This window comes from Roseofilum sp. Guam, assembly GCF_017746735.1.
Classification (GTDB): domain Bacteria; phylum Cyanobacteriota; class Cyanobacteriia; order Cyanobacteriales; family Desertifilaceae; genus Roseofilum; species Roseofilum reptotaenium.
Genome location: NZ_JAGHZN010000034.1, coordinates 1 through 54,909, shown reverse-complemented (window position 1 = coordinate 54,909; position 54,909 = coordinate 1). Strand labels below are relative to the sequence as shown.

Annotated in this window: 35 protein-coding genes and 1 pseudogene; 13 read left to right on the top strand and 23 right to left on the bottom strand. The window is 44.1% G+C overall.

All coding sequences use genetic code 11. From position 1 onward, the window contains the following. Window positions 1-445 precede the first annotated feature (445 nt). A complete protein-coding gene (gene acsF, locus J7529_RS14760; RefSeq protein WP_318729603.1) occupies window positions 446-1,522 on the bottom strand; it encodes a magnesium-protoporphyrin IX monomethyl ester (oxidative) cyclase in 1,077 nt (358 codons plus the stop codon). Between the two features lie 397 nt (window positions 1,523-1,919). Between acsF and hemF the strand changes: the two genes are divergently transcribed. Next, window positions 1,920-2,951 (top strand): oxygen-dependent coproporphyrinogen oxidase, encoded by a 1,032-nt coding sequence (gene hemF, locus J7529_RS14755; protein WP_318729602.1) that lies wholly within the window; start codon window positions 1,920-1,922, stop codon window positions 2,949-2,951. Window positions 2,952-3,216: 265 nt separating this feature from the next. Next, a pseudogene (locus J7529_RS14750) lies at window positions 3,217-3,774 on the top strand (Uma2 family endonuclease). An 88-nt stretch (window positions 3,775-3,862) separates the two neighbouring features. Here the strand turns inward: J7529_RS14750 and J7529_RS14745 are convergent. Further along, window positions 3,863-4,690, bottom strand: a complete 828-nt coding sequence (locus tag J7529_RS14745) for a photosystem II manganese-stabilizing polypeptide (RefSeq protein ID WP_318698213.1) — start codon at window positions 4,688-4,690, stop codon at window positions 3,863-3,865. 152 nt (window positions 4,691-4,842) lie between these two features. Beyond that, window positions 4,843-6,174 (bottom strand): four-carbon acid sugar kinase family protein, encoded by a 1,332-nt coding sequence (locus J7529_RS14740; RefSeq protein WP_318729600.1) that lies wholly within the window; start codon window positions 6,172-6,174, stop codon window positions 4,843-4,845. Window positions 6,175-6,278: 104 nt separating this feature from the next. On the opposite strand from J7529_RS14740, the gene J7529_RS14735 reads away from it, so the two are divergent. Continuing rightward, window positions 6,279-6,560, top strand: a complete 282-nt coding sequence (locus J7529_RS14735) for an AAA family ATPase (protein WP_318729599.1) — start codon at window positions 6,279-6,281, stop codon at window positions 6,558-6,560. 139 nt (window positions 6,561-6,699) lie between these two features. After that, window positions 6,700-7,128 (top strand): DUF3226 domain-containing protein, encoded by a 429-nt coding sequence (locus J7529_RS14730; RefSeq protein WP_318729598.1) that lies wholly within the window; start codon window positions 6,700-6,702, stop codon window positions 7,126-7,128. Window positions 7,129-7,175: 47 nt separating this feature from the next. On the opposite strand, the gene J7529_RS14725 is transcribed toward J7529_RS14730, so the two are convergent. Both J7529_RS14725 and J7529_RS14720 read right to left on the bottom strand, forming a co-directional pair. Continuing rightward, window positions 7,176-7,499: a Mo-dependent nitrogenase C-terminal domain-containing protein gene (locus J7529_RS14725; protein ID WP_318729597.1), complete on the bottom strand. Its 324-nt coding sequence runs from the start codon at window positions 7,497-7,499 to the stop codon at window positions 7,176-7,178. 189 nt (window positions 7,500-7,688) lie between these two features. After that, on the bottom strand, window positions 7,689-8,867 hold the full coding sequence (locus J7529_RS14720; RefSeq protein ID WP_318729596.1) for an iron-containing alcohol dehydrogenase: 1,179 nt from the start codon (window positions 8,865-8,867) through the stop codon (window positions 7,689-7,691). 460 nt (window positions 8,868-9,327) lie between these two features. On the opposite strand from J7529_RS14720, the gene J7529_RS14715 reads away from it, so the two are divergent. Further along, window positions 9,328-11,529, top strand: a complete 2,202-nt coding sequence (locus J7529_RS14715) for a phosphoketolase (RefSeq protein ID WP_271938641.1) — start codon at window positions 9,328-9,330, stop codon at window positions 11,527-11,529. 122 nt (window positions 11,530-11,651) lie between these two features. Here the strand turns inward: J7529_RS14715 and J7529_RS14710 are convergent, their stop codons facing one another. The 5 genes from J7529_RS14710 to J7529_RS14690 all read right to left on the bottom strand — a co-directional run bounded on the left by J7529_RS14710 (window position 11,652) and on the right by J7529_RS14690 (window position 16,576). Further along, window positions 11,652-11,981 carry a hypothetical protein gene (locus J7529_RS14710; RefSeq protein WP_318729595.1) on the bottom strand — a complete coding sequence of 110 codons (330 nt, stop codon included), beginning with the start codon at window positions 11,979-11,981 and terminating at the stop codon, window positions 11,652-11,654. Window positions 11,982-12,148: 167 nt separating this feature from the next. Further along, complete coding sequence (locus J7529_RS14705) at window positions 12,149-12,364, bottom strand: hypothetical protein (RefSeq protein ID WP_278003030.1); 216 nt, start codon at window positions 12,362-12,364, stop codon at window positions 12,149-12,151. A gap of 139 nt (window positions 12,365-12,503) precedes the next feature. Further along, window positions 12,504-13,946, bottom strand: coding sequence for a methyl-accepting chemotaxis protein (locus J7529_RS14700; RefSeq protein ID WP_318729594.1), 1,443 nt, complete (start codon window positions 13,944-13,946; stop codon window positions 12,504-12,506). A 24-nt stretch (window positions 13,947-13,970) separates the two neighbouring features. Continuing rightward, on the bottom strand, window positions 13,971-15,050 hold the full coding sequence (locus tag J7529_RS14695; protein WP_318729593.1) for a chemotaxis protein CheW: 1,080 nt from the start codon (window positions 15,048-15,050) through the stop codon (window positions 13,971-13,973). Between the two features lie 17 nt (window positions 15,051-15,067). Next, window positions 15,068-16,576 (bottom strand): CheR family methyltransferase, encoded by a 1,509-nt coding sequence (locus J7529_RS14690; RefSeq protein ID WP_318729592.1) that lies wholly within the window; start codon window positions 16,574-16,576, stop codon window positions 15,068-15,070. 150 nt (window positions 16,577-16,726) lie between these two features. Between J7529_RS14690 and J7529_RS14685 the strand changes: the two genes are divergently transcribed. Beyond that, the gene (locus tag J7529_RS14685; protein WP_271938631.1) at window positions 16,727-17,272 is read left to right on the top strand and encodes a hypothetical protein; all 546 of its coding nucleotides are present in this window, start codon (window positions 16,727-16,729) and stop codon (window positions 17,270-17,272) included. A 109-nt stretch (window positions 17,273-17,381) separates the two neighbouring features. Here J7529_RS14685 and folE read toward each other — a convergent pair whose 3' ends face one another. The 5 genes from folE to J7529_RS14660 all read right to left on the bottom strand — a co-directional run bounded on the left by folE (window position 17,382) and on the right by J7529_RS14660 (window position 22,864). Beyond that, on the bottom strand, window positions 17,382-18,098 hold the full coding sequence (folE, locus tag J7529_RS14680; RefSeq protein WP_271938628.1) for a GTP cyclohydrolase I FolE: 717 nt from the start codon (window positions 18,096-18,098) through the stop codon (window positions 17,382-17,384). Window positions 18,099-18,519: 421 nt separating this feature from the next. After that, the gene (accA, locus tag J7529_RS14675; RefSeq protein WP_271938623.1) at window positions 18,520-19,500 is read right to left on the bottom strand and encodes an acetyl-CoA carboxylase carboxyl transferase subunit alpha; all 981 of its coding nucleotides are present in this window, start codon (window positions 19,498-19,500) and stop codon (window positions 18,520-18,522) included. An 83-nt stretch (window positions 19,501-19,583) separates the two neighbouring features. Beyond that, on the bottom strand, window positions 19,584-20,624 hold the full coding sequence (locus J7529_RS14670) for a long-chain acyl-[acyl-carrier-protein] reductase (RefSeq protein WP_271938621.1): 1,041 nt from the start codon (window positions 20,622-20,624) through the stop codon (window positions 19,584-19,586). A 162-nt stretch (window positions 20,625-20,786) separates the two neighbouring features. Then, on the bottom strand, window positions 20,787-21,482 hold the full coding sequence (locus J7529_RS14665; RefSeq protein ID WP_271938620.1) for an aldehyde oxygenase (deformylating): 696 nt from the start codon (window positions 21,480-21,482) through the stop codon (window positions 20,787-20,789). Between the two features lie 323 nt (window positions 21,483-21,805). Continuing rightward, window positions 21,806-22,864, bottom strand: a complete 1,059-nt coding sequence (locus tag J7529_RS14660) for a hypothetical protein (RefSeq protein WP_271938618.1) — start codon at window positions 22,862-22,864, stop codon at window positions 21,806-21,808. Between the two features lie 63 nt (window positions 22,865-22,927). Here J7529_RS14660 and J7529_RS14655 point away from each other — a divergent pair, with 63 nt between their 5' ends. The 3 genes from J7529_RS14655 to J7529_RS14645 all read left to right on the top strand — a co-directional run bounded on the left by J7529_RS14655 (window position 22,928) and on the right by J7529_RS14645 (window position 36,422). Then, entirely contained in the window at window positions 22,928-28,516 is a 5,589-nt protein-coding gene (locus J7529_RS14655) for a PAS domain-containing protein (RefSeq protein ID WP_318729590.1), read from the top strand. Window positions 28,517-28,937: 421 nt separating this feature from the next. Next, a complete protein-coding gene (locus J7529_RS14650) occupies window positions 28,938-30,020 on the top strand; it encodes a response regulator (RefSeq protein ID WP_413038894.1) in 1,083 nt (360 codons plus the stop codon). Window positions 30,021-30,230: 210 nt separating this feature from the next. Then, window positions 30,231-36,422, top strand: coding sequence for a PAS domain S-box protein (locus J7529_RS14645; RefSeq protein ID WP_318729588.1), 6,192 nt, complete (start codon window positions 30,231-30,233; stop codon window positions 36,420-36,422). Between the two features lie 39 nt (window positions 36,423-36,461). On the opposite strand, the gene J7529_RS14640 is transcribed toward J7529_RS14645, so the two are convergent. From J7529_RS14640 to pilM, 3 genes are read right to left on the bottom strand one after another with little or no spacing between them, the layout of a single operon-like run. After that, window positions 36,462-37,187 carry a hypothetical protein gene (locus J7529_RS14640; RefSeq protein WP_318729586.1) on the bottom strand — a complete coding sequence of 242 codons (726 nt, stop codon included), beginning with the start codon at window positions 37,185-37,187 and terminating at the stop codon, window positions 36,462-36,464. Next, a complete protein-coding gene (locus J7529_RS14635; RefSeq protein ID WP_318729585.1) occupies window positions 37,187-37,981 on the bottom strand; it encodes a PilN domain-containing protein in 795 nt (264 codons plus the stop codon). Before J7529_RS14635 ends, J7529_RS14640 begins: the two co-directional genes overlap by 1 nt. A 12-nt stretch (window positions 37,982-37,993) precedes the next feature. Then, on the bottom strand, window positions 37,994-39,106 hold the full coding sequence (gene pilM, locus J7529_RS14630; RefSeq protein WP_271938611.1) for a type IV pilus assembly protein PilM: 1,113 nt from the start codon (window positions 39,104-39,106) through the stop codon (window positions 37,994-37,996). 252 nt (window positions 39,107-39,358) lie between these two features. On the opposite strand from pilM, the gene J7529_RS14625 reads away from it, so the two are divergent. Beyond that, entirely contained in the window at window positions 39,359-40,645 is a 1,287-nt protein-coding gene (locus J7529_RS14625) for an ABC transporter substrate-binding protein (RefSeq protein WP_413038893.1), read from the top strand. 426 nt (window positions 40,646-41,071) lie between these two features. On the opposite strand, the gene J7529_RS14620 is transcribed toward J7529_RS14625, so the two are convergent. Further along, window positions 41,072-42,052, bottom strand: coding sequence for a LuxR C-terminal-related transcriptional regulator (locus tag J7529_RS14620; RefSeq protein WP_318729582.1), 981 nt, complete (start codon window positions 42,050-42,052; stop codon window positions 41,072-41,074). Window positions 42,053-42,543: 491 nt separating this feature from the next. Between J7529_RS14620 and J7529_RS14615 the strand changes: the two genes are divergently transcribed. Together J7529_RS14615 and J7529_RS14610 are read left to right on the top strand one after the other, a co-directional pair. Then, window positions 42,544-42,690 carry a helix-turn-helix transcriptional regulator gene (locus tag J7529_RS14615; RefSeq protein WP_318729581.1) on the top strand — a complete coding sequence of 49 codons (147 nt, stop codon included), beginning with the start codon at window positions 42,544-42,546 and terminating at the stop codon, window positions 42,688-42,690. A gap of 192 nt (window positions 42,691-42,882) precedes the next feature. Beyond that, window positions 42,883-47,019: an AAA domain-containing protein gene (locus J7529_RS14610; protein WP_318729580.1), complete on the top strand. Its 4,137-nt coding sequence runs from the start codon at window positions 42,883-42,885 to the stop codon at window positions 47,017-47,019. Window positions 47,020-47,140: 121 nt separating this feature from the next. Here J7529_RS14610 and J7529_RS14605 read toward each other — a convergent pair whose 3' ends face one another. After that, the gene (locus J7529_RS14605) at window positions 47,141-49,582 is read right to left on the bottom strand and encodes a VIT domain-containing protein (RefSeq protein ID WP_318729579.1); all 2,442 of its coding nucleotides are present in this window, start codon (window positions 49,580-49,582) and stop codon (window positions 47,141-47,143) included. 303 nt (window positions 49,583-49,885) lie between these two features. Then, a complete protein-coding gene (locus tag J7529_RS14600; RefSeq protein WP_318729578.1) occupies window positions 49,886-50,077 on the bottom strand; it encodes a hypothetical protein in 192 nt (63 codons plus the stop codon). Window positions 50,078-50,399: 322 nt separating this feature from the next. On the opposite strand from J7529_RS14600, the gene J7529_RS14595 reads away from it, so the two are divergent. Further along, complete coding sequence (locus tag J7529_RS14595) at window positions 50,400-51,536, top strand: glycosyltransferase family 4 protein (protein WP_318729577.1); 1,137 nt, start codon at window positions 50,400-50,402, stop codon at window positions 51,534-51,536. Window positions 51,537-51,761: 225 nt separating this feature from the next. On the opposite strand, the gene J7529_RS14590 is transcribed toward J7529_RS14595, so the two are convergent. Both J7529_RS14590 and J7529_RS14585 read right to left on the bottom strand, forming a co-directional pair. Next, complete coding sequence (locus J7529_RS14590) at window positions 51,762-53,090, bottom strand: LamG-like jellyroll fold domain-containing protein (RefSeq protein WP_318729576.1); 1,329 nt, start codon at window positions 53,088-53,090, stop codon at window positions 51,762-51,764. Between the two features lie 84 nt (window positions 53,091-53,174). Beyond that, the coding region (locus J7529_RS14585; protein WP_318729575.1) for a LamG-like jellyroll fold domain-containing protein at window positions 53,175-54,909 on the bottom strand (1,735 nt) is incomplete at its 5' end.

Genomic DNA, 54,909 nt, shown 5'->3' with positions numbered 1-54,909 from the left:
CGGCAGTGAAACACAGCAGCGGCGACGATACTTTGGGGGTCACCCTTGGGCAAAATAGCTCGGTGCCAGGTCCATTTTTTACAAAAGGTCTTTCTAAGATATCAGAAAGACCTTTTGTTGTATTAATACGATATCTCAAGGGGGGATATCAAGTGGGCTAATTAATCAAGGTATAGCCATGATTTCGCTCCACCAATGAAAACGCGTAAGGAACGATGTCAAAGGGTATCGTCATGCGATCATGAGCTTTTGGTTGATGTTTTCAGTAAGATCTTGCTAAAAAAAGTCGCTATAGCGACCTTTGAGACTTGTGGTGTTAATACCTTGTTACTCCTATCCTTAAAGAATTATCTTGTTCTTCTCTAGAGAAAAACAAGATAGGACAGGTTTCTTTTTTCAATCTTGGCTGAGTGTCAAAGATATTGATAGAAACCCGGTTTCTGGCTTAACACACGGTATCCCGGATAGCTTCTGCATCAATGGGTTTAATCAGATATAGACGCAGCATATCCCAGCCAATTCCAGCCATTAAGGGGAGTTTACGGAAGAATTTGACAATTTTAGGGGCATTGCTCTTATCAATTGCTGCCAGCTCCATGTTGCGCTCTGAACAGCGATAAACCCGTGGGAAAAATTCTGGATGATCCACATTTAACATGACTGGGAAAGCCCGACCCGCTGTAACATTGGTATTGCAAACTACAGTTTGGTCATACTTTCTAGCATCTAAACCAATCATTTCATAAAAGTCAGTACGCTCATCTACAGTGAGAGAATGAGTAACAAAGACGGTGAGCAGGAAAAAGCGGGCCCAGAGTCGTCCTGTCCAGCTATCCCACATATGGCGCTGCGATCGCAATAGGGCTGTGAAAATATCCCCATGGCGGTTTTCATCCTGACACCAGCTTTCAAAGAACCGGAAGAGCGGATAAAACTGATATTCTGGGTGTTTCTCTAAATGACGGTAAACGGTGATGTAGCGCCAATAGCCAATTTTTTCCGACAGATAGACCGCATAGATAATCCACTCTGGCTTAAAAAATGTATAAGTGCGGTTTTTCGTCAGATAACCCAAATCCAGAGAGATCTTAAAATCACTCATGGCCTTATTCAGAAATCCAGCATGACGGGCTTCATCCCGCGCCATTAAATTAAAGATTTCTGATAATAGGGGCTTAGTGTCTTTGAGCTTACGGGAGAGTTCCTTAAAGAGCAAAAAGCCGGAGAATTCAGAAGTGCAGGAGCGCTCTAAGAAGTCTACAAATGTAGCGCGGGTTTTTTCATCAAGATGTTCCCAAGACTGGTCAAAGCTCTCATCCCGGACAAAGTGATGGCGGTTATAGTCCGCTTTCATTTCAGCCACCATAGCCCGAAGTTCAGCTTCTTGGCTAGAAATATCCATCGAGGCGATGGCCTCAAAATCAGTCGTATAAAACCGAGGGGTCAGCAGGGTTTCCTTGACTGGAGCTTTTACCCCTGGCTTGAGTTCTTCTATCGTCGGTTGTGAGAGCGTCTTAACCATAATCAGGTGCAAAATCAGTTTATCGATACATCAGTTTATAACGAAGATAAGAATTGATCGTCAATTCTCATAAAATATTTACATTGCTTTACGGTTCTTCTTTGTTGTATGCAAAAGTCCATAAAGAGAACGCTTGTTGATCTAGATTGGGATTGATCGATCGCTGAGAGGATCTGGGGACAAAGCTAACTGTAGGAGAGAGTTTGAGGCAGATGTTCAGGGTGCTTTTTCCCTTGGTTACAGCAAAAGGAGTCGAGGGGTGTAGCGATCGCCTGTACTCCTTACAGTATTAAGTTTTGAAAAAAAATCATCAATTTGAGTTTAATCGCTATAGAGTGATTAGAGTTGAAATTCCAAACAAAACCAACAGAGTCTACAACGTTATTACGAAGTTACTATGAGTCATTCTGAAACCTCCAACCTCCCTCCTAAAGATTCTCGCGAACGGTTTAAAACCTGGGTGATGGGTTTACAAGAGAACATCTGTCAAGGACTAGAAAAGATTGATGGTCAAGCTAAATTTAAACAAGACCAGTGGGAAAGGGCCGAAGGAGGTGGCGGTCGTTCCAGAGTGATCCGAGACGGTCGAGTTTTTGAACAAGGTGGAGTGAACTTTTCCGAAGTTTGGGGAGAAGGACTACCCTCTTCTATCCTTACCCAACGTCCTGAAGCAGCAGGTCATCCCTTCTTTGCTACCGGAACATCAATGGTGTTGCACCCCCGTAACCCTTATGTTCCTACCGTTCACCTGAATTATCGCTACTTTGAAGCCGGCCCGGTTTGGTGGTTTGGCGGTGGTGTTGATTTAACTCCCTACTATCCGTTTACTGAAGATGCGATTCACTTCCATCAAACTATTAAGGATGCTTGCGATAAACACGATCCAGAATATTATCCTGCCTTCAAACGCTGGTGTGATGAATATTTCTACCTCAAGCATCGCCAAGAAGCTAGAGGTATTGGTGGAATTTTCTTTGATTACCAAGATGGTCGGGGGCAACTCTATCGAGGCCCCAAACCTGAAGGAGAAGCCGCACAATATAGTCAAAAAGTTGGCGACACTTCTCATACTTGGGAAGAGATCTTTGCCTTTGTTCAAAGTTGTGGCAACTCCTTCCTTGATGCCTATCTTCCCATTATTGAGCGCAGACAAGATATAGAAGCCGGAGAACACGAGCGCAACTTCCAACTTTATCGCCGTGGACGCTATGTAGAATTTAACCTTGTCTATGACCGAGGAACTATTTTTGGCTTACAAACGAATGGCCGTACTGAATCTATTCTGATGTCCTTACCTCCCCTGGTACGTTGGGAATATTGCTATAGTCCAGAAGCAGGCAGCCGAGAAGAAGAGCTTTATACCACGTTCCTAAAAGCCCAAGATTGGGTTAATTGGGAAAAAGAACCGGAATTAGTAGGTGCAAAATAGATCGGCCTTGATTCTATAGCTTTAATCAGCTTTAGAACCCTTGGATTTAAGGGTTATGACTCTCCTTCTGAACCACCGACGGATCTTTCGGTGGTTTCTTGTTTTTAGGTCATATAGCAGGGATAAGGATACTTATCCCTGTTGTGTCACTCTGGGAAAACTTTTTTCTTGTCTTAACTTAATTCTAGGACTCTTAGAGAATTGGCGATCGCCATGAGCTAGTTCTAACTTGCTAGAATAAAATCCCATCAATCCCCTAATCCAGATGATTCAAGCCCTAACTCCATCCCTAAGCTTAGAGAAATTTCTGGAGCGTCCAGAAACCAAACCAGCTCTAGAATATCTCAACGGAACCATTCAGGAAAAACCGATGCCCCAAGGTGAATATAGTCGCTTACAATACAGGCTCTGTTTAGCGATTAATACAGTGGCAGAAACGGCTAAGGTTGCTTGTGCGTTTCCCGAACTGCGCTGTACCTTTGGGGGACGTTCTATGGTTCCCGATATTGCTGTCTTTCGCTGGGAAAGAATTCCCCGAACTGATAGCGGAAAAATTGCCAATCGTTTTGACCTTCATCCCGATTGGGCTATTGAAATTTTATCGCCTAACCAAAATCACTCTCAGGCCTTAGATAAATTATTGCATTGTTCACAAGCAGGCACCAATCTGGGATGGCTAATTAATCCCGCAGAAGAAAGTACTTGGGTCATTGGAGAACATCAACGCATTGATTGATTTACGACTGACGCACAACTGCCTATTTTAGAAGGGATTGATCTACAGTTGAGTGTCTCAGAAATTCTCGGTTGGCTAATCCTCTAAAATCTATTCCCTATTCTCTAGCATGAAGCATTGGCAAAAAATAGGGACGAACACTCTTCGTCCCTACTTCAATCAAAGTCTGATGAAATTAGCTTAAATCTTCTTCTACACGACCGTAGAAGATACCTTTGATTTTCACATCTACAGGCTCTTTGGCCCCTAAATCAGTATCCGAAGGTTGGACACTGACAAAAATTCCACCAAATTCTCCAGTGCTGGGGTCAACTTTCGTGACTTGTAAAGAAATCTCTCCTTCACCTACTTGAACCCGTTTCACATTAGCCAGGGTCAAATCGTCAGCATCTGCGCTAGAGGGTAAGGCAACGGCATTATCATAACCGGTCGCTACCCCTCTGGCTTTTGGATCGAGGAAGGTGGCTCCCCGATAGGAAGGAACTCGGAATTTACCTTCAAAATCAGTTGAGGTATTGATGCTATCTGCACTCGGTTGACTTTGAGCCAAGAGATTTTTGATAGTAAAGAAGAAGGGAACTTCTTCACCTCCAGGTAGGAGTACGGTAACAATTTGGAAATCAATTCCACCTTTTTCAGCAAAAGTCAGAGCTTTATCTGAATTAAAGGTCAGGTCTCCATAAACTTGAGTAAGGCTGGACGTTTTACGGGTAAGTACTTTACCGGGTACAAACTCAGCTTCTTTACGCTTGCTAGTGGCTTCTTCTTTAACAAAATAGTCGTTAGGTTGCAAGCATAAATCAGTTAAGACGTAGGTCTTGCTGGAATCTAGGGGAATGGAACCTCTAGCGGTTTCTTCCAATTGGGGACAGTTATTCGCTAAACCTGTGTTTTTAATATCATCGTAGGTGTAGTCGCTGCCTACGGCTGGGCCTTCACTACAGGCGGTAATCAGACTCAAACACAAGGCTAAGATGACAGAAATAAAAGCGCGGTATTTCATAGTTGAGTTGTTAGCGTTGACCAAATGTGTTTTCCTCCAACGGAGTCGTGCTGCTCCGCAACTAAGAACGGATGGCTTAGGGTGGGGGAGCAGCAAAACTCTTTTAACCATAATTTCATAAAATGGTACGGCTAAGATCCCGTTAAGTTGCTTCAGTGAGCAGAGGGCTGGTTTAATCGTTGATAGACGGTGGCTAACCCGTGGCGATCGCCAACATTCCCTGGAAAGAGGACGACGGGTAAGTTGGGGAATCGGAGATGATCGATGGGAGTACGCACGAGGGAACATCCGGCTAGAATTTGGCCAAGCAGACGAGCCGATCGCAGAGCTAACCCGTGACTGAGGACATCGTTCGAGGTAATTCCGCCTTTACTAATTAAATAGCCGATGTCTTCCGGTAAGTTCTGAACTACACTCATTAGGACGTGGGATACCTGTTTGCCAAAGTCGAGCCGCGCTTGAATGGTGGGAAAAGTGAGTTCTTGGCGGGAGGTGTAGATAACGGGGGTTGTGCCTTGGCTGTGGATGTCTTGAACTTGGCTTGAAATGCTTTCTATGAGGTCTTCTTGACTGTTTGGGTCATTTTTGAGTAAATGGCTCACATCGACTTCTATACCGCTAATTTCTGGCTCTTCCAGCAGTTGGGAGAGTTGTTCTGTGGTTTTTTGCACATGGGAACCGACTAAAATTATGCCTGGTTTGCCTTCGCGCACATATTGATTCATGTGTTCAGCCATGACGGGTTGGGAAGGCAGTTGAGCAAGGGAGGTAAGAATACTGGCAGCGCTACGGAGGAGGAAACGTTTGCTATGGGAACTGGCTCGCAATAGGTCACCAGCAAACCAGTCTAGATCGACTTGATGTTCTGCGTCTACGACTCCACATTGATTATTACTGAGGGTCATCAAGCGATCAAAGCTGCCTTCGCGAATGTCTTCGAGTAGAAACCGTTGGACGCGATCGCTGCTAATTTGACCTTGGGTTTTCTGGGCAACATAATCGGGAAGATAGGAGTGGGAGTAACCAAAGACGGAATCTTTGGCAAATTCGGTTTCATGGACGGGGGTTGGGGTTCCGTCGATCATCAGATAATGGATACTATCACGGGTGATCCGTCCGCCTTCAAAGAACGCAGGAATGAGAAAATGGGCATCAAAGGGACCGAGTTCGGAGGCGATCGCATCGGTTTCAATGGGATAATGGCCCCGCAGCGTGGAGTCCGAGCGACTGACAACTAAGAAGTTTTCGATCTGTTCTGCGGCGATCGCCTGTTTTAGATTTTGGCACACTTCCAGCGTCACCTGCTGCGCTTCTTCTGGAGTTAGCGCTCTCGTATTCGTCAAAATAAATACGATTGGCGAATCATCCGTTAAACCAAACCGCAGGGTTTCCACATCCCACTGCATCAGCAACAAACAACTATGTACCGTTTGTGAGCCGGTGGGATCGTCGTCAAGAACAATAATTTTCGGTTGGGTACTCATGGGTTTGGATAGAGCAAGAACTCATGAAATTATACCAAATTCTGTTCTCTCCTTATGTTAAACTTCTATTGGTTTTCTTCTCGTTCTTCTAGCGAGTTTGCTCTATGCTCAGAAGCGTAAAAATTGAGAATTTTCGTGGCTTGCAATCTTTAGATCTGCAAGATCTCGGTCGTTTAAATCTGCTCGTAGGAGCCAACAATTGCGGTAAAACCTCTATCCTAGAAGGGATTCAACTCCTTTGTTCCCAAGATGATATTGATAGTTTTCTTATTTCCATGGAAACACGAGGCGAATCTTCTTATAATTACCAAATTAAAGATGTCGAATTTGCCATCCAAAACCTGTTTTATGATTATACAATACAAGTGACTGCTGGCGCAGTTTAGCCACCATCGCTAGTGAAGAGGATGCCGCAGAAGAGGGTATTAGAATCGACCGCATCGAACGGGATAAGCCTCAAAGTATTGTTTTTAGCGAAAAGGAAATCGCGATCGCAGCGACTCAAGATATTGAGGTTCGTTAGCGATGGCACGTCAACAAAAACCTAATCCCAAAAAATTGATAGTTGAGGGAAAAGAAGATCTCAGAGTTATTCCCGAACAACTCCCCACATCAGGACTGATTCATGTCACTCCTGATGGCATTCAATTCGGAGTTTGGATTATGCCAGATAACCAAACGCAAGGGATGTTAGAAACATTCCTAAAATATCTTGTTCGAGATGAAAGTCAACGGCTTTGGGAGTATGCCAAAGAAGTTGCTCAAGAAGCCAAGCAAAAAGGCGCAACCTTTAAATCTTCTCATGGGGATAAAGCGAATATCTATACCTGGTTGGCTTGGCAAGATCCACCGGGACGACAATTGCACGATGCAGTTAAGCAAAAGATCCTCGATCCGAATCATCCGAAAGCACAGGACTTTGTGAAGTGGTTCAAAACATTATACGAGTTGTAAACGATTTTGAGTTACAGCAGGTTTTACCGATTACCAGCGCGGTGTGCTTAACAATAAATGCGAATATCTTGTCCACATTCATCAGCCAAATAACACAGAGCGCGGAATCGCAGTCCAACCACTTCTTCATAGAGTGGATTTAACTTGCATAAGGGGGGAATATGACCGATTTTACGGCCGAATAAATAGAGGTCGCGAGCAAAAGGACACTGAACTGGAATCAGACGACAGAGAAAATGGGCTATGTTTTCATCACGGATTTCTAACCGATTGAGCCATTGACGTAAAGGATGTAAGTAATGGGTAATGGTGCGATCGCTTTCTTGCAGTTCAGGGTTAGTAGGACGTTGGATGAAGAGAAACTTGAACATAATCATTGCTCCGATTGCTTTCATACTTTCAGTGTATACATAAGCTTAGTAGATAGCAAGTCTTCGTTTATATAATTTTTTGTTATCACTAATAAGATTGGCTTACCCTCTAGCCATCGAAGAAGAGCAATTGACCGATGACTGATGATCCATGACCAGCCCGTTTCATGTCCTCGACAGCCCAAAGCGCTACAATCGGTCCTGTAAGATGGAGTAGATCTCATTTCGATGTAGATCTACATTGGGGCAGTAATCGAGGGTTTTTTCGATGACGGGAGGCAGATCCTGGGCACGAATGCCATATTGACCCAAACGAGGAATCGGGAGAATTTGCACCCACGCTTCTACAATATTGACTAAGGCATCACAATAATAATGGGGGCTTTGGTGAGTTCGGCCATCAAAGAGTTCTCCGACCTTAGCAATTTTGAGCAGAATGGGATTTTGAGCATAACGGGTTCGCAGCGCTTTTAAGCTCATCCGCAGAGCAGAACCCGCTAAGGTACTACAAGCGATACGATAGGGAATGGGGCAAAAACTACTGAGGGTGAGAGAGAGTCCTTGCAGCAGTCCGATCGCACTATTCGATTGACTAATACCGGATGCACAGGAGGCATAGGCCATTTTTCCACGCACTGCTTGGCTAGTGGCTCCGACTGCACAAGCAAGCAGCAAATTATCTTTGAGAGCTTCTAAGCCACTCCAGATAATCGCTTCCGTTAAGACTGAGGTATGCAGAGCACACTCAGCTTCTATTAAGTGGGATAAAGTGACTAACCCAGACGTAGCCGTGAGATCGGGAGGGCAGGAAATCAGGAGTTCTGGGTCAATAATGACGGCATCTGGAATGAATTGGGGGTGAGTGAAAAAGGTTTTGGTTCCTCGAGCTTCAATCCGGTCGATCGCCATTTTCGGGGTAACTTCATTTCCCATACCAGAGGTAGTGGGAATGGCAATTAAGGGAATTTTGGGGTGGGTGAAGCATGGTTTGCTTGCCAGGCTTTGGATATGAGCGATCGCCCCAGACTCTGGAGGAATATCAGAGGCGATCGCTTTTCCCACATCAATCACACTACCACCGCCAATACTGACGATCGCATCAATCGAGAAGTCGCGGATCTCCGCACAGATGCCATCAATCAAAGCATCGGTCGGTTCGCGATCGCAAATCCTGTGATATACTACCTGACCCGACCGACTTAAATTAGTCTTAATCTCGTCTAACTTACCCGATGCTTCTAGAGACTTGGCCCCTGTCATCAGCAAGACCCTCTTACCCTCAAATTGGGTAATTAAATTGGATAATTCTTGAACTTGGCCAGCACCAAAATAAATCGGGGGAACCTTGGAAAAACTAAAGGCTTTCATTAACAGGGGTTCTCAGTTCTAGAGGGCAATCAGGTCAATCCGAGGGCGACCCGCCTTATGAAATACAATTCTAGCAAGGGTCTTCACTGTAACTCCATTCCTCAGACCCTGTCATTTTCTCAGTATATAAAGGGTATGACTAAACACTACTCTGGTTTGTTATACCCTAATTTCCATCCCTAGACTGGTCTCAAGCAGTGATTTTTTTGTCTGAGATTATTAATCAACTTACCCCAGTGAACAGATTCCCCATCTCTACTGAATACTCAGTTGAATCTATCACTCTACTCCTTTTCTCCTCTCTTTTTTTCCGTATATTTCGATGGAAAAGTTTTTATCTATAATTTCTTATTTATGGTTTTCTAGGAAATTAACCAATAGACCCTACCCAATGGACTGTCCAGCAACATTGTAAGATTTATTTAACCATCTCCAACCACGCCAGAGGATTTTTTTGCTCATGACCGTGAATACCACTGTTTCCCCCTTTTGTCAAGGTATCCAATATTTTGCTGACAGCCTCCCGGAATTTGCCACCTACGGAACCGAACCTGCCATTGAAGCAGGACAAACAGCTATTACCTCCCCCAGCGACCCGCGTGCCGCCTATCAAACGCTCCTAGCGGCCGATGCCTTGCGGTATCTGACCCTACAAATCACCGCCTCCAAACAATCGGGACATCCTGGTGGATTTGCTAGTATTGCCGAGGCGATCGCCGCCCTCGTCATGCTTGGTCACAAAAATATCCTCACCGAAGTCGGTCACCACGCCCCCGGATTCTACAGCAATATGTTTCTCGACCGCTCCCTCGAAGACATGGGCATCCAAACCGTGCAACAAATGCGCGAACGCTTTCGGGAAATGCACGGACTCCTCGGCCACCTCTCCGGCCAAATCCCCGGACTCCTCAACCCAGCCGGCCCCCTCGGCCAAGGGCAACACTTCGCCATGGCCGGAGCCAAACTCCACCCTGGCATCCTCTTCCCCGTCACCATCGGCGACGGCGGCCTCGGCGAACCCTACATCATGAGCAGCTTCGGCCACTTCCACACCGCCTTTCCCCACATCACCAACTTCCTTCCCATCCTCGTTTGGAACGGTTACTCCCAAGAACACCACAGCATGGTCTCCACCAAAACCAACGAAGCAATGATCCAATACTGGGAAGGTAACGGCTTTGAAGAAGTCATCCTCGTCAATGCCAAAGACTTCGACGACACCAACCAACCCGGAGACTATGTGGACAGCACCCAATTCTCCTTCAAAAACCGGCTTGAATTCGTGCAAGAACTCCTCGCTGCCACCCACCAAGCCGCCCAATCTGCCCTAGGGGGTAAACTTACCGTCCTCATTGTCAAACAACTCAAAGGTGCAGGTGTTCACAAACGTGGCGCAAAATCCCACAACCTCTATCCCGGAGATAACACCGAAAAAGACTACATCGTGAGTGCCCTTCAAGAACGCGCCCTCACCCCTGAAGGCTGGCAACTCGTTCGCACCAACTTTGAGCGCTCTGCTGGAGGCCCTGCTTCTAGCCATGTCGTCACCGAACAAGAACTCCCCGTACCCGAACTCGGCCAACTGCCTCTCACTGAATATCCCGTCAAAGGTGACAAAAAAGTAGCCACCACCGCCATGGGTGAGTTAATCGTTCATGTGGGCAAAACTGACCCCAACTTCCTGCTTACTAACGCCGATGGTAATGCTGCATCGGGGATTAATAACGTCAATATCGGTCTGAAAATCCTCCATCCCACCCCCGATGAAGACTACTTCCAAGGGCCCCAAGGCCAAGTCTATGAACCCTTAAGTGAAGATGCCTGTGCAGGGTTAGCCGCAGGACTCGCCCTCTTTGGAGTGCGTACCCTCTGGTGTTCCTATGAATCCTTCGCCATCAACGGCCTGCCGATTTGGCAAACCGTAACTCAAGCCATGGCAGAATTGCGCCGTCCTACCCCCTCAACTATTACCCTCTTCACTGCTGGAGCATTAGAGCAAGGACGCAACGGTTGGACGCACCAACGGCCAGAAATTGAAAATTATTTTGCTGCCATGATGCGAAATGGTAATATCTTTCCCCTCTTCCCCTGCGATGCCAACAGTATCCAAGTGTGTTATGAATGGGCATTGGGAACCAAGAATAAGGGAATTACGATTACTGCCAGTAAATCCCCCTTACCAGTTCGGACTACCCTCGACCAAACCCGTCAGGCTCTTCAAGATGGGGGAATCATTCTCCATGAAACAGAAGGGAAACAGAAGGTCGTGTTTGCTGTAATTGGCGATATGCCCTTAATTCCCACGTTTGAAGCCGCTCTAGAATTAGAAGATGAGGGCATTGGCGTGCGTATCGTTTCCGTAATTAATCCCCGACGGTTATATCGTCCCACCGATGTCGCTTGGGAAACTTGCACAGAAAAGGATAGCCATTTCTTAGATGATGCTGGGTTTGATCGTTTGTTTGCTGGTGATGCCTTAATTGGCATTACTGGAGGAGCCAGTGCCCTATTAGAACCCGTGATGTTGCGCAGTACTTGTAAGCGCGATACCTTTGCCTGGAAACGGGGAGAAACGGCTTCGAGCGCTGGAGAGATTATGGCCTACAACGGTTTGAGGGCGGAAAACTTGGCCAAGCGGGCAGAAGAATTGTTAGGCCGTTAGAATCGTAGGGGCGAAAAATTTTTCGCCCCTACAACTGTTAATCAAATTCACGATATTTGTTGGGTTTTCCGCTTCGCGGACATGCACATTCCTCAACCCAACCTACCAATCAAGACTTTAAGCTAAGGCACTTCTTTTTCATACAAGTCAAACTCTTGTGGTGTTCCATTTAAGTGGTTGAGTAATTTTTCATATAACTCTTGATTGCCATTTTGTGCTTCCCATACTTCCTCAATCCAGCTGAGTAAAAAAGCTTCACGCTGATCGATTTGACCATCATCTTTTGTAAAAGACCCCTGACGCAATCTTTCTTTGACCTGATTGCTCCTAGATTTCAGATGCTCTAAAATATCTCTAGATACGAAGTCTAACTTATCCTCAATATGTGGGTAAGCTTCCAGGACTTCGTTTATCAGGAGGTCAAATATTTTTTGCTGATTGAGCTGGGCCATGAGCTGGATTATCCTAAATTATTTTTGAATGAATTAAAAAACTGTTCTTATTCCCTATTCCCTGTCACAGGCAATATCTTTTACAAAATTACCCAGGAGGTTCCCCAGTTGAAATTCACTATCATCTCCTTCTAAGAGAAGATGGGCAAAGTAGTTCATGGGACTTTCTAGACGATAGCAGAGATTTCATCGACGGTCTGGATTCGGCCTTTGTAGACAGCGTGCAGGAGGCGATCGATCGCAGCTCGTTCCTCATCAATGAGGGAATCTTCGAGGACAGCAGCTAAGAGTCCGTAACAGTCAGCTTGAGTGAGAGTACGGGTTGTGCTGACTTGGGCAAAGAGTTCAGGTATGGCAAAGGGGAGTAGGCGTAGTTGAATCATAATTTTTCGATTAAAACTCATACTATTTATACGATAAGGAAAGATGAAGCCGATCAGGGTGATGACTATCAGAGAAGAGTGTGATGTATGTCAAGATTGGAGTTGATTTCGATCGCTAAAGTAGGAGTATTAAATCGTCTTAAATAATACTTTTCAAGCTTAAAGAGGCTTCGTTGAGTTTTTGGGTACCGATGCGGGTTTGGGAAATACTAGAGGCGGTTTCTTTGGCTCCTTGGTTAATGCTATTCATGGCTTCTACGACTTGTTGAATGGCGATCGCCTGTTGTTTAATGTTTAAGGAAATTTGCTGGTTATTCAACACTACATCGTTAATGGCTTCAGCGACACCACTAAAGGCTTGGGCGGTTTTCTGAGCAATATCTACCCCAGAACTAACCGTTTTTGTTCCTTCTTCCGTCACCATCACCGTTGAATTAATCGACCCTTGAATATCCATCACTAAAGCATTAATTTTATCGGCTGATTTGCGACTTTGATCCGCTAATTTGCGGATTTCACTGGCCACTACTGCAAAACCTTTACCATGCTCTCCGGCTCGTACTGCTTCGACCGCAGCATTGAGGGCTAACATATTGGTTTGATTGGCTAAATCACTGACTAAGGCAGAAATATTACCAATTTGACCAGTCTGCTCACTGAGTAAAACAATTTGTTGGGCGATCGCACTCACCTTTTCCCGTAAATCTTCCATCCCTTGCAGTGTATTATCTACCGCATCACTACCCCCTTGGGCCAAGACCAAGGCTTGTTGAGCCGCTGATACCGATGCCTCTGCTTGCTCAGAAACCTGACGAGAAGAAGCTCCTAATTCATCCATAGTGGTTGTGGTTTGATTCACCGAAGACGCTTGTTGAGTAACCGTCCGCTCTTGCTGTTCCACCGTGGCTGCAATTTCTGATGAAAACGCAGCGATTTCCTCTGTAGATTGATTAATGATTTTGGCTAATCCTCCAGAAATCCAGAAGGCGAAAGAGACCGTCACCACGATTAAGCATAGCGTTCCTAAAGAAATCACCCAAATTAATGTATGCAGAGCATTAGTTGCTTTTTCCGTTTCTAATTTGAGCAAATCTTCTTCCATCGATGAAAATCGATCAGTGATTCGATCAAAGGCTGTTGCAAACTCTGTTCCTTGCCCAGAATTAAAAAGGGCAATGGCTTCATCTCTTTTTCCTTCATCTGTTAAGATATGTGTCTGGTCTGAAAACTCCTGATATTGATTTTTTAGATCAATAATCTGATTGAGAAGTCTCTCTTGCTCAGGGTTCTTCACTAAAGATTTCAATTCTATCGCAACAGCATCAAACTGACGAGTGTATTCTTGATATTCTTGCAAAAACTTTGGATTTTGAACAGCTAAATAGCCTCGGTTACTCCGAATCATTCCCTGCCCACTTAGACTTAAGTCACCAATATTTATAATCACTTCTTGAACTCGATCTATTGTCTGAAAAACCTCCTGTGCCGTGATATATACCCAGCCAGAAATCAAGGCAGTAAACCCAATGGGTATAGCATAGCTAAACAGAAGTCTTTCTCTGATTCTTAAATTAGAAAACATCTATTTTTCTCCTCAAGGATACAACTAACTGGCTTCATTAACTCGTAATTCTGAGTGATTCAAAACCTTTTTCAAATCGAGAAGTCCCATCATTTTTTCCTGATAAGCTACTGTTCCCCGTAGATATTCTTCATCTACCACATGCACAGCCGTAGGAATAGGTTTGATTTGCGATTTGGACAAGTAGATGACATCAAAAACGTTGTCAACGACCACACCAACCACAAAGTCTTCAGTAGCGACTACAACTGCTCGCAAGGGAACCCGATTATAGTTTAGGTTCAGAATAGACCCAATATTCACTAAAGTAACAATTTCACCTCTGAGATTAATATTGCCCACAATATGAGAGGGACAGCACGGAATAGGTGTAACTCGTTCAATAGGAGTAAATTCGCGCACTAATTCTAAATCTATACCAAAATATTCTTCATTCAAACCAATAACCGCAATAGGCATTAAGCCTTTGATATCTTCATGAGCTAGAGATTGTCTTAGATTTTTCGCCCTGGAGTGAAAAATCTCTCGCTCTTTTTGGCTGGCATGGGGACAAAATAAAGTTCGGTTGTGAGCATGGAATTGTTCATTGTCAGAGGTAAATTCTTCTTCTTCAATTCCTGGATCAATGTCTGCCAACTCCTCAGTTTCTACCGGGCGGAGTAGAGTCTCGATATTTAAAATCATGATAATGTGATTCTCCACTTGTACCAATCCCCTCATACAAGGGGTCATAGATGGCCAATGAAGCGATTTTTGAAGAGCACGTTTTAAACGTCCTTGGGAAAATTGAATCGAGATCTCTGATTCTTCAATTATCTGTACTTCATGGACTTGATTGACAATAATGCCCATGAGTATGTCTTCAGAGTGCAAGACAATGACGCTATCACTGATTTGGTATTCCTGAGTTACATATCCGAGTCTAGATTCGAGATCCATAACTGGAATAATCTTACCCCTTAGATTGAGAACTCCGGCAATATCTCGTGCAACTTCGGTAACGGGGGTTAACTCAGGTAAGAAGAAAATTTCTTCTACATATAGAGCATCTATCCCGTAGCGTGAACCGTTCAGGCTAAAGGTAATAAACGGTTTTTTTTCCATAATCCCTATTTTGAAGTTTATTGAAGTTCTTTTAAGCGGTTCTTGATAAATCTCAATAATTCTTTAGTTGTATATTCTTCTGATGTTCCTATTTTAGCATCTTGAGGATGTTTTTGAAGTAAGTGTAGGGCCGTGTTCCAAAACTTGCGAGCTTGTACTTTATTCCCTTGTTGAGCATACAGAGACCCTAAATCTAAATAAGCAGAGATTGATTTTGGTTCTAAATAAATAATCCGCTTTAGGTAGATCTTTGCTTGCTCTAGTTCTCCTTTTTCTTCTGCAATTTGTGAGAGTAAATAATAGGGATCAATAGCAAATAATCTAACAGATAAACACTCATGAGCATATTGGATAGCTAGGTCTAGTTCTCCCAGATTGGCATGGGATTTTGCCATCGATAGTAAGTCTGTGAAATCCTTTGGATTTTCTTCTAAATAGTCTAGAGATTTTTTAATCAGATTAGGATACTTTTCTGGCTTAGATATTTTTTGATTCTGATTCTTGTGAGGTGAATTTTGAGGTTTGGAAAGGGTTAAATTATCAGTATTAACAGAAACATGAGCGGCAATCTGATTATCAGAAAAAGGCAACTTTAAATCCGACTTATGGGGTAAGGGATGGAAGAAAGAAGTGCTTTTTTTCTGCTCGGAAGATGTCTTTACATTCATCAAAGCACATTTTTTTTGGTACACGATAGATTCCGGAAGGGCCTTGATTTGCAGACACTGTAAGTTATGACCATATAACTCCGTATGGCTAGTAATAAAATATCCTTGATTGTGAAGGGCATTACAAAATTTCTGTAAACAAATATCAATGGCTTCTTTGGTTAAGTAAATGAAGACATTGCGACAAATGACTAAATCAAATGGTATGAACTGACCCTGGTCTTGAGGAATGGAGTCTAGGATGAGATTGCTGGTTTGAAAGTGAACTAATTGTTGGACATCAGGGTTGATTTTCCAGAGTTCTTGATGAGGTTTGAAGTAGGAGGCTTTTAATCTGGGTTCAACGAGTCTAAAAGACCAGTCATTGTACAATCCGGTCTTTGCTTTAGTGATCGCCATAGCATTAATATCTGTTCCCAGAACCCGCAGATGCCAATTTCTCCAGTCGGGAATCAGCTCCATTAACAAAATGGCTAAAGAATAGGCCTCTTCTCCCGTCGAGCATCCAGCACTCCAGACATTGAAACTGGGGCGATCGCGATCGCCAGCCTGATGACGTTGTATATTAATCAACTCGGGTAGTAAATGGGTTCGCAGAAGCTGAATTTGTCCTCGATCGCGAAAAAAATAACTTTCCCCTGTTGTCAATAGATCAATCAATGTCTCCCACTCTCGATTGCTGCGGTAACTGGGAGTAGCCAAAAGTTGATAATAATCATCAACCGAAGACAGGTGTAAGCATTGAGTACGATGAATGACCTTCTGACTCAAACTCTCATGATCCTTAGAGCGGATCGCTAATCCCGTCTTGTGGTTAATCAACTGAATCAACTGCTCTAGCAGAAAAATATTAATCATCAGACTCAGTTAACCCCCTTAGTCTTCCAATGCTCTTCTTCTGGCTTTCTTCATTAACTAGAATGACAGACAATACAGCTATGGAAATCTAATCTTCCAATTATTTAAATAGTTTTAAGCCTTAGAGACGACACAATGGAGAACAATTCTATGAATCCAGTTCCTGATTTGACCTTAGAAGAGAGAATTGTCCAAGTTGATGCAAAACTCGATCAACTCCTTCAGATGCACAGTTATGCTGAGTCTGGAGGAGCAGAGCATTTTTTGAAGCGGGAAAATGATTATTTACATCAAGCTTTAGAGATGAGCGATCGCCAGAAAGTCCTACTTCAACAAGAACTCACGCACTACCAACACAGTGTACAGAGCTTAGAGCAACAGCGACAAGAGCTACAAACTGAACTTACTCAAGTGCGCCAAATCCTCATTCAACAGGAAACCCAAATCGAAATACTCCGACAAGCACTCACCCAATCTCAAGATTATGCCCAGGAGATCGAAGCCCAACTTGCTCAAGTGCAAAAGAGAAAAGAGGAAACCGAAGCCTCTGCCAAACCTCGACTTGAAGGTATCTTTCCAGAAATTTTAGCCGAAAAATTAGGAATCTCTACAGCAGAAGTGTTCCAACAGTGGCGAGCAGGTGAACTGCAAGGATGGCATTTGGGTCGAGATCAACGGTTTTATCCAGCCCGGTAATTGCCCTCTTGCCTAAATATTGACCTGATTTCCTTGATTAAACTTTGCTACCTTGGAGAACAAGGGGCCCCCAGCCCCTTGTTGAACAGAAGGTTAGAAAAAATTGCCTTTAGAAAAAGCTGGGTTGATGACGAATCAAGTTTAAGAATTCTTCACGCACTTTTTGATCTTCCTTAAACACACCCACCATCGAGCTAGTCACTGTCCAAGATCCAGGCTTTTGCACACCGCGCATCACCATACACATATGGTTAGCTTCAACCACCACTGCCACTCCTTGAGGGTCAAGAATTTCTTGGATCGCTTCAGCCACTTGGCGAGTCAGCCGCTCTTGCACTTGTAAGCGACGGGAATACATTTCCACAATCCGCGCTAACTTACTTAAACCGACCACTTTTTGGTTGGGAATATAGGCCACATGGGCCTTACCCATAAACGGCAGCATGTGGTGTTCGCACAAGCTAAAGAGATTAATATCACGCACTAGAACCATTTCATCATGGCCTTCATCAAAAATGGCTCCATTGACCAGATCTTCTAAGGATTGATGATAGCCATTGGTGAGGAAGCGCATAGCCTCGGCAACTCGTTTGGGGGTTTTCAGGAGTCCTTCCCGCTCTGGATCTTCACCGAGTTCTGCTAACATCGTCTGCACGGAATTCATTAAGGCTTCATTACTGACATCAGAACTCGGATGGGAAATTTTTGACTCCGCACCATGGGTGGTAGAGCGATCGGGCCGACTCGATAACGGTTGATGTTCCTTAGCATCCTTATCCGAAGAATAACTCAAGGAGGGAGAACCATTAGAGGAAGCAATAGTCATAAGATTGAAAACTCTCTTTTCAGTTTAGGTGGGTGAGCAAAGACAGACAAAGAGGAACTTGGTCTGCACTAGGATCTGGGCCAGAGCTACTTAAGCCGAGCTACTGACTTTGAGGTATTGTTCCATTCCTCGATGGCTGCTGATGGGGGAAGTAATGGGGTTTGAGATCGTTTTGGAGCGATCGGAAGGATCTAGGATTGGCATCAGCAGAGAGGTTGTGTAGCTAGAGACTAAGGCTACACGTTGGATCAATTGGAATAAAGCTGAAGAAGCTTGGACAGCCCATGCCAGGGAGGTCAAGCCGTTGTAATCTAAACTTCTTGGATCAGCAAAACTCAAATCGGTAATGAGGAAAATGTAAACAATTGTTACTGGGAGCCATTATAACTCCGATTGCCCCGGTTAACACAAGGGAAAGGGTCTAGGCTGACGCTTCTAAAAAGACTCCAATGTGCCTAAACTTCTGATAGCGCCGGTCTCGGCGTTGTTGGGGAGATAGGGCATCGAGTTCAGAAAGATGGCGGAGAATAGATGTTTTCAGAATATTAGAAGCTTTTAGGGGGTCGCTATGAGCGCCACCGAGAGGTTCCGGCAATAAATCATCTAAAATCCCCAATTCTTTTAAGTCTTCGGCGGTAATTTTTAGCGCTTCTGCTGCTTGGGGAGATTTTTTGGCATCTTTCCAGAGAATGGCAGCACAGGCTTCTGGAGTAGCGACGGTATAGACGGCATGTTCAAACATCAATAGGCGATCGCCCACACCAATCCCTAATGCTCCCCCCGATCCGCCTTCACCAATGACAGTACAAATGATGGGGACATCAAGGCGGAACATTTCCCGCAAATTATAGGCGATCGCCTCCCCTTGTCCTAATTCTTCTGCTTGCAGTCCCGCCCAAGCTCCAGGAGTATCAATAAACGTGAGAATGGGCATTTTAAACCGGTTGGCATGATTCATCAATCGTATGGCTTTGCGATAGCCCCCAGGTGAAGCCATACCAAAGTTACGGGCCACATTATCCTTAGTATCCCGGCCTTTTTGATGGCCGAGCATGACAACCGATCGCCCATCAATACGACCAATCCCCCCAACCAAGGCTGGATCGTCTCCTCCACAGCGATCTCCATGTAACTCAATCCATTCCTGACTAATCGACTGGATATAATCCAACGTCGAGGGACGGCGAGGATGGCGAGCCAACTGCAACCGTTGCGTGGGAGCCAAATTGGTAAAAATCTCCTCTCGCAGTTGAACGGAGCGCTGCTCCAACTGATGAATTTGATCGGAGACATCGACACTGTTCTCTTTTGCCAATTGCCGAATGTGTTCAATTCGGTTCTCTAGTTCAAACAGTGGTTTTTCAAAATCCAGGAGTAGGGGTTTACGTTCAGGAGTATTCACATTCACTAAAGGGGAATCACATTTTCTCTTGGGCCCGTCTCTCATTTTATCGGATTCGGGTCATCTGTACTCAGCTCTGAGCCTTAAGCCTGGGGTAATAGCAGGGGACGAAATCCATGTTTGACTGAAGCTGTGCCAATTTTCTCCATTTTTTCCACCGTAATCTGATTACGACCCCAAGAAAAACTCTCATACCACTGCTCGAAGTCTAGAATCATGGCTTCAGCAAAGCAAGCAAACAACTGTCGCTCTGGCACATCCATCTGCACAATATCCATAATTTTCCATTCAATATCTAGGGACTGTTCTACAATCCCGCCATTGACCACGTAAATATCCGTATCTTGCAGTTTAGTCCCCAAATTTTTCGGATATCCCCCATCAATCATCAAACAGGGATGTTTCAGTGTAGACGCATCAATTTCTACACCCTTGGGCATACTGGCGACCCAAACCACCACATCTGCTAGGGGGAGAGCCTCTTCTAAGCTCAGAATTTTACCTCGTCCCAGTTCTGATTGTAGCGCTCTCAGGCGATCCTCTTTGCGTGCTACCAAGAGTAAATCGGCCACATCGGTCTTCTGATTCAGCCATCGACAGACAGCACTGCCAATATCTCCTGTTGCACCGCAAACGGCGATCGTCGCTTGGGATAGATCGATTCCCAACTGAGCCGTCACCTGTTCCACTTGTTGACAAATAATATAAGCGGTATGGGTATTGCCCGTTGTAAACTTTTGAAAGTCTAATTCCACATTACGAACCCGTGGGTTGTCATGAAGATTAAATTCTTCAAAAATAATCGAGGAAAATCCCCCCAAGGCCGTAATATGAATTTCATCTTCATCTTTCTGTTTCTGAGCATGGGCCATAGCGTTCAGGATTTTGCGAGTGGCCGCTTTAATCCGACGATTGGCCAACATTTCTGGGAGAAAACAGGATTCGATATACTTACCGGTTATGACTTTTCCGGTAGCGCTGGTGACTGTAATATCATCCACTGTCTGTGGAGGGGCAGAACACCAGAAATCCAATCCCTGATCTGCATATTCTGGATATCCCAAATCCCTGGCAACGGATTGGGCATGTTCTAAGCTAGTAAGGTGACCGATCAGACCAAACATGGATGTACTAAATTTAAGCCGTCTGCTAATAGAGTAAAGGACAATGGGACGAAATAGACCATTTTAGAATAAAAAGACCGATCAGATGGATCGGTCTGACCGGTAAGTTTCCTCAAATCTAAGAAAGAAATGGGTCGTCAACTCAAGGCTTCTGAGGCGAGATTAGACAGATACTAACCCATAAGCAGACATCCGCATGATTTCTCCCGTGGTAAAGCCAATGTTAGCGAGGGCTTCACCGTAGGCAATCATGAAGTCTTCAATTAAGGACTCTTTTTCCATCGCCAGGATTTTAGCATCCTTTTCCACTTGATTGAGCATTTTCCAGACGATGGGTAGATTTTGGCGGTTGGCTGCTTGCAGTTCTGCTTTAGAGTCTTCAAAGTGGGCTTTGAGCCATTCTTCACCAAAGTTGAGATGGAGATATTCATCTTTGACCACTCCTTCGGTGATTTTGCGAGCGAAGGGGTCAGCTACCGGAATATAGATATTGTAGGCGGCGATCGCAAAGCACTCAATAATCAAGGATTGAATCAGCAGACAAGTAACCACCTTGTCTTCTGCTAGGGCATCCTGGAAGTTTTGGTGCAGTTGATTAAAGTATTCTTTGGCAAACTCCATATCGGGAGTTACTTTCAAATTGTTACCGCAAGCCTGGAATCCCTTCATGTGGCGCTTTTCCATCTTCGCCAGCTTCGTCAATTCTTCTTTGTCATCGGGCAGCAGACTAGCCAAGTTAATGTAATTGTCATAGGCTTCCTGTTCCCCTTCAATGACGATCGCATTGATCCGGCTATAGGCATCTTTGTAAGTTTCGCTTTCATAGTTGAGTTCAGTGCTAACTGCAAGCTGCTGCATAGGTGATTAATCTCCTAATTCCTAATATTGATGATGTTAATCCTTAAAGATGGCAAATGTATTTGTGCCTATTGGGAGGACTGACGATTGGTAGGTTTAAGTGTAACTTAACCCTTGGCCGTTTTCATCCCCTTCTGGAGCCAGAAGGATTGAGGGTCTATCTTAATCTGAGTCTCGATCTCCTTTGTCTGGAATAATTTGCCTGAATGATGGCTATATCTATTGATTTATCTGATGATAGCGTAAAGCGATCATCTATTCATTCTGGTCTGATGGCAGATAAGCAAACATGGAGATGGGGAATTAGGGAACAGGAAAATTCCCTATTCCCTGTTCCCTAATTCCCCCATGAGCCATTGTAGGCGGATACCCGACTGACTCTCCTGGGAGTCTGGAAGCCGATCTTGCAGAGGAACTTCCAGAATTTCACTGGTGAGAGGACCGAGTTGATTGAGCATCGATCGCAGATGGGGGGTACTTGCTCCCGTGTCTACATAGAGGCGATCGGCTAAATTTCCTAAGCGTTTCCAGGTTAAATATAACTTGGCTACGGTTTGCTCGAGTTGGGTGGCCTGTTTGAGCAATTCTGAAGCCGTACTTAAACAGCCTAACCGCAAACTTTCATCCAGAGCCATCTCTAAATCTACTGAGGATTGACTCAGGACTTGCACTTGGGCGGCTGCATCTAAGTATTTTGCCAGACTTCGCGCCTCTGATGTCATTTGTTTAACGGTTTCTACATCTGGGTTCGCGGCGACCTCTTCTTGAATGCTTTGCAGGTGAGTATCGGGCAGTTTCCCTAATTCTTTGACTAAGGGGGCCAAATGTTTTGAGGCCATCGTTCCCGAAGCGGCTTTTTCCTTCACTTCATTGGGTAATAAATCTGAAGACATGGCCATCCACTCATCAGCCAATTGTTTCACTTCTCGTCGAGTAATGCGATCGCCACGACTAGCCGCATCCGTAACCAATTGTTGCACTTCTACCGGTGCTTTGGCCGTTTCTACAAACGCCCGTTTACTAAAATTATTAACCGCTTCCGGGTCTAATTGCCCCTCCTCGACCAAGGTATCAGCACTATTGGCCAATTGAATCAAAGCATAGGCTTGGCTTTTCGTAATTTCTTTTGATTTTAACCAATTGATAAATCCCGTTCCCCGGCCATCACCGCCCTTTTTCTCCCGATCGCGGATTGCCCGTAAAATACGCCCTCGCCAAATATCCGTTTGCAAATCAAAGCGATCGCACACCAACCACGCTGTATCAAGTTGTTGCTGAAACTCCTGATCTGGAATCTCTTCATCTTCAGGATCGGGTAAATTAAAATCCAGTTGGGGTTGCTCACCCAAAAGGGCTAATAGGTCGGTAACAGATTGATCCATGGTAAGGGGTAATCGCTAATCAGTAAGATATTCCATAATATAGATAAAACCCCCAAACCGTGAATGTTGAATTCTGGAACTGCTCTAACTCCCATAGAACTGAGGTCAGCCATTGTTCAAAACCCTCTGGTGGTCTCTGCCAATACCAACGTGCGAGAGGCGATCTCGAAAATGAGTGGCGCTCATCTATCGTGCCCAACCACCCGCACTCAAGAGACTCAACGGGATCAAACCCATTTAGAAGCCCTCTCCAGTTGTGTGCTGGTGGTGGAGAATCAAAACGTCACGGGTATCCTTACTGAACGGGATATGGTGCGTTTATTAGCTCAAGACCAACCCCTGGCCTATCTGCGTGTCCAACAGGTCATGAGTCCTTTAGTGATTACCGTCAAAGAGGACAACTTCACTGACCTATTTTTTGCCATTAATTTGTTCAGACAACACCATATTCGCCATCTCCCCATCCTTGATGCTCAAGAGAACTTGGTGGGATTAGTGACCCATGAAAGTTTACTCGAGATCTCGCGCCCCATGGATCTGTTGCGTCTGCGAGAAGTACAAGAAGTGATGAGTGCCGATGTGATTTGCACAACCCCTGAGGCATCCCTATTCCAAATTTCCCAGTTAATGGCCAACCACCAGGTTAGCTCTGTCGTGATGATTCAAACTCGTCACACCACCACGGGTTCTCTAGATGTCCCAGTGGGTATCATTACTGAGCGAGACCTAGTTCAATTTCATAGCTTCTATCCTCATCTGCAAGACTATACGGCTTCTAGCTTAATGAGCAGTCCCATTTTTGTGGTTAAACCCCAAGACTCCCTGTGGGCAGTGCAGAAAATTATGGAGCAACATTCTACTCAGCACGTGGTGGTGACGGGAGAGCAAGGGGAACTATTGGGAATGGTTACCCAAAGCAATCTCTTACAAGCTCTGAATCCCCTAGAAATCTACAAGTTAGTGGAAGTTTTAGAACGTAAAGTTAACCATTTAGAAGCGCAACAGGAACGCGAGAAGGTTGTGGCCGATATTGCCAGGCGGATGGGCCAATCCGTGGATCTGCAAGAAGTTTTAGAGGGGGTGATGGGGGAAATTAGACAGTTGTTGGCGTGCGATCGCGTGGTGGTATGCCAATTTCAAAGTGATGGTCATGGACATATTATTGCCGAATCTGTCGATCCTCGCTGGCCATCAGCCCTGGGACATGCGATCGCACCCTCTTGTTTTCGAGATCAACCTGCGGCAGATAGCTCCTACCCTCTGAAGGGATTAGAACCCTATCAAGTGAAGTCTAATCTGGTTATCCCCGTGATTTTAGACGATCAACCTTGGGGATTGTTAATGACTCATCAATGTGGAGACTATCGAGACTGGACGGAGGACGAGGTTGCTCTTTTAGAAGACATTGGGGTCCAACTGGCGATCGCCATCCAACATGCCAATACGCACCAAAAATTCACTCTAGAACTGAGGGCACGACAACAGGCAGAACGCTTACTGAAGGAAAGTCAGCAACAATACGTGAGTCTCGCGGAAAGCCTTTTTATTGGTATTTTTTGCACAGATAAAGTGGGTAAATACACATATGTTAATCGTCGCTGGTCTATATTAACAAGACTCTCGGAAGCTGATGCCATGGGGGATGGATGGATGCGGCTCCTCTATCCAGACGACCGGGAACGGGTGCTTAGGGCTTGGGTCAACGCCGTCGAAAATCAGTGTGCTTGTGCATTAGAATACCGTCTTCAACGCCCCGATGGCAGTACCTTCTGGGTTTACAGCCAATCTACAATAGAGCGCAATAGTTATGGAGAGGTAATGGGTTATGTGGGAAGCATTACAGATATTAGTGATCGCAAACACATAGAGACCCAACTGCAACAAACCCAACAACAGTATCAAGAAGCACAAAAAAAATCCCAGATAGGAAATTGGCAATTCAATCTACTCAACAATCACTGGTCTTGCTCGGATGAAGTCTTTCGCATCTTTGAGATTACCCCCCAAAATGGTGAACCCTCCTATGAAGACTTTCTCAACCAGATTCACCCAGAAGATCGAGAAAAGGTCAACCAAGCCTACTCTCAACACCTAAAAAATTACCAACCCTACAATATTACGCACCGACTGCTGTTTGCCGATGGGCGGATCAAATATTTGCAAGAACAATGTGAAACCTTTTATGATGCCCAGAATCATCCCATTCTCTCCCAAGGAACGGTACAAGATATTACCGATCTCCGCAATACCCAATTAGAACTACAGCACCTGAACCAAAAACTGGAAGAGCGTGTAGAAGAGCGAACTTTAGCCCTACATAATTTATCGGAGCGCCTAGAGATAGCGGTTTCATCCGCTCAGATCGGGATCTGGGAATGGGATGTGACCCATAATGTTCTCACCTGGGATCGGAGAATGTATAGTCTCTATGGTTTAGACCCCTCGAATAGCAGGAATACGGTTGAACTTTGGCAAAATTCCCTCCATCCAGAAGATGCCCCAAAAGCCATCGAAGCTGTGCAAGCAGCCTTGAGGGGAGAAAAACAGTTTAATACTGAATTTCGGATTTTGCATCCTGATGGTACCATGCGCTGGGTATATGCTACGGCGATTGTGGAGCAAGATGGGCAGGGAAAACCCCAACGAATGATCGGTATTAATCGAGATATCACCCAAATCAAAATTGACTCCCAACACCGTCAAGCCTTGATGCAAGAATTGGCAAACTTTAAGTTGGCATTGGATCAAGCGGCGATCGTGGCTATTACTGATGCTAAAGGAGTCATCAATTATGTGAACGATCGCTTCTGTGAAATTTCTGGCTATACCCAAGCCGAAATCCTGGGTCAAACCCACCGCCTGATTAAATCCGGATTCCATCCCCCCGAATTTTTCCAAAACCTGTGGCAAACCATCGCCAAAGGAGAGGTTTGGCGTGCAGAAGTGTGCAACCGAGCCAAAAACGGTCGCCTGTATTGGGTCGATACCACGATTATTCCCTTCCTGGATGCCCGGGGAAAACCCTTTCAATATCTGGCGATTCGGGTTGATATTAGCGATCGCAAACAAGTAGAAATGGCGCTCTCACGCAGTAACCAACTGCTCAATGCCATCAGCACAGCCCAGGCGCAATTTATCACGGCTGGTAATCGGTTAACTATTTTTGAAGGACTCCTTTCTAACTTGCTTGAACTGACGAAGAGTGAATATGGTTTTATCGGTGAAGTGCGCTGTCAGGATCAGAACAGTTCTATCCTCCCTTCGACTTCGCTCAGGGAGCAGCAGGATAAGCGTCCTGAATGTAATGAAATCTTGCTAAAAATTCGTGGCGTTCCTTACCTAAAAACCTACAGTATGAGCAATGGGGTTTGGGATCAAGCTACTCCAGAATTGGAGAATATCAATACCCTGTTTGGGGCTGTGGTGATGACCGGAAAACCGGTAATGACCAATAGTCCCAACACCGACCCCCAGCACTGTGGCATTTCCGATGGTCATCCCCTCGTGAAGACCTTTTTAGGTCTGCCCTTTTACAGTGGATCGACTCTCGTGGGAATGGTGGGGATGGCCAATCGAACCCAGGGCTACGATCGCCAGATCGTAGAAGAATTAGAACCTTTTCTGAGTACCTGTAGTAACCTCATCCAAGGCTATCGCCTACAGCGCAAGCGAGAAGAAACAGAACAGGAAAATGCTCGGCAACTGGCCAGCATTGAGGCTGTGGTAGATGGTATTGCCCTTCTGAAGGGAGATTACTACGAATATTTGAACCGTTCCCATGTACAGATGTTTGGCTATGATGGGCCCGAAGAGCTAATCGGCAAGAGCTGGAGAATCTTGTATTCTGAGCAAGAACTGAAACGCTTTGAGGAAGAAATATTCCCCGTACTCCTCGAACAAGGGTCTTGGAGAGGGGAGGCAATAGCCACTCGTAAAGATAGATCGACCTTTAATGAATATCTCTCCCTGACGCTCACGGACGATGGGACACTCATTTGTGTCTGTCAAGATATTACCGATCGCAAACAGGCGCAAGCCCAACTGGAACCCCAGATGGCAGCCATTGAAGCGGCGATCGATGGGATAGCGATTCTCAAAGATGATCGCTATATCTTTATCAACCAAGCTCACCTGAGTCTCTTTAACTTTACTGATCCCCAAGAATTGCTCGGACAAACTTGGCGCAAGCTCTACGCTCCCGAACAAATCCAATTCTTTGAAGAGCAAGTCTTTCCTGTCCTGGACGTGAAACACCAATGGCGAGGCACCACCTTTGCCCTACGGCAAGGTGAACCTTTTGCCCAAGAACTCTCCCTTACTCTCACGGACAATGGGTACTTAATTTGTGTGTGTCGAGATATTAGCGATCGCCAAGCGGCTGAACAACAACTGCGACAAACCAACCAAGAACTCGCCCGCGCTACTCAACTCAAAGATGAATTCCTGGCCAACATGAGCCATGAACTTCGCACGCCTCTCAATGCCATCCTGGGAATGACGGAAGGACTGCAAGAGCAAATCTTTGGCGAAATTAATGAACGACAGCTCAAAGCCATACAAACCATTGAGCGTAGTGGTTCCCATCTACTAGAGCTAATTAACGATATTCTGGATGTCGCTAAAATCGAATCGGGCCAAATGGAACTAGAATATGGTCGTGTCCCGGTTGCCCCTCTATGTACCTCTAGTCTGGCCTTTGTCAAACAACAAGCTCTGAAAAAAGGCATTTTTCTAGAAACCCAGATCGCCAAGAATTTACCCGATCTTTGGGTCGATGAGCGCCGTATTCGCCAAGTATTAATTAACTTGCTCAATAATGCGGTGAAATTTACTCCGGACGGAGGCAAAATTACGCTCAAAGTAGTGAGTCGGCATTCCTTGAGTCAGGAAGAACCTCTTTGTTTTCCTGAAATTCGCAACGTAAATACATTTTACCCAGAAGGGGACTCCGATCGCCAAGATCCGGGATTCACGATTCATCATTATCTACGCATTGGTATCAGCGATACGGGAATCGGGATTGCGCCAGAAAACTTAGAAAAACTTTTTAAACCCTTTGTGCAAATCGATAGCGCCTTAAATCGAAAGTATACCGGGACAGGATTGGGCTTAACTTTAGTGAAGCAGATTGTGGAACTTCATGGGGGTAAAGTAGTGGTGAGGAGTAAAGTAGATTGCGGGACTTGTGTCAGTATAGATCTGCCTTGTCTGGAACTGCCCTCTACAGAAGTCAAGCCATTTACAGAAGAGGAGAGTGTTCAAGATGCTCTCGCTTCTACTACGGCGCGATCGCCATTAATCTTGCTTGTCGATGATAACGACGCAAATATTACGACTCTGTCAAGTTACTTAAACGTGAAAGGCTATCAACTGTGCATTGGTAGAAATGGCTTAGAAGGAGTAGCTTTAGCAGCCTCAGAAAAGCCTGATATTATTTTAATGGATATTCAGATGCCGGAAATGGATGGTTTAGAAGCGATCCAGAAAATCCGTCAGGATCTTCAGTTGGTGGATATTCCGATTATTGCCTTAACTGCTTTAGCGATGGAAGGCGATCGCGATCGAACCCTAGAAGCAGGAGCCAATGAATACCTGAGTAAACCGGTTAAACTCAAACAATTAGTTACTCTCATAGAGCAGCTTTTTGCTTAAACAGCCAGAGAGTAGCGCGTTCTACCCTAAGAGTTAATGTCGGCATGAAAGCCCCCAAAATAAAGGGTACTCTTCTTTACAGTATAGAGTATAATGGATAGGGTCCATAGACCCACCCGCGACACAGATATAACAGAGAGCCTTACGTAACGAAATCTAATTTCAACGAGTGGCGTATAGAGCTGTGGTAAACCGGGACAATGAGTATAGGGCAATAATGATGTTAATTCTGGGATCTTGATTAAGGAAGTAGAGCTGGGCAAAGCCTCACTCAGACACGCGACATCTCGATCTAAAAACTAGATGGAGAATCCAGCACTCTACCGTTGGCGAAGCTGTGCTCAAGGCACTAGGCTAGATCAGAGTGGGGAATTGTCACCTAATCTAGACCAGACATAGGGTAAATAAACAGATGAATCAGATCAATGAGTCTTCTATTTTAATTGTTGATGATGAACCCGATAATTTTGATGTTATTGAAACCCTATTGAGTAACCAGGACTACAACCTCTATTATGCGGCCAATGGTCAAGAGGCCCTGACTTCTCTAGAAACCTACAATCCAGGTCTGATTCTCCTGGATGTGATGATGCCTGGAATTGATGGGATTGAAGTTTGTCGGCAGATTAAATCTCTGGCTAAATGGAAAGTTGTCCCCATTATTATGATCACGGCATTAAGTGAAAAATCAGATCTCGCCCGTTGTTTGAATGCAGGAGCAGACGACTTTATCAGCAAACCCGTGAATGGGATGGAACTTCGCGCTCGTATCTCCTCAATGCTCCGAATTAAGCAGCAGTATGACGAGCTAGAAAGCCTGCTCAAATTACGGGAAGATATGGTGAAAATGGTAGTGCATGATTTACGAAACCCTCTAGGCAGTGTGTTATTTGGGTTAGAGCTACTCAGAACCCGGGAGTATAGCCCAGAAAAACAAAAAGATAAACTCGATAGAATCTATCATTCAGCCCAAGCGCTGCAAGTTTTAATTGATGATTTATTGAAAATTTCTCTTTTAGAATCGGGGAAAGTTCGCCTGAACTTACAAGAAATGGATCTAGCTGTCCTGGTGAGTTCAGCCATTTCTAATTTTGAAGAGATCGCTGCTAATAGAAATCAAATCTTAATTACCCTCTACTCAGAAGAACCCAGAAGCGTCATTGCCATTGATGAAGCGATGATGCATCGGGTATTAGATAACTTACTCTCCAATGCCATTAAGTTTTCGCCTGTCGATAGTCAGATTATTATTCACTTAAATGCTCCCATTTCTGGGCCCATTACGTTGGAAGTCCTGGATAAGGGGCCTGGAGTTCCAGAGTCTTTGAAAGAGAAGATTTTTGAGAAATACGAAATTGGCAATATTTTGCCTGATATTTCACAGATTGGATTAGGCCTAGCGTTCTGTAAATTAGTCGTAGAGGCCCATGGGGGGGACATTCAGGTGAGTAACAATAAACCCCATGGCTCAATTTTTAAGATTACGCTCCCGATTAAATATTAAAGATTAACCATTAATAATTAAATTATTACGAGGGACTTGTACTGAATGATAAAGTTTCCTCGTATGGCACTATTGACTGGGTTCAGTTAATCTATGAGAGCAGAGATAGGACGACTCACGATCCTGTATTAGCCTCGCAGTGGGTCAACTGGCCCCGACCCAGAGCCATTTTTAATTTTTAATTTTTTTAATTTTTAATTGATATGAGCCATGTTTTTTAATCCGACAATCCTGACTAAACGAGGTGAGGGTTACCGTGCTATTGTCCGGAAACCTCTGGTCGCATCAACCGATACTTTGGTGAGGGAAGCGATCGCTAAAATGAGTACTGTTCATAGTCATTGTAACTTGACTCAAGGCAACCAGAGAGTTGCGGAGAATCCGTATATTCAATCGGTTTCTGGTTGTGTTATCATCACATTAAAGAAAAAAGTTATCGGTATTATCACAGAACAAGATCTAGTGCGCCTATTAGCTCAAGAGCAACCCCTAGACCAACTCACCCTAGGAGCAGTGATGACCCATCCAGTGATTACCTTGAAAGAGGAAGAGTTCATGGATTTATGTGGCGGGATTAATTTACTCAAAGAGCATCACATTCGCCATCTACCGATTGTTGACCCTAAAGAGAACTTGGTTGGATTGGTAACAGATGAGAGTCTGAGGCAACTATCTGGACCCATAGATTTATTGCGCTTGTGTCTGGTACAAGAAGTAATGACACAGAAGGTAATTTGCTCGAGTCCCCAGGATTCCCTCTTGCATATAGCCCAAGTGATGGCCAAGCATTCGATTAGTTGTGTGGTGATCGCCGAGCAAGGATTTCCGGTCGGCATTATCACGGCGCATGATGTGGTGCAATTTCATGCTTTGGGAGTCGATTTGGAACGGGCGATCACCGAGAAAGTGATGAGTTATCCCGTGTTTACCGTGCAACCAGGAGACTCCCTATTGTCTGTTCAGCAATTGATGCAGAAGTATTCGATTCGGCGTGTCGTCGTCACCTCTTCTGAAGGAAAACTCTGTGGGATTATCACAGAAACGAATCTATTGGAAGCGCTCGATCCTCTAGAACTGTATAAATTAGCTGACGATTTAGAACAAGAAGTCATGCAACTTGAAGCACAGAGGATAGCCTTACTCGAAGCTCGGAATGCTGAATTAGAGCGGGAAAAATTAATTGCCGATGTCGCCACTCAGATTCGCTCTTCTCTGAGTTTAGAAACCATTTTGCAAACGACGGTGGAACAGGTTAGACCCTTACTGGAGTCAGATCGGGTGCAGATTTGGCACTGGCAACCCCATGGGGAAGTGCTAGTAGTCGCTGAATCGATTGATCAAGGACAATCCTCTCACTTGGGAGAGAGGATGTTGGGCTGTTGTCCAGAACAAATCAATCAGTCTTATGATCCCGAAGATATTGGAGCGATCGCTGATATTGAGATGATCTCCATTCCAGAGTGTTATCGCCAACAGTTGAGAGATTTGCAGATCCGATCGCAAATCCTCATCCCTCTATATTGTTGTAGCCGTGAATTGTGGGGTTGGCTGAATGTCAGCGAAAGCCTGCAACCCCGGCAATGGAAACCGTCGGAAGTGAAGCTATTGCAAACTTTAGCAGTGCAATTGGAGATTGCCATTCAACAGGCAACGACCCACGAAAAGCTACAACAAGAACTTCGGGAGAAAGAAGAAGCCCAAAATCGCCTGCGCGAAAGTGAGCAACGCTACGCGAGTCTAGCAGAAGCAATTCCTGTGGGTATTTTTCGCACAGATCAATCGGGCAAGTGTATTTATGTCAATAGTAAATGGTCTGCCCTGACGGGAGTTTCCCTAGAGCAAGCCTTGGGAGATCAATGGCTATATGTAATACATCCAGAGGATCGTCCCCGGGTGAGAGATGTTTGGACACAAGCTATGGAAAACCATAGTCCTTGTCAGTTAGAGTACCGCCTGCAACATGCCGATGGACGTATAATCTGGGTGTATGGACAATCGGTGGTTGAGCGAGATCATACTGGGGAAGTGGTGGGTTATGTCGGGAGTATCATTGATATTAGCGATCGCAAATCAGCCGAATTGCATGTAGAACAAGAAAACCGTTTTTCTGGGCAAATTTTAGATCAAATGGCAGAAGGGTTATGTGTATGTCATCACATAGAAGAATTTCCCTTTGTGCAATTTACCGTCTGGAATCAGCAAATAGAACGGATTACTGGCTATAGTTTAGACGAAATCAATCGATTAGGCTGGTATCAGAGTTTATATCCCGATCCAGAGATTCAACAGCAGGCGATCGCCCGGATGGAGCAGATGCGAGACGGACATAACCTGATAGCTGAAGAATGGGAAATTCAACATAAAGATGGATCGAAACGACTGATCGCTATCTCAACCTCTTTACTCCAGAGTGAAGAAGGGACAACCTATGTGTTGGGGCTGATGCAAGATATTACCCAACGAAAACAAACGCAAAGAGCGTTAGATAATCTGGTGATTGGAACCGCAGCAACCACAGGAGACAATTTTTTTCCGGCCTTGGTTAAGTATATTAGTGAAGCCCTCAATGTTTCCTATGCTCTAGTTTCAGAAATTGTTGGCAATCGGCTTTCTACTTTAGCCTTTTGGGGGAAAGGTCAATGGCACACCCAATTTAGTTATCCGATCGCGAATACTCCTTGCGAACAAGCTCTTGATCGGGGAGTTTATGTTTGTATTAATGCTGTGAAGGAACATTTTCCTGACGATCCCGATTTAGGAGTGCTAGGTGCTGAAAGCTATTTGGGAATTGCCATCTATAATGCTCAGGGAGAAGCGATCGGTAGCCTTTGTATTTTAGATACCCAACCTCTGCAAAATCCCCAATGGGCAGAACAGATCCTCAGAGTGTTTGCAGCGCGTGCAGGAGCAGAACTCGAACGCCAACGAGCAAGTCGCCTGCTCGAAGAACTTAATCAGCAACTGGAAAATAAAGTGATTGAGCGCACTGCTGCCTTGAAGGATCGGGAAGTTCGCTATCGAGCGCTGATGGATGGAGCCGGTGATGCTATTATCTTAACGAATCGACAGGGCAAAATTCAGGAAGTCAATATTAAGGCACAACAATTATTCGGTTATAGTCGGGATACCTTCTGTCAAATGCACTGGAGTGATGTGTTTCCACTAGAAACATTATCAGAGATGGAAGAGGCATTTGAGGCGATCGCCAATCAGGACATTCATCAATTATTGGATATAGAGTGCGAATCTGAAACTGGAGATCTCATCCCTGTTGATGTTTCAACTTCTGTCATTACCATTGAAGGAGAAACCTTGATTCAGGGAATTTTCCGAGAGATTACAGCCCGCAAACAAGCTGAGCTAGAACGACAAGAGCTGATTGCTGAGTTATCGACTTTTAAGGAAGCCCTAGATCAATCCGCTCTTGTAGCCATTACTGATGCTCAAGGAATCATTACTTATGTCAATGAGGAATTCTGTTCCCTATCAGGTTACTCACAACAGGAGCTGATCGGCAAAACCCATCGGGTCATTAACTCAGGTTACCATGACGCAGCCTTTTTCCAATATCTGTGGGGTACCATTAGCCAGGGGAAAATTTGGAACGGAGAAATTTGTAATCGTGCTAAAAATGGCCAATTATATTGGGTATCGAGTACTATTGTGCCCTTCATTAATGGCCAAGGTAAAGCCTTTCAATATTTAACCATTCGCTTTGATATCACCGCTCGGAAACTAGCTGAACTAGCCTTACAAGAAAGGGAAACCCAATTATTGTTAGCATTAGAGGTCTCTGGGGCGATCGCCTGGCAACAAGATTTACGAACGAAGAGCATATATTTTTCTTCCACTCTTAATCAAGATATGCCCGTAGAAATGGACTGCGCTCAAGCCCTAGCCCTGGTTCATCCTGATGATGTTCAGAGGCTTCATCACGCCAATCAAAAGGCGATTAAGGAACGGGGTTCTTTCCAAATTGAACATCGAGTCTGTGCCGATCCCAATCTTATCAATCCATTCTGGCATTGGTTTCAAGTGAATGCTACAGTGGTGTGCGATCCAGAGGGACAACCCATCCGCATGATTGGCATGTCTGTAGACATTACAAAACACAAATTAGCGGAACAAGAACTACAAGAAGCTAAAGAAGCTGCCGAATATGCTAATCGTGCCAAAAGTGAATTTTTAGCTTTGATGAGTCATGAGATTCGCACCCCTATGAATGGAGTTTTAGGGTTGACGCATTTGATCCTAAAAACGGATTTAAATGAGGAGCAAAAAGACTATCTGAAAAAGATTCAGAGTTCCGCCCATTCCTTGTTATCCATCCTAAATGATATCTTGGATTTCTCTAAGATTGAAGCAGGGAAAATGCAGTTAGAATATGCCTCTTTTCAATTAGAAACAATTTTAGATAACTTATATAATCTGTTTTCATTTAAAGCAAAAGAAAAGGGTTTGGATCTGTTGTTTGAAGTCGATAGCAATGTCCCCAGTTATGTGATAGGGGATTTTCTGCGGTTGAGCCAAGTCTTGATTAATTTTACCAGTAATGCAGTAAAATTTACGGAAAAAGGCTGTGTAATGATTAGCATTGAGACCTTGGCCTTAACGGAAAGGTTGGTCAAGCTTAAATTTGAAGTCAATGATACCGGTATCGGTTTAACCTCAGATCAGCTTGATACCCTCTTTGAAGCCTTTACTCAAGCAGATGCATCCATTAGTCGCAAGTATCAGGGCACTGGGTTAGGATTAGCGATTTGCAAACGTCTGGTGACCTTGATGGGAGGTATGATTGAGGTTAAAAGTGAGGTTAATCAAGGGACGACCTTTTCCTTTGAATTGGAATTCCCCTATCTGTGTGCTTTAGGGGATTACTCTCAATCCCTAGAGATTCCTAATTTAGCTGGTTCAAAGGCTTTAGTAGTTGACGATCATCCCTTCTCTAGGGAGATGCTCGTGAAGATCTTACATTCTTTTGGCTTGGAAGCAATGGCAGTGGGTTCTGGAGGGGAGGCGATCGCCTCTTTAGAAGCAGCAAGGGACTTGGCTCCATTTGATCTAGTCTTAATTGATGCTTATATGCCCAACATGAATGGTTTGGAAACCTTAAGACGGATCAAAGCCGATCCCCTTTTGGCGGGTATTGCCCACATGTTAATGGTGACAGCTCATACGGAAGAGCGTATTCTAGAAACTGCTCCCTGGTTAGACCCGAAGGTGTTGGTCACCAAACCCATTAATCGCTCCCAATTATTGGAGACGATTCTTTTGGTTTTAGGGTACAACATCCCTTTTAATCAAAATCTATCGATCGCTTCCTCTTCTGCTTTGGATGAACAACTCAAACAGATCGAGGGCGCTCAGATTTTGTTGGTCGAAGATAATGAGGTGAATGCGTTAATTGCACGGGAACTGTTGCAGAGTGTGGGGCTGAAGGTCGAGTGGGCGATCAATGGTAAAGAGGCAATCTCGAAAGTGCGATCGCACGCTTTTGATCTGATTTTGATGGATATTCGGATGCCTGAAGTTGACGGATTAACCGCCACTAGAGAGATTCGCGCTATAGCAGAGGAAGGGAATTTAGAAACAGAACGGTTTGCGACGGTGCCGATTGTGGCGATGACTGCCCATGCTATGGATGGCGATCGGGCTAAAAGTTTAGCCGCAGGTATGAATGATCATGTCGCAAAACCCGTGAATCCCGAAGCCTTATACTCAGCTCTTCTGCGCTGGATTGCTCCGGGAATGTATACCACACCGGAGGAGAGTCAACAGCAAGTAGAGCATATAGCCCAGCAGGAGAAGGATAAACCTGTTTATCCCTCTGTACCAGGGATTAATGTAGAAGCCGGTTTATCCCGTATGCAAGGAAACTGGCAAGGGTATCAAGGATTACTGAAGTTATTTTATCAGCACTACCAGGACTTTGGCTTACATTTCAAAGGGACAATTGGCCGCCAAGAGTGGTTACCCGCACAAGAGCAGGTTCATGGTTTGAAAGGAGCAGCGGGTAATATTGGAGCTAATCGGGTATATGTCTGGGCAGTGAAGGTCGAAGAGATGTTAAGGTTAGATTCTCTCAATGTTGAACAGTTACAAGCTGGTCAGGTGGGATTACTCGAAGCATTAGATCAGGTATTAGAGGGTATTAAACATTTACCAGATACTCTCGAGGAGCAGAAGCAGTGGAACCAGGAGCGCATTGCCCAGTTAATTAGTGAGATTCTCGATTTACTCGAGACTGATTTGATTGAGGCGATCTCGTTAGTCGATGATTTGAAACAGGAGGCGATCGATACGCCCCTAGAATCGAAAATTCACCGACTTGAAGAGCGACTCGAAGACTTTGAAATTGACGAAGCTCACCGCTTATTTGAAGATCTACGCGCCATGCTATAGGAGAGAAACAGTTTTCTCCCCTATAGCATGGTGTGCGTTTTAACCTTCAGGAGCAGCTTCAGCTTCAGCTTCAGCTTCCGGTGGCGGTGGTGGTGGGAGTTCAGCAGGAAGTAGAGCCTTGATTTCCATTTCTGTCATGAGTTTAGGTGCATTCTGGGCCACTAAATTCCCCCCTTGATACAATACCTCTTGGGAAGATGGATCAACCGTGACTCTCATAGAATCTACCACTAACAAAGGTTGCAGGCGCTCAAGATTGAGTAATACCAAACGAGTCTGATCGAAGGTTCCCGAAAATTGGAGGCGGTAACCCTGGCTTCTGAGCTTACTATCAACTTCTGTCCCCAAGGAGCCATCTTCTATTAATTGTATGCCTTGAGAATCTGGCTCAAACTGCATTAACTCCACCCCCCGCTCCTTAAGAATACGGTTAATATCGAGCAGTAGAGTATCCAGGGCGGCATCATCTGCAAATAAGGTCGTCACATCTTGGCTTTGTTGCTTGGCTAGTTCTTGATCTTCTTGGGCTGCCAGAAGCTGATTTTGCAATTCTTGCTCTTGTCTAACCTGAATTTGTTTATCATTAACCTCGGCTTGCAGTTCCTTATTTTTCTCCATGGCCGGCAGGACTTGGCTATAGGCTAAAAATGCCGCTATTCCTAAACCCACTACACCAATGCCAATACCAATAAATAGATTAATTGGACTACCGCCTTTACCTTCGTCTTCAGCCCCAACTGTTCCTAAATCTCCTGCTAGTGTCATTATTCTAAAATCCCCTTTTCTCTTAATGTTTCAATCCGACTAACTAAGCCAATTGCTCCTTTACTTTCCAGTTGGGCCATTAATTCTGATGCCCCTTTGTCGGATAGGGGTGTTTCAATGTTAAAGGCCACCACATCTGGCAGGCTAACTTCTAAATCGCTACCTTCTGGCACTTCGACTTGAGTATTGTTCGCTTGAAGGTTCGCACGAAGAAGTTTAGTTTTGTCGCCAGCTAAAAAATCGGAGTTTTTCAGCAGCAGCATGAAATCATTGACATCATCATAGCTGCGGGCACTTCCCTGAATTTGTAGCCCTTTGACATTCAGGGTTGCGTCTGGGGTTTCTGGAGAGGCATTGGGGTCAGGAAATTGTAACTCGATTTGTTCAACACTACTAATCTGAATGCTTGCCGGAGCGCGATCGCGGATTTCTTGCAGCAGAGCTGACCAGGGTTTAATCTGGTTAAACACTGTTGCCAGGGCCAGGGTTTGGGCGCGGATCGCCTCAGTTTGGGTTTGTATTGACCCAATTTCCTGGGTTTTCGCCTCTTGTTGTTCAATGTTAGCGTTAATCCCATCTAATTGAGCTTGCAGATCGGCATTTTGCGGGTCAATAACGAATAGTTTTACCCCCAAGCTTCCACCCACAGCGGCTGCTCCTACAACCAAACCGGCGATAATGGGAATTGCATTCGTGGGACTAGCGCTACTGCCTCCCCCTCCTTTTTGGTTAGTTGCAGGAGTCTCTAAATATCCAGGTCTATCCTTAAGAAAATTAATATCGAGTCCATACATGGGTGTTTTCCTCTATATCACATATCGTAAGCCTAGGCCCAAGGCGATACCCAATCCAGGCCGTTGGGCAGGGGGGATTTCCTGGTCTATTTCCAACGACAGTGCTTCAATGGGATCGACTTGGGATGTGGGAACACTGAGCCTTTGAGTTAAAAATTCATCTAATTGACCAATCCCCGCCCCACTCCCGGCGAGCAGGAGTTGGGCGACTTCTTGGTTTTCCCCTTGGTTTACATAAAAGTCAATGGATCGGCGCAGTTCATCGGCCAATTCTCCCAATACTCTTACCATAGCAGCCGCGCCAGGGTTGGAGCCAGTCATACCGGTTTGTACACTATCTACGGGAGTTAGGGGAATGGTCATTCCTTGGAGAATTTCGGGGTTCCGGGATGGGGGCAGGTTCATCGCTTGACAGAGGGCATTTTGGATCTGGCTGGTGCCGATGGGAACGGTACGGGAAAATTGGGGTACTCCATCAACAACGATCGCAATTTCTGTGCCTTCAAATTCTATATTAGCGATCGCCACAGCTTCCCCTAGGGCAAAGTGTCGCAATTCTTCGCGAATGGTACGAATCAGAGAAAAGCTACTAATTTCTAAGACATCCAGACGTAACCCAGCCTGTTCAAAGGTATTAATATAATTATCGGTGACCTCTTTGCGCGTCGCTACTAATAAAACCCGGACCTTTTCAATACCATCATCATCGACCATCAGATCGAGTTTCTGGTAATCTACATCTGCTTCTTCTCGCGGGAAAGGCAGGTATAATCCGGCTTCCTGGTTTAGTACCATTTCCCGCAGTTCATTATCATCTAACTCAGCCGGGACAGGGATCAGGCGGGTTACTGCTTCTCGTCCAGATACCGCAGAAGCGGCATTTTTTACGGTAATTTTATTTTCCTCCAGACAGCTTTGAATCAGTTCTGCCATCGCAGGAGCATCTAAAATCTGTCCATCTTCATAGATACCTTCTGGCACTTCTATAGAGTGGAAAGATTGAAGTTTGTATGCTTGACCCTTTTTCAGGACTTGAACAATATTAATCTGTTCTGGAGTCAGTTCAACTCCAATCCCTTTTGGCCGTTTAGATAATAAACCTTTGAGGTTGTCAAGAAGATTCACAGTAGTAGCTTCCGTTCTGAAAAACTTTAGACCAACTATGACAGACTTAGACTAAGCTGTACATAGTTGATGATCTAAACATTTAGTCAACAGTCTTGAACCTAATCTGGAGTCGGGCGATCGCCTCTTGATTCAAGAAGAGGTTTGTAATATTCCTGTTATAGCTTAAATTGTGGCTTAATGTATCGGTCAATTGATTATTGAGCTTGGATGCTTGATAATTAGAGCTTCTCCTATTTAGGTGGGTGTATGATGTTTTCTCTTCGTCGCAAGTCGTTTTGGGTATGGATGGCGATCGCCTTTTGTCTGACTTGGCTTATGAGTTGTGGCACGCCCCAACCCAAGGATTCTGCTTCCGGGGAAGTAGAATTTTGGACGATGCAATTACAACCTAAGTTTACGGATTATTTCAATGATTTGATTGCCGAGTTTGAGGCTGAAAATCCAGGAATAACGATTCGTTGGGTGGATGTACCTTGGGCAGCCATGGAGAGTAAAATTTTAACGGCTGTGGCAGCACAAACGGCTCCAGATGTAGTGAATCTGAATCCCAATTTTGCTTCTACCTTGGCGGCTCGTCAAGCATGGTTGCCCCTGGAGGAGCGTATTAGTGAGGGCGATCGCTCTCTCTATTTACCCGGTATTTGGAAAGCCAATACCCTCAACGAGATGACGTTCGGTTTACCTTGGTATCTCACTACCCGCATCACTCTACATAATCAATCCATTCTACAGGCAGCGGGCATTACGGAACCTCCGAAAACCTATGCCGAATTGGCACAAGTCGCCCAAGAGGTGAAAGAAAAAACTGGGAAATTCGCCTTTTTTGTCACCTTTGTCCCTGAAGATTCCTCGGAAGTCCTAGAGTCCATGGTACAAATGGGGGTGACGTTAGTGGATGAGGAAGGCAAAGCTGCGTTTAATACCCCAGAAGGTAAAGCCGCCTTTCAATATTGGGTTGATTTATACCAAAAAGGCTGGTTACCCAGGGAAGTGCTAACCCAGGGACATCGGCGAGCCATTGAATTATACCAAGCTGGCGAAGTGGCACTATTATTCTCTGGCCCAGAATTTATGAATGCGATCGCCACCAACGCTCCCACTATTGCCGAAGTCACCCAAAGTTCTCCCCAAATCACCGGAAATACCGGTAAAATCAACGTTGCCGTCATGAACGTAGTCATCCCTCGTCAAACCGATCAACCCGAAAACGCCCTCAAATTTGCCCTCTTCGTTACCAACCCTGAAAACCAACTGGCCTTTATCCAAGCAGCCAATGTCTTACCCTCTACCGTAGAATCCGTACAAGAGTATCAAAGTGAACTTCAGTCTACTCCCCAGTCTACTCCCGTAGAAATTGCCCGCTTAATCAGCTCCCAACAATTAGACTCGGCAGAAGTTTTGATTCCCGCGATGAAAGGATTAACTGAATTAAAAGGAGCCATTTACGACAACCTACAAGCCGCTATGTTAGACGAAAAAACGGTCGATCGAGCAATATCAGATGCAGCAGAAACCTGGAATAGTATGAGTTTTTAATCATTGGCTCTCAGAGTGAAAGTCGGCGAACAAAAGAGTTCTCTTAAGATGGGATATAATAATTCTACAAAGTTTACCGAGGAAAATCCATGAATATTTTGCTGATGGGATATTATGGACAGAGGAATATTGGAGATGATTTATTTGTCAAGCAACTCAGTAACTATTTTTCCCGTCGATCTGATGTCGTTAATATCTTCATTCTCTGCAAAGAAGAGTATTACCCTAAAAACAGTGAAAAAGTTACTTTTTATTGTGAATAAAAGTTATCGAAGTTACAAAAACTTCTCTTAATTCTCAAGAGCGATCGAATTTTTTGGGGAGGGGGGACGCTTACAGCGCGAAGCGCTGTATGTCCGACCCGCTCAATTTATCTCCCATGAATCAGAACAGGCAAAAAACTGTTTAGAAAAAGTATAAATCGATCTAATCTTTAATCGATAGGGCTTGTTCAACCACCTGGGGATAGCGAATTTTCACCCAGTGGGGAAAGGCTAGGTGGGGTGTTTCTGTAAGTTGGCGCGAGAGGAGTTCGATAATATCATCGACTTCGTTGATTAAATCAAAGACGAAAATATTAGCTGCCATAATTTGATTTAAGTTGAAGTCTAGGGTGAGAAAATGTTCAATATTAATGTCTTCTCCTAAGCCTAAAACGATTACTTTTGCTTGACTGTGGTGATCGATATGCTGGCAGAGGGTTTTCAGATGTTCGATAAATCGCTCTTCATCGTCAAATTGACCATCGGTATAGATGATAAAAAAGGCTCCGTTAGGGATAGGATGGGGTTGAGAGATCCAGCTATTAATGGAGTGTTCGAGGGTGGGTGTAATAAAGGTTTTGGTTTTGGGTTGATTTTCGATAAAGAGTTTGTGAATATTGGATGGATCGGTGATGGAGATTGGGGAGGGAGGAGTGCGCTGACGACTGAAAAAGTGGAGTGTGAGGCGATCGCAGATCCCTTGCTCTTCGTGACGATACGCTAAAATAGCCGCACAATGTCCTTCGACGATTTCTGCTAAGTATTCATATCGAGTTTGCTTCCCAGTATCTGCATCTTTGCGCACCATGGAACCACTTTGATCGACAAGGATATAAACCTCTCGGTTGCAGAGTGGATAAGGGCTAGAGTTAGATGAAATCTGGGGCGTTGTCACCCAGTCGGGTTGGTATTGATGAAACAGGGCAATTAATTCCGGGCGTTTCGAGGTGCGATCGTCGGGAAACTCACTGTCAATGCCAAAAGCGCGACAGAGGTTTTCGATATGCTTGCGAACGGTGGAGGTTTCGATATGGAGGGATTGGGCGATCGCGCGATCGCCTACTCCCGCTAACACCAACTTTAACACCTGCCGTCGTCGTGGCGTTAACCCTTCCAAAGTGGCTTCAAATTGCAAGCGATTCATCTTAACCAAGCTACCGCAGATAAAGAAAATAACCTCTATTTTACCTCGATTTGAGTTTTTACCCCTTGCCAACTCGCTAAACTAAAAGCAAGATCCCTCTATTTCTCAAACAAAATATCGCAGTATTCCCAGTTTTCAAGAGTATCTGTTAATCGATCAATATCAAATCAAGGTTGAGCATTATTACAAAGCCCAAGCCAATCAATGGGTCTTTTCTGAATACAAAACTAGAGAAGATTCAGTACAATTAACTTCTCTACCTTGTGAGATCTCCTTAGCCGATTTATATGACGATCTTCAATGGTAAGTCATTATTACAATACAACTCCCCAACCTAAATCTCATTGCCATGTCTCCCACCGATTCAGCCGCTCTCTGGAAGCACAATGTAGAGCCTCAGCTATCTATGGGAATTTTAGATCCGCCTTTGAATGACAATCAAACCATCAGTAATGCATCACTAACTCTTACTTCAAAAGCTTGAGGGCATTATGGTTGCGAACATCCTGGACACAATCAATCGCCAACAATTAGGGAAATCTCTCAAACAAGCGCGAGAACAACGAGGCATGACTCAAGCTGATGCTGCTCAAGAGCTTGAGGTTTCCCGCACCACCCTAGTAGCGATCGAAAACTGAAGGCCAATTTGCTCAGTTTTTAGGCGTGAACCGTCTAGAAGCACGTCACATTGCCGAACAATTACGAGGCTCTTCAAGTGGAATCCTCAAGGACGATCGGGTTAATCTGCGGGAAATGTGAAATTTAGTGTATAGTCAGTGACTACAGCTATAGCTTGGAAGTCAAGCCATATAGAGCTAGAGGTTAAGATTATGTCAAATTACTCAATCAATGCTACTGATATCAGTGAATATGTTCGATATCAATCCTGCGATCGCCGCTTCAAATTAAAGCTTGATAATTATAAACTGGCAAAAGAGATTCCTTTCAATCAGTTGATTTTTGCAACTTCTTTAGATCCTGTGCTAGAAGCAGAAGGTAAAAAAAGAGAGGATGAGTGGGAGTCCTTACTTAAGCAACAAGGATTAGTCAATGTCATTGGAATCACGGATCAATCAGAAGTAGATCAATCAACAGAATGGAACAGCTTTGTTAAAGATTTAGCTAATTTGTCAGTCAACCAAAAGGCTTATGGAAGAGAAATTTCTATAAAGGAAACACTAGGACAGTTTTGTATTAGTGGCAAAATTGATTTTGTCCTTGTTTTGTGGGAAAACAATTGTCCTAAAATCAGACTGGTTGAATGTAAAGCATCTCGAAAAGATAGAACGTATCATCACGTACAAGTTGCTTTGTATCGAATGATGATTTGCGAATCAATTAAAACTCAGCCCATTTTTATTAATGGCATAGAGCTTACAGGTGAAAATATTGAATGTGTTGTCGTTCGTATCGATGAAAATACTAACAAAAATCAAGATATCATTCAAGCTAATTGTTTGAATTTAGATACCATAGAAGCGGACATTAATCGTTTGGTTTCTTCTGATGGTGTACTCAAATACATTGTTCAGACTGACTTAAGTAATTTAGACTATCAATTAGATGAAAAATGTAGTGATTGTACATTGAGTGTTCATTGTTTATCGGAGAGTGCAAGGCAACGAGGTTTAGAATTACTGGGAGTAGATGCATCAATTGTTAAGTCATTAAAGAAAATTGGGATTAACAATATTGATGATTTAGCTGAAATTGATTTACAAGGAAATCAAGCTAGACAACTACAGCAAGATATCAGCTTTACAGAAAGTTTGGATATGCTTCAAGTAAAAGCAAAAACTCGTAGACAGACTCTTCCAGATGGAGATTTAGATCCAGATAATCATGAAGTAGAGGCACTCAATTATTCTGGTAAAAGTCAGCTTCCAGAACATATAATTGATGGAGAACGTTTAATTCGTGTCTATCTTTCTGTTGAGTATGATTACGTTGAAAATAGAATAGGTGCATTAGCTGCTCATGTCACCAAAAGTGAAGGGAAGTTAGATCCCAAATTTAAGAAAGATCAATGTGGGAAATGGAAGCCAGATCCTAATATTAAAGAATATATTGAATCAGGGCACAATCAAAACAATAAGCCTGTTTACCAAGAAAAAGAACTTGAAGGAGAGGATTTAATTAAATTCAAGACATCTCCATGGTCGGGAGATTATAAAGAAGATAATGGATCTGAAAAAGAACTGATTCAAGGATTTTTACTCGAATTAGTAGATGCGATTGCCTGTGTTGCTGAAACAGAACAAGCTCCTATTCATTTTTATGTTTGGTCACGTCAGGAAATGACTCAATTAGTTGAAGGTTGTTCTCGCGTTAGTTCGCAACTACTCAGTCATTTAAGAGAGTTATTAGGATGTCGGGAAAGTTTAGATCAACTTATTTACTCGTGTCTGTCTGATGAAGTGGATCGACGTTATGCTCTTGGATGGACAGGAAGAGATTTAGCTGTTGTTAGTTCTCTTAAGTGGTTTGGAAGACGTTATCATTGGCACAGGAAGATTGCAGGAAAAATTGTGATTTTAGATCGGGTTTTTTCTCAAGATGTATTTGACTTTAAAACGAATTTAGCAATAGATGGTAATCATCAATGGGCAACATCACAAACCTCCAATCCTCGTAAGCATCAGTTTGAAGTTAGACTCAGATACTTTAATTCTCTGAGTGCAGCTTATTTTCGAGCGTATTGGCGGCAACTTCCCAATCCCAATGAACTCAAACATAAACCAAAATTAAAAAAATCTATTGAGCGGTATAATCAAGCACAAAAACCTAATTATTTAAAAGAATATTTTCGCGCTCGTACTCATGCTATTAGATGGGTTGAAGAGGGAATTCGCTTTAAGAATCCAGAAATTACAAAAGAATCTTTGATCATTGCAAATTTACCAGATTTCAATTTAGGTGTAGACAATGCAGCCCAAGCAGGAATTGATTTTTTACGATTAGATCAGCATGTTAAAGTGACAGATTGGATTGCCAAACATTTGATACCACCCATATATCGTATTTCTTCAGGCCGAACAATACCTGTGGCAAATGTTAGATCCGATGAAAATAAAAAGCTAAGAGCAGAAATTAATCTTGATGGATACAATATAACCTCTGAAGTGTTACAAGCTAATTGTACCATTGACGTAGGTTCTTTTATTAGACTTACTCCTGCTTCTGATAATCCACATCAAGGTCAAACCATCAAGCAGCTTTTTGCGGGTGGAAGTACATGCGTTGTAGAAGACATAAATTGGAATAATGGACGTATTGTATTAGCTGTTAGACAAAAAATAGGTGGAGATCGCTACCAAATCCGTGGTCGTTTTTATGACCCAGAAGAAGATGTTTATACTTTTGCCACTATTGATGAAAGTCCCTCAGATTTTGTTGCTGGAAAAGTCGATCAAAAATTACAAAACAGCCGAGGAAATCATGTTTGTCAATGGTTAGCCCCGCAAAAACCTCAAATTCCTGCACAAACTCCTGTTTCAGAGAGTAATTTAAAACTATATCGAAATCTAGTTGAGACGTTACCCTTACCCAATAGCAAAAAACTAGACCAGAAACAAATTGAAGCTGCTCTTGACGGACTAAATAGCAGAATTCAACTTTTGCAAGGGCCACCAGGAACAGGGAAAACAGAAACTACTGCGATCGCTACTTTTCTAAGAATCTTAGCACGTTGTCATCCTGGCGATATTGTTCTTATTACTGGTCATACACATACGTCTGTAGATAATTTACTCTTACGTTTAGAGAATCTTTTACCAATTCTGCAAAAACATGCTACTGATTTAAGTTTAAAGGTGCCATCAATTGAACTGAGTCGAGTTGATGGTAAAGAACAGGATGTTTTTCAGGACAAAAACGTGAAATATTTAGATACTAGCAGTTGTTTATTGACAGATATGAAATCCATGTGGAAAAATTCTTTAGTGGTTATTGGTGGAACAACAAATGCCATTTTGAAGACGGTAGATACATTAAAGGGTAAAGCTACATTTTTCAAAAAATATCCCCAAGGTTTTCAAACAACTACTCTAATCGTTGATGAAGCAAGTATGATGGTATTTCCTCACTTTTTAGCTTTAGCTACGTTAGTTAAAGAAGATGGTGAAATTATGTTAGCAGGAGATCATAGACAACTCGCTCCCATTATTACCCATGACTGGGAAAATGAAGATCGTCCTCCTGTTTTGTTATATCAACCTTATGTTAGTGCTTATCAAGCTATTCAAAATTTAAAAGAAAACTCTGATGTTCCAGTATCAGATCAATCAATATTACGTTCTGCTTTAAGTTTTAGCTTCCGTTTACCACCCGTTATTCGTGAACTTATTGCAGGTCTTTATCACAAAGACAATATTGAATTACAAGGAGGCAAAACAAATGAAAATATACAAGGATATCCAATTGCAGGAACTTGGGAAAACCTTTTACAGGCAAATGGAGGACTTTATCTGGTTCTGCATGATGAACGTGAATCCAAACTTAGCAATCCACTTGAAGTACAAATAATCCAAACCATTCTTGGTGCAGCAGGAGAAGTTCCTGATAGATCTACTGCAATTCTTACCCCTCATCGCGCTCAAAGATCGCTACTGAAAACAGAACTAGCAGATTATTATGGCAATGCTGTAGATATCATTGACACAGTAGAGAAGGTACAAGGTGGTGAACGTGATAATGTTATTTTTTCTGCCACAGCCAGTAATTCATCAGCTATAGGCAAAAATGTGAAATTTATTCTGGGTTTAAATCGATCTAATGTTGCTTTTTCAAGAGTTAAAAAATGTTTGATCGTTGTAGCTGCTAGAACACTCCTAGATTATATTCCTAGAGAGCTTGAAAACTACGAAGAAGCCATCCTTTGGAAAGCATTACGTGATGTTTGTTCGCATGTTCTTTTTGAAGACACAATTAATGGGCATAAGGTACAAGTCTTTACCCACAACCAATAACATACTGAAATATTCCTAGAGAAGACCATTTCTCTAGGAATATGCGCTGAACCAGAGGCTGAGAGCAACTTGCCTCTCAAGGATCGATTAGTTGCAAACTTAAACAGAAATGGTATCAATTCTAGTTAACCCGCAAGGTTACCGATACTGTACCCTGAACTGAACTGGGAACCGGCCAACCGAGTAAAACCGATCGCACCGCTCGAATAGCGTCTTCGTCTTCTATCGTCGAATTCTCCTCATCCAGAAGCACCCGACGAACACGCCCATTATTCGTCCAGACTTCTACGGTCAGATCCCCAGAAATCTCATCAGGAAGCGAGATAGACTGAATATATTGGGTTAAAGCGGCGATCGCCTCCTCACTTAATCCCTCAGCCTTCACCACCTCAATGCGGTTGGGTAAGCTTTCTGCTTTACTTTCCTCTGTCAATTCCATTTCCTCCATGTCCATCGCATTCATGGGAGGAGCAGGTGGGAGCGCAGATGTTTCAGGTTGGGGAGCCGCAATCCTTGCCAGAGGCGCAAATCCTCCCCTCGCTCCTCCTCTTCTGCTGGCTCTACCAGGACTTTGCATAACAGCTTGATCCTCCTCAGGTGTGCCAAAAACACCCTCATAACTCACACCATCGGGTAACTCTACCGGCACGTCCACCCGCACAGATTGACCATCTGGGTTAACACGCACTTCCTCGCTCACAGCGATAAATGCTGTATATTCAGACAACAGGCGATAATCGAGGGCAGTCTGCGTTACTGCATCAACTCCGGACTTGGTTTCGCCGCCGTACATTCGTGTCATCAGATCCTTAATTTTGGCTCTACCCCAGAGCTGGGCGATCGCCTCACTATCCCCCCTAAAATTGACCGGGAACGCCTGTTCGTAACGTTTTCCGCCTGCCGAAACCCCCCGAATCGTTAACGTCCCATTTTGGCTATCTGCCTTGCGTCCGAACAGCACCAACGGCTGACTGGCAAACAGATCCGGGGGCGCGAGGGGATAAATTTCTGGAGCCTCTCCTGCACCGCTCCACGTCACCTCAATATTGCCCAAAACGGGGTTATTAATTTGGCTGAAAAACTTCTTCACCACTGGGTCAATATTCTCATCCTGGCGGACCACTTGCACGGTTCCTCGTCCCACTTCTGCCAGTCGATCTAACAAAAATCGATTCGTGGAACTACCGACACCAAAGCTATACAAGCGATTTCCCCGTTTCAGATTCTTTTGCACTGCGGCAATAATTTCCTGGTCATTGCCAATATAACCATCGGTGAGTAAGACGACACTCCGCAACCGTCCTTCCGGAGGTGGAGGAAAGTTCATCACTGCATTGATGCCATTCATTAACTCCGTTCCCCCTTCGGCGTTCAGTTGATTAATATACGAGAGGGCTTTTTGGCGACTTTGCGCAGTATTGGTTAGTGGAGAGGCAGACAACTGGCGAGCTGTATTAGAAAAATCGATAATCGTAAACGTATCATTGGGATTTAAACCCTGAATAAATTCTCGCATCAACGCTTGAGATTGGGCAATGGGTGCGCCGGACTGGGAACCGGAAGTATCTATCAAAAAGACCACATCTTTGGGGATAATTTCCCTGGGTTGATAGTCTAAAGCGGGAATTAAATAGGCGGCAAAATGTCCCCCGTTTCGATCCTTTTGCGTCAGGAGAGTCACTTGGGTTTCCTGTCCAGAAACTTGATAGCGCAACACGAGATCTTTATTGGGAATTTGGTCTTCTGGGGAGAGTTGAATTTCGGTGATATTGCGCTGTGTTCGCACTAAGATTTCATGGGACGTGGAAGTAATATTGCTAATGGGAACGCCAGCATCAATGTTAACAGAAACTTGGATATCATGACCCGATCGCCTCCCCGGTCTCAGTACCGGAGGCGTAATTCGAGAAGCATCGGGCACTTGGTCCGTATCTTCCGTTCCTTGAATTGAGTTACCCGGAATATAGCGCGGTCCCACCACCATGGGAAAGACAAACTCATAATCCCCGCCTTCAAACGTCAGGGAGTCCGTGTAGCGGATAGTGACCTCAATTTTTTCTCCCGGTCGAATATTGGCTAAAGATTGGGTGAAAATATTCGCCCGCTCTTGCTCTAACAGTCCCGCAGTGCGTCCTTCTGCTCTCGCTTGTTCGTAGATTTCTTGGGCTTCTTCCCGCTTTTTAATGCTACCCTTGATGATGCGATCGCCTAACTTAATCTCCATATCATACACCGCCGCCTCATCTGGCAGGGGAAACACATACACCGCTTCCAGAGGATCTTCAAACAGATTTTCAAAGGTTTGGGTGACTTCCACCTGAGAAACATTGCCGGAAACCGTAGCATTGACGGAAGTGTTTTTTAAGGGGAAAACTTGCGTTTGACCGTCTTCTGAGGTCACCCAGAGACCGTTGGAGGTCAAATCAGCAGGGTTTTCCATGGAGTTAGCGGCTTGAATCATGGCATTAGGAGAAGTAGGAGGAAAAACGGAGATCTGTGCAGTGCTGTGCAGACATCCGGTGAGGAGTAAGGATAGGGGAAGAAAATAAGTGAGTTTAGTCATAAGAATAGGGGTAATGAGTAATGGTGAATAGGGAATAGGTCCATCTGGCAAGTCTGTGTGTCCCCATGTCCCAGAATGGCATAACTGCACGGGATCGGAAGTTAGGTTACACTTTTAGTAACACTCCAATTTTCTTGGGAAATAAAGGAGCAGATTGAATTGATCTTCATGTCATAAAACTCGGACAAAAAACGGGTTGACTCCAGTACAGAAATGGTAGGATCATCCCGTAAAAAACTATTATTTTTAAACCCAACTCCTGTACTCGCAAATCATCTCAGACACATTCGAGTAGTTGAGAGTCTAAATGGCAAGACTATCAGAGTCGTTTTCAAAACTTCCTTTTGGATAGCCCACTGGGTTTTGGGTAATTTCTTGGAAATCTATACCGGTACAGAAAACATTCGGATAGCCTTCTGGCTGCATTCGGACACATTGGGACAAAATCTGCACTCTATCCATATCCCAGACCATAAAGCCATAGATGGAGTACACAAATTGAGGTTTAGATTAATACGTCTGATAGAGTGCGTGCTGCGATCGCTGTTGAAAACTAGAGCCAATACCCACCACACCGATTTGTTGGGCATTAATCGCATATTTTAGATAGCCAATGGGCGAAAATTATGGGCTAGCGATCATGAATTGTAATTTTAGTGTACCATCTTAAGTATCAAAGATAATCTTGAGAACACACAGGGTTAAACCCTTTCTGCCTTGCTTGTTTCTATACTTTGACTTTTCCCATAGATAGGGACTTAATTGAATGTTAAATTCAATCAAGTTCCTATCATAAACAGTAGTATTTGGCAAGATCATGAAAATTGTATTGGTTTGTACAGAAAAGTTACCTGTACCTTGTGTTCGTGGGGGTGCAATCCAAACCTATATTGATGGCATTTTACCTTACTTAAGTCAAGAACATGACGTGACCGTTTTTTCAGTCAGCGATCCGAATTTGCAAGACCAGGAAATTCACAATGGTATTCGGTATCAGCGAGCAACACCAGGAGACTCTGATTTTTATTATCAAGAAGTCGCTAATTTTGTAGCCCAAGAATCTTTTGATTGGGTTATCTTCTATAACCGACCTAAATATTTACCCATGGTGGCTGATGCCGCACCCAACAGTCGTTTTCTTCTGAGTATGCATAATGAAATGTTTCATGCTAAGAAAATCACGCCTGAACTAGCTCATCGCTGTCTAGATCGGGTTGATCGTGTGGTTACCGTGAGCCAATTTATTGCTGATGGAATTGCTAATTTATTTCCAGGTTATGAGCATAAACTCCAACCGGTTTATGCGGGAGTCGATCTAGAACGATTCCAGCCTCGATGGGCATCGGGCGTACAAGAACGTCGAGCCAGCTTATTGGCTGAACAGAATTTAGAAGACCGAAAAGTGGTTCTTTACGTTGGACGTTTAACGGATAAAAAAGGCCCCCATATTTTGCTAAGTGCTTTTCCTGATGTTCTGGAACAGCATCCTTCTGCTATTCTCTTATTAGTAGGCAGTAAGTGGTATGGAAAAAACGAAGAAAATGAATATGTGCGTACGCTGAAAAAACAAGCACAAGAATTAGGAGATGCGGTACGTTTAACGGGTTTTGTTTCACCCGACCGAGTTCAAGATTATTTTCTATTAGGTGATATTTTTGTTTGTGCTTCTCAGTGGCAAGAACCGTTAGCTCGTGTTCATTATGAAGCCATGGCTACTGGGTTATGTATTCTGACTACAGTCCGCGGAGGAAATGCAGAAGTCATTATTCCAGAGAAAAATGGTTTACTGATTACAGACTATGAAAATCCAGACGCATTTTCCCAACCAATTAACTCCCTTTTATCTAATCTTGATTTAGCTGAAGATATGGGACGAAATGGCCGGCACTTGAGTGAGATAAATTATAGTTGGTCTCGCGTAGCTTCAGATATTTTAAGTATTCTAGAGCGCTAGAGACTCAGTATTCAGCGATTAGCTCTTTTATGAATGAAGGTATAGCAGTGAACTCATTAAGTTAGGATGGTTGGGTTATTGTTTGAGGCAATAAGCACTCTAGCAATAGAAACTGTCCTAGCTCTGCCTTCCACTGCTATATAATTCCGAGAAAAGTGGAAATGGGTAGAAGTTTGAGTGTTAATCTCGCTGAATATTGATTTTGTTATCGGTTGGATGAAACTGCTACATCTTGGAGAGAGCTTTTCCCCAATTTTTATACCAATCCCGAAGCCAACCGTTTTTCTTCTTGCGGTTAGATCGCTTGTGGCGTTTAGTATATTCCCTAGTGGCTCTATGTTGTTTATTACTTAACCGTCTGACTAGCTTTTCTATCGGTCTTAAAGACTTAGATTGCTTTTTACGTTTCTTTTTTTTATCCTTAGTTTTGGTGGATTTTCCATGGATAAGATCGGGTTTACCACCAAATTTGTCTTTACTGCGTAAAACAACAATTTTGTCTATGCCTTGGGGGACTTTAATCTTGGTTTTTCGTTGAATTTTAGATTTAGATTTCTTGGGTTTAGTTTGAGGTGCAGAAGTGGGCATAAAGGGGAGTTGACTGGAGGGAGAAAATTGCCAGGTAGCTCCATAAATTTGACCTGAGTTGCTCTGGAGGGTGCGATCGCCGGCTATTTCTCCCGATCCGTCATTGAGCGGCCAATATCCCACTAAACCCGGTTCATTCCCAGCTAGACGGTGGAAGCGATGGTGACCAATCTCTTTAGAGGTTCGTGCCTTATTCCAGAGACGGACTTCACTCATTTCTCCCTGAAATCGAGTTTGGCCAAATAAGCGCCCTATTTGCAAGGGAACTTCTGTATTGGGATGGACTTGTTCCGGGAGGGGTTGAGTACCTTGGGACTCTCCATCGATATAGAGGATGGCTTGTTGATTGTCAACAACTAAAGCTAGATGATGATAGTTGCGATCGCTCAAATTAATCGTAGGCTCCCAGATTACTGGGGCTTTAGCAAACAGAAATCGAATTTGTTCTTGATGACTCTTCAGTTTCAGGTACACCAATCCATAGCTATAATTATGCTGCCGCGAACCTCGACCGACAATATAGTATCGAGCACCAGGTTTAACTTCCCTGAGCTTGATCCAGACTTCAAGGGTGAGAGTATCGCTTAAATTAAAGCACTCTGCAATGCCACAATCAACATAATCATCTTTACCATCAAACGCTAAGACCGCTTCCTCCACATCTTGAACTATTTGGACTAATGCTGGACTCTTCTTTTTTGAAGAGATGGCTTTTTTTCGACGTTCAACTCTGTGAAAGGAACGGACTCCAGACAAGTGATAACTCTTATTGAGTTGAATTTCATCATGGGTCTGAATATCGTCATTTTCATCCTCATCGCCTTGAGCCACTAATCCATTAGCCAGAAGAGGATCGGTCTTCATCTGTTCATCTACAGTTGGGACACTGGGGTGGCTCTGAAGAGAGATCGCCTTTTCTAGATGGCGGTTCATCAGATTGGGGTTTGGAGGATGGTTCTCAGTCATGATTAATCCAGTTTATGGTTAGCAACTAACCCCTGTAGTTTTGGGAAATCTAGGCTACAGGGGAGGATGAACATTACAACGATTTTAGAACAGCTTGGATACGCTCTTGCTGTAATTTTTGGCAAAATCCTTGAGCCAACCATTCTTTTTCTTGCGATTAGAACGCTTATGGCGTTCAACATAAGTATGAGTTGCTTCCTCCTGACGCTTCGCCACTTTCCTGACATATTTCTCGTAGGGAGAGAGGTATTTTGATTGCTTTTTCCGTTTCTTCCGTTTCTTAGATTTAGCCGACTTGCCATGGAGAGTTTCGGGTCGTCCACCAAAATCTTCATCACTCTTGAGAACGGTAATACTGGTTACAGACCTGTCCAGAGGAATTCGCTTCTTGGAAGTCGGTTGTGGTTTTTGGGGGATCTCTGGTGAAGCATCAAGACCTTCATCAGAACCTGAGAGTTCTAAATCTGTGGTTTGCCAAGTTGTGCCATTCATTACGCCAGGTGGTGTATTACCGGTTCGATCGCCGATCGCATCCCCCTTGCCCTCATCTAAAGGCCAATAGGCAACTAGCCCTGATTCATCCCCTGTTAAACGATAGCCCATAGCTGCTTGAACTTCATCTGCAGTTAATGCCTTATTCCAAATCCGGACATCACTCAGTTCACCTGCAAAGTATTTATCACTATTGCGATTTCTACCCAAAATATAATCTCTAAACACAGTGTTCATCGCATTAACTGCTTTTGAATTTTGTGGCTCCCCATTCAGATAAGTTTGCACTGCCTGACCATCATAAGTGACCACCAGATGCTGCCATTCTTGATTCACTTTAGCAATGCGAACCTGAATCTCACTATGATAAAAGCGATAAAATCCACCCATAGCATCAATCTGGCATGAACCACTCGCCGCCGGATCGTTGGAGCTACTGAATAACCCAGCATAGTTGGATTGATTTTGGCTCGCTTTCGCCCACAGTTCCACAGAAAATGCTGAAGTTTCCCACTCAGCATTGGGAATAGCAACAGAGTCATCTATGCCATCAAACATTAGAGAAGCAGGGGATAGAGCTTCTTCCCTCTCCATATCTTCGGTTGAGGTAGACTCTGAGAGTTGTTCGGGTGCCGGTTCTACTGTTGGCGCTGGAGAGAGTTGTAAACCAGAACTTTCCCAAGTGGCACCATTAATTGTACCGTCATGTCCCTGATTACTTCGGTCTGTTCCTGTTGTCCCTTGTCCTTCATTCAGTGGCCAATATCCCACTAAACCTGGCTCATTCCCCGTTAAACGACAGTGCATGTCGTTTTGAATCTCTGCTGCTGTTCTGGCAGAGTCCCACACCCGTACTTCCGTCATCAAGCCTTGGAAACATTGACTGGTGTTACCTGCACTACGACCAATATGAAAGGGCAGTTTCGTACTACCAATGGATGATTGTCCTGAATAGACGTATTCTGTTCCATTTTTATAGAACTTGATTTGTTTATCTGCACTGTAAACCACAGCGATATGTTGCCATTGGTTAATGTCTGCGTTTACAGGATTCCAAGCTTCTTTTCCATGGGAAACACGGAACTGGCCGCCATTTATGCCCACAAATCGATCCCAACCTCCATCGTCGGTAGAGAGGATCATATCCCAGTGGTTGATGTTGCGGGTGGGTTTAACCCAGGCTTCCCAGGTGGTGGCGGGTAGGGCACTGGGTTGAGTGTCTAGAGTGGTGGCAATGTAGTCGTTTTCTCCATCGAACATGAGGACAGGCTGCTCAGAACTCTGTTCTTCTTGAGGAGCAGAAGGTTTGATGAAATCGAGATTTTCC

What these genes read in the sequence shown, in the direction of transcription:
- J7529_RS14655 (WP_318729590.1), top strand. Translation starts at nt 22,928, where the DNA reads ATGTTGAATTCTGGAACTGCTCTAACTCCCATAGAACTGAGGTCAGCC.
- J7529_RS14705 (WP_278003030.1), bottom strand. Translation starts at nt 12,364, where the DNA reads ATGATTCAACTACGCCTACTCCCCTTTGCCATACCTGAACTCTTTGCC.
- J7529_RS14605 (WP_318729579.1), bottom strand. Translation starts at nt 49,582, where the DNA reads ATGACTAAACTCACTTATTTTCTTCCCCTATCCTTACTCCTCACCGGA.
- J7529_RS14625 (WP_413038893.1), top strand. Translation starts at nt 39,359, where the DNA reads ATGTTTTCTCTTCGTCGCAAGTCGTTTTGGGTATGGATGGCGATCGCC.
- J7529_RS14685 (WP_271938631.1), top strand. Translation starts at nt 16,727, where the DNA reads ATGAATCCAGTTCCTGATTTGACCTTAGAAGAGAGAATTGTCCAAGTT.
- J7529_RS14725 (WP_318729597.1), bottom strand. Translation starts at nt 7,499, where the DNA reads ATGTTCAAGTTTCTCTTCATCCAACGTCCTACTAACCCTGAACTGCAA.
- J7529_RS14640 (WP_318729586.1), bottom strand. Translation starts at nt 37,187, where the DNA reads ATGACACTAGCAGGAGATTTAGGAACAGTTGGGGCTGAAGACGAAGGT.
- J7529_RS14700 (WP_318729594.1), bottom strand. Translation starts at nt 13,946, where the DNA reads ATGTTTTCTAATTTAAGAATCAGAGAAAGACTTCTGTTTAGCTATGCT.
- J7529_RS14715 (WP_271938641.1), top strand. Translation starts at nt 9,328, where the DNA reads ATGACCGTGAATACCACTGTTTCCCCCTTTTGTCAAGGTATCCAATAT.
- J7529_RS14615 (WP_318729581.1), top strand. Translation starts at nt 42,544, where the DNA reads ATGGTTGCGAACATCCTGGACACAATCAATCGCCAACAATTAGGGAAA.
- J7529_RS14730 (WP_318729598.1), top strand. Translation starts at nt 6,700, where the DNA reads ATGGCACGTCAACAAAAACCTAATCCCAAAAAATTGATAGTTGAGGGA.
- J7529_RS14590 (WP_318729576.1), bottom strand. Translation starts at nt 53,090, where the DNA reads ATGACTGAGAACCATCCTCCAAACCCCAATCTGATGAACCGCCATCTA.
- J7529_RS14620 (WP_318729582.1), bottom strand. Translation starts at nt 42,052, where the DNA reads ATGAATCGCTTGCAATTTGAAGCCACTTTGGAAGGGTTAACGCCACGA.
- hemF (WP_318729602.1), top strand. Translation starts at nt 1,920, where the DNA reads ATGAGTCATTCTGAAACCTCCAACCTCCCTCCTAAAGATTCTCGCGAA.
- J7529_RS14660 (WP_271938618.1), bottom strand. Translation starts at nt 22,864, where the DNA reads ATGGATCAATCTGTTACCGACCTATTAGCCCTTTTGGGTGAGCAACCC.
- J7529_RS14610 (WP_318729580.1), top strand. Translation starts at nt 42,883, where the DNA reads ATGTCAAATTACTCAATCAATGCTACTGATATCAGTGAATATGTTCGA.
- J7529_RS14635 (WP_318729585.1), bottom strand. Translation starts at nt 37,981, where the DNA reads ATGTATGGACTCGATATTAATTTTCTTAAGGATAGACCTGGATATTTA.
- J7529_RS14690 (WP_318729592.1), bottom strand. Translation starts at nt 16,576, where the DNA reads ATGATTAATATTTTTCTGCTAGAGCAGTTGATTCAGTTGATTAACCAC.
- J7529_RS14665 (WP_271938620.1), bottom strand. Translation starts at nt 21,482, where the DNA reads ATGCAGCAGCTTGCAGTTAGCACTGAACTCAACTATGAAAGCGAAACT.
- J7529_RS14595 (WP_318729577.1), top strand. Translation starts at nt 50,400, where the DNA reads ATGAAAATTGTATTGGTTTGTACAGAAAAGTTACCTGTACCTTGTGTT.
- J7529_RS14645 (WP_318729588.1), top strand. Translation starts at nt 30,231, where the DNA reads ATGTTTTTTAATCCGACAATCCTGACTAAACGAGGTGAGGGTTACCGT.
- folE (WP_271938628.1), bottom strand. Translation starts at nt 18,098, where the DNA reads ATGACTATTGCTTCCTCTAATGGTTCTCCCTCCTTGAGTTATTCTTCG.
- J7529_RS14695 (WP_318729593.1), bottom strand. Translation starts at nt 15,050, where the DNA reads ATGGAAAAAAAACCGTTTATTACCTTTAGCCTGAACGGTTCACGCTAC.
- J7529_RS14720 (WP_318729596.1), bottom strand. Translation starts at nt 8,867, where the DNA reads ATGAAAGCCTTTAGTTTTTCCAAGGTTCCCCCGATTTATTTTGGTGCT.
- J7529_RS14740 (WP_318729600.1), bottom strand. Translation starts at nt 6,174, where the DNA reads ATGAGTACCCAACCGAAAATTATTGTTCTTGACGACGATCCCACCGGC.
- J7529_RS14710 (WP_318729595.1), bottom strand. Translation starts at nt 11,981, where the DNA reads ATGGCCCAGCTCAATCAGCAAAAAATATTTGACCTCCTGATAAACGAA.
- J7529_RS14745 (WP_318698213.1), bottom strand. Translation starts at nt 4,690, where the DNA reads ATGAAATACCGCGCTTTTATTTCTGTCATCTTAGCCTTGTGTTTGAGT.
- J7529_RS14735 (WP_318729599.1), top strand. Translation starts at nt 6,279, where the DNA reads ATGCTCAGAAGCGTAAAAATTGAGAATTTTCGTGGCTTGCAATCTTTA.
- J7529_RS14670 (WP_271938621.1), bottom strand. Translation starts at nt 20,624, where the DNA reads ATGTTTGGTCTGATCGGTCACCTTACTAGCTTAGAACATGCCCAATCC.
- acsF (WP_318729603.1), bottom strand. Translation starts at nt 1,522, where the DNA reads ATGGTTAAGACGCTCTCACAACCGACGATAGAAGAACTCAAGCCAGGG.